Origin of the sequence: Bradyrhizobium sp. Tv2a-2 (assembly GCF_000472425.1) — a bacterium.
Lineage (GTDB): Bacteria > Pseudomonadota > Alphaproteobacteria > Rhizobiales > Xanthobacteraceae > Bradyrhizobium.
Map to the genome: position 1 here is coordinate 1 of NZ_AXAI01000027.1, position 57,671 is coordinate 57,671.

Below are 57,671 nucleotides of genomic sequence, written 5' to 3' on the forward strand. Positions count from 1 at the left end.
CGATCCGCTTGAAGCGGTAGGCGGGATTCCCCAGAACCTTCAAAAGTGCTTGAGGCTCGCTCGCCACCTTCACTTCCTTCACGATCTTGCCCGCGTCATCCAAAATGCAGACACTCGTCTCCTTGACCGATACGTCCATTCCGGCAAAATGGTCCATGCTGCGCTTCTCCTTCTGATGCTTGAGGCCGTCACCACGGACCTCGTTTCACCATCAGCCTGAAGCGCAGCACCTAAAATCTTCAGCTATCCACAAGCTGGATCGGCCGATTACCCCATCTTATGCCCAGAAGCGACCTACTTATTGCGCGGCGACGAAATGTCGCGAAGGGCCCATGTGTGGACGGCTCCTGGTTTAGAGAATCTTCACTTTGCCCGCTGAATCTGAGTGGCAATGAGGGCGTCATCGTAGCGAGGCAGGTTCAGGCGCTGTGACGTGGCCGTTTCATCGTTTGGTGGTCGGTATCGCTTCGCTTCAGTAGATAATCGAGCCCACCGACGCGATACCAGCGATAACCATAAGGCTCAATGACGAGCTTGTGCCGGCCGCGCCCATCCGCGTGGCTGTGATCGTCCGCAAGCAGATTGATGAGCTGCTTCCCGGCTTCGCCAGGAAGTCCGGTCCCAAACGAGATTTCGCGCGGCCGTTGTTCCAGATTATGTACGAACAGCACCGAATTGTTTCGCCAGTCATAGCGGATGACGAGGATGGATGGGTCGCGGGTCGTGATGATTTTGAAGTCGCCCCAGCCGACTTCGGGCACCTCTTTCCGCATGCGGATGATGCGTTCGGTCCAGTTCAGCATTGAGTTCGCGTCGCGGCGCTGTTTGGCCGCATTGACGTGCTCATAGCCGTAGGGGCCCTTATCCATAACGGGCAAGCATGGTTTATCACCCTTGGTGAAGCCGCCATGCGGTTCGCTCGACCACTGCATAGGCGTGCGCGCGCAATTGCGCTCGGGCAGGCTCAGATCGTCGCCCATCCCGAGTTCGTCGCCGTAGCGGACCACTGGAGTGCCCGGGAGGGTGAACATCAGGCTGTAGGCGAGTTCGAGGCGACGGCGGTCGCCACCGAGCATGGGCGCGAGACGCCTTCGGATGCCGCGATCGTATAACTGCATGTCTTTGTGGGGCCCGAATGCCTCGAATACCGCGTTTCGTTGCGGCTTGGTCAACCGACCGAGATCGAGCTCGTCATGATTGCGCAAGAATAGGCCCCACTGCGCAGTTGCGGGCCGCGGCTTGGTTACCGAGAGCGCAGCCGCAAGCGGCCGGACGTCGCCCGATGCCAAGGCATAGAACAGATGCTGGTTGACGTGGAAGTTGAACATCATCTGCATGCGGTCGCCATCCCGACCGAAATATTCCATATCGGTCTCGGGCAGCACGTTGGCTTCCGCGAGAATAATGGCATCGCCCTCCCGCCATTGCAGGAACTCGCGGAAGGCACGCAGCATGTCGTATTGCTCGATTGGCTTCTTAACCTTCGCACCCTTGGTCGCGATTACGAAAGGTACAGCGTCCATGCGGAAGCCGGACACTCCTAGCTGGATCCAGAAACCCATGATCTTAAGGATTTCCGCCTGTACCAGCGGACTTGACGTGTTGAGGTCGGGCTGAAAATCGTAGAAGCGGTGAAAATACCAGGCGCCGGCCTCCTTGTCGTGCGTCCAAGTCGATTTCTGCACCCCCGGGAAGACCATGCCCTTATCAGCGTTGGCAGGCTTTTTATCAGCCCACACATACCAGTCGCGATGGGGCGAGTCCTTTGCGCTTCGTGCGGACTTGAACCAGGCATGTTCGTTCGAAGTGTGATTAACGACGAGATCTATGATCACGCGAATGCCGCGCTGCTTGCAGCCATGGGTGAATTCAACGAAGTCGCCAAGCGTCCCGTAGCGGGGATCAACACCATAGTAGTCCGAGATGTCATAGCCGTCGTCCTTGCCGGGCGACGGTTGAAACGGCATTAGCCAGATCGCACTGATGCCAAGCCCGTGCAGATAATCGAGCCGACGCAATAGCCCCTTGAAGTCTCCGATTCCGTCGCCATTCGCATCCATAAAGGTGCTGACGGAAAGACAATAAATAACACTATTCTTGTACCAGAGATCGTCGATCATCGAGGGCTACCGGTGGTTCGCGTCCAGCGATAAGCGACAGAGAGTGCTCGCGGTTCCCTTGCGCGCTACGCTCAGCGATACTCCGTTGCGCGATTACTTCCTTCGGAAGAGCGACTAAGAAAACAAAGGGTGGCGTCCGGCATTTTTCGGACGTATGTCACCGACCGGGCCGAGTTCAGGAACCTTGCTGGTCCCACGGTTCGCAGGCAGGGCGATTCGCTGGTCAACGCACCAGCGTTTCGACATCAATCTTATCGGTTGCCGCGGGTGATCTATCGTGGATCGCACAATATGCGGGATCGCGCTGGAATATTCGATCTCGGCCGGCCGCCAAGCCATTGCAGCGCGGGCTTCCGTAGTGCATCGCCCAACAGCGGATCGATCACCCTATCGGCCCACTGACTGTATTGCTCGGTTCCTGCTGTTAGTTCTTGTACGCGCAGCATACTGGTCAACGTGAGCCGCCATCAGGTGTTCTTTCTGAAATCTCGCGACCGGAGTTCAAGGTAACGGTTGCGGAGCAGCATTCCTCTTTCGAGAAAGCCCATTGGCGTGGGCCATCCAACCCGATAGCGGCGCTCCATCCCTGTGTCGTCCACCGGCCGCGGCTCCAGCCCAAGCTGCTATCGCTCCGAAGAGCAGGGCTGCGGCGGCAGAAAAGGCAACGATTATGCTTGCGGCCCTCGCTCGCGAAATGGCGCTTTTTGAATTGGCGATAGCTGCGTCCACTCGCCGCTCCGCGTCGGGACCAGAGAGACCGGTGAAAGTTGTTACCTGTTGGATCAGATAGGTCCTGTCGTCTGCCGTAACGTCGTTATGGCTCGAGGATGTCATAAGGATGCGGGCGGCTTCGGCCCGTTCGACAGAAAGATCCACGTTTGGCGGCCTGCGCGCTGCGCGGAAAAGATGGTCAAGCTCATAGCTCAACACGGATGGCTCCGAAGCTGCTGGCGGCTGCGCAGTAATCGAAGGTCGGCTCGCCGCGAATCCAATCAGCACCGTTAGAACGGCACCAATGAGCACGGCTAGCGCCCATGAAGCCACGCCGTGAAAACCGTCCCGGGCTTCCATATCGTCTGCCGTGCCCGACAAATACGGCATTCGAACCCTGCCGGTAAAGTAGCCCCCGCAACCAAAGCTGATCAGTGATTGGAATATCAAGAAAATGCCGGAAAGTAACCAAAGTGCAAATGACGCGTCTCTCCACGTCGGGGCCGTCGACGCTACACCGAGTCCTAGCGCGGTCGCGAAAGAAATGAGTATGAGTGACAGCGCCGACGCCGCCAAAGCACCGGCGAAGATAGGAGTCCACTGAAGACTCCATTTCGCTGAGCGCTCGGATTGGATAACGGCTCTTTCTTCATCTGCGAGGGGGGATTCTATCGTCATGGTCACCGTTACCGCAAACCGAACAGCGACAAGATGGCCATGATAATCACGATCAAGCCAACGAGGTAGATGATGCCATCCATAATGCGTTTCCTCCAGCAACCTTCCTAACAATTCGGGAGATCTGGCGTAGGTTCCAGGAGTGCGATGCGCAAAATGCGCTTTATGTAGCGGGCGTTGAGCGTTGGTGGCGGCTAGCCCGGTGACGAGCAACTGCCGGTGTTGATAGCCGTGGAATGCGAAGCAAGTCGCCTTAGGGCGAGGGCGGTTGCCGTCAGGATGGATTTCGCTGTGGGATCCGCAAGTGCGCCGTCAGCAGCGCGGGGGCGACCCTGCAATGGTTTCGTCCCGGACGACCGATTTGGTCACCTCGCATATTTGCGTCTCTGGCTCAACGCGGCCGGAACCGATCTAACCTGGCCTGCATTGGTCGTCGACGCAAAGATCGGAGTTCGATGATGAAATGGATCCTCACAGCAATCTGTGTTGCCGCTCTTTCGCTGGCTTCGGTCGGAAGCGCCGACGCTAAGGGCTGCATCAAGGGCGCAATCGTGGGCGGCGTTGCCGGTCACATAGCGGGTCACGGCAAGGCCGGAGCCGCCGCGGGCTGTGTGATTGGCCATCATGAGGCCAACAAACCCGACACGAACAACTCAAGCGCCCAGGCACCGGATAAGAAGTGATCGAGCGGGCCGGTTCTCGCGGGCCACGTCGTCGAACTCGAGGCCTCTCCCGCCGGCAAATCTTGTCGGGAGTTGCCGATGTTACGCTCGGTTGGTGTCCGGAGACGGACCTCACACTTGTGTGGCGCGGCTCGGCTCTCCCGAGGCGAAGCCGCGTCTTTTCCCTGATCTGTGCTGCCAAGCGCTGACATCCCAGTTGGACCTCAAATATCAGGCGGCCCATTGCTGATCGTTGTCCATTGGTATCTCATCGGCGGTCGCTATGTGCAGATGCAGCGGCGATGTCATACTGGAAATCGAAGTTTGGAACAAAATTCATGAAGTACATGATCGAATACAAGGTCCGCCACGGGCAACATTACGAACAGAATTTCGGAGCAGCGGAGGCCCTTCTCACAGCCTTCGGGAAATGGCAACCAGAGGACGGACTGACAATCCAGGCGTTCGTGTCTAACCTTATGGGTGATGGCGGATACGTGCTGGTTGAGGCAAACGATCCAAAAGTCATCGTCTCTTTTGTTTCTAAGTTCTCCTACTGGAACGACGCCGAGGTGTCCCGGTCATTGATGTGAGGGAAGCCGCAGCTACGGGTGCAGGTTCTCTAGAGTGGGCGCGAAACGCGTTGAAAAGCTGAGGCACACTCAACATGCCGGGAGGAACGTCCAACATTACCTCCCGGCAGACTTCCGTTGCGGGTCAAAATGCGACACATCCGCCGTGCGCAGCGAACGTCTGAATTGACCTCATAAGCGGACATCCGCCCCAAGGCCATCACCGATCTTCATCCGGACGAACCTAAACACGGCGTGACCTCGCAGCATTGGGCGATGGTCGGGGAGGGCTGTGCAGGCCCGTCATAGCCTTCCATGCGAACGGCATGAGCCAGAGAGGCGTCGTGCCCTTGCCTCGACTAGGGCGCGCACTCACAAGTATCGCCAGCATGTTTCAGTGGATCGTTGGGCTATCGTAGTAAGAGGCCGCAACGCTCCGCAATGCGAAATGGCAGCCCGTTCTTCACAACGACTGCTGGGGGGCACTCTTGTTCGTTGGAGTTAGTTCTTCCGTAACGACCGACAGCGACACTAAGCCTTTCATTGAAAGGTTTGTCATGGTCGTAGAGGAGAAGGTTAAGATCAGGTGCCCGGCGTGCACGCGAGTATTCCGGGAGAAGACCAACCGAGTCCGGGATGGTCTTCAGATCAACTGCCATAACTGCAATAAGCTCATAACACTATCCAAGGAGACCGAAGACCCTTTCCTTCGGCGAGCGTTGAGAACTGCGCGGGAAATTCGAGCCGCAGAGCAGGACCGGCTAGCCGCTCAAGTCTACAAAGGCATGGCTTCCGCACCGTCGCGCGAAACGCCTTAACGGTCGCGTAGGCCGACCCCCTTGCGCCTTCGCGGCGACGCGCTCCCGTTCCCAGGGACTAAACCCAGGCGCGGCTCGAATGAGGTGGCGACGTCGCTTGTTGGCCCATCCCGTTGATCAGCGGATGTCCGCTTTAACGCCGCTTTCGGGTGTTTAAGCGGACGGACAGCGCAGCCGCGACGAGGCCCCATCGCTATCTAAGCGAGACCGGCGCGCAGCTCACCGGCTGGTGGGCGATGAAAGCGTCGAGATCGTTCGCGGCCGATCAGGTCGGCGACTAAGGCTGCGCCAGTTAGCGCCAGAGAGAACAGTGTGTCAGTGAGGACACCTACTGCTCGGTTACCGATTGGCATCGCGGATATCGCGCCTGTAATTATGGCTATTGATGGGCTGTCAAGGCATATACACGGTGTACTTCAAATAACATGTGGATAATGTCCGTCGTCTGGGGGTCTTTCCACCTGCAAGAGGATCGACCGATGGGCAGCATTGAGCAAATTCGAAAGAGTGCAGATGTCAGTTTGGCTAAACTTGAAGCAGATATGACCGAGGTTCGTTCTGGAGGCTCATCAGCTTCAATCGCGTTCCCGGATCACGAGGAACACCTTCAGAGTGTCACGCGTGCTGGCGGACTCAGCGCTGAGGCCGTCGTGCGCGATTATGAGATTGCCGCTAGAGAGGTCGAGTCGATGGGCGCAGAGCTAATCGAGGCCGCAAAAAAATGCGAGGCGATGACCGCGGAAGTCCACAACGCAATCGCCGATATGCGCGACACGGCGGCTGCGTATCGTGAGGAAGGCAAAAAAGTCTTCAAACGCATCCAAGCTTCTGCGCTGTTCTCCCAAGACGTCCGCAAGTCCTGCGAAGAGGTCAAACGCAGGATGGTGGAAGCACACGACAGCAACTGAGCATCCCAAGCCTCGCAGCTTTCTACTTGAGATTCTTCAGGCGTTCATGAAAGCCGCGGAGGCGGTTTGGCATTTCTGGCGGCCTCCGCCGTCGAAGTTCGATGGTCTGATTGGAAGTTGACTGACACTTTATGACTTACGACCTTGCAAGGGTTCCTTCACCTTAGTCTGGCGATACACCTGAATTGGCTATAGCCGGGAATCTCTTGCGCGTTGAAATGTCACCGCCGCTGCTGTGAACCAAACGGAGATGTCCGATGGGTGTGGCAGGCACTCGTGTCGCGCATATGAAGAGAACTCTCCGCGTCCGGGCAGTCGTTGTCGGCGTGCTGGAAGAGTTGCCGTTTATCTGCCCGGTGGTGGTCGCAATCGGCTCGCTGATTATGATCGGGATCACGCTCTGCAAGGATTGGCCGCAGTGAACGCGGCCCATGAGTTTTCAGTCGGGAGGAACGTCCGCGATACGGGATTTCGCTCTCGTGCATAACGCTGGACGATCGTATAATCGCAAGTTCGTCCGCAACACCGCGCGACTATTGGTAGGCCGAGAGCTTGCCGTGCGATCGGAGCAGCGACCGAGGTCACGCCGAAGTTCGTGTCGCCCTCCGACCCAGCGGCGCGCTGGACGGGAGCGCACGGCGGCCAAACCTTCTTCGCTTACTCGACGAATTACCTAGTCGACGTCGAGAACGCGATTATCGTCGATGTCGAGGCAACCACGGCAATCCGGCAGGCGGAGGTGTTGGCCGCCAAGTGCATGATTGAGCGATCGCTCGAACGGTTCGATCTCTATCCGAGCCGGCTCCTCGGCGACAGCGGCTATGGTTCGGCGGAGATGCATGGCTGGTTGGTCTACGAGCACGGGATAGAGCCGCACGTTACAGTGTTCGACAAGTCGGCCCGCACAGACGGGACCTTCTCGCGCCAGGACTTCATCTATGATCGTGCAGGTGATGTCTACCGCTGTCCCGGCGGCAAGATCCTTACCACGACCGGAGCGCTTTTGAACGACGGTGCGACCCTGCTGCACGTCGCCAGCAAGCGCGATTGCGATCGGTGCGCATTGAAATCTCGGTGCTGCCCCAAGCAGGCTTCACGGAAGGTGCCACGCTCGATCTACGAGGGCGCGCGTGACATGGCGCGGCAGATCGCAAGGTCGTGGGAGGGCAGCACTTCGCGTCGGCTCCGCAAAAAGATCGAGATGCTGTTCGCACACCTCAAGCGCATTCTCAAACTCGACCGTTTGCGCTTGCGGGGTCCAAACGGCGCCCGTGACGAGTTCACCCTCGCAGCTACCGCTCAGAACCTTCGCAAGATGGCCAAGCTGGTCCCGATGCAATCCCTCAAACCCGCATGACGGCCGGCACGGCCGTTTGGCCGCATCGTCGCTGGAGCCAATACATCGGGATTACTGGCGCCTTTTTCAGCAAAATCGTCCATAACCGGACATGCTCCGCGCAGCTTCCGGTTTGTGATACGATGCGGCAGCTTGCCGGCAATCTGCGCGAAGGCGCGATCCGGAACACGCACGATCCATTGCCGCGAGGGAGCTTGTGCATGTCAGCAGAAACCCCGAACGTACGGCAGGTGCAAGGGTACTGCAGTCTGTGCATCGCACGCTGCGGTACCGTCGCCACGGTGACGGATGGCAGATTTACGCGTCTGGACCCCGATCCGACGCATCCTACCGGCGCGGCAATTTGTGCCAAGGGCCGGGCGGCTCCCGAACTGGTCTATCACAAGGACAGGCTGAAGCGACCGCTGCGTCGAACCCGGCCGAAAGCCGACGCCGATCCGGGATGGGAGGAAATATCGTGGGATGCGGCGCTCGATCAGATCGCCGCCGCCATGCGGCGCATCGCCGAGCAGCACGGACCTGAAGCGGTAGCGTTCAGTCAATCATCGCCGTCGACGACCGCCATTGCGGATTCCGCGCCTTTCATCAACAGGCTGATGAATGCATTCGGCACGCCGAACCATGTGTCGGCGCTCGAGCTGTGCGGCTGGGGACGCGGCTTTGCGACGCGCTACGTCTTCGGCGTCGGTAGCGTTGCGACCGGGAGTGCCGGCGGAGCGATGGCCGACATTGCCGAAACCGGTTGCCTTATCCTGTGGGGCTACAATCCATCGTTTACGCGCATTACGCATGCGACTGCGACGGTCGCGGGCCTGAAACGCGGAATGAAGTTGATCGTGATCGATCCGCGTCACGCCGGGCTTGCCAACAAGGCCGACGTCTGGCTGCGCCTCCGCCCCGGAACCGACGGCGCGCTCGCGCTGGGTCTCGCCAACATCATGATCGAGCGCGGATGGTACGACGAGGCGTTCGTCCGCACGTGGAGCAACGGCCCCCTTCTCGTGCGCTCCAATGCCGGCCGCTTGCTCAGGACCGAAGATCTCCTTTCCGACAGCGGCTCCGGACAATTCGTTGCCTGGGATTCGCGGTCAGATCGCGCAGTCAGCTATGATCCCTCGGCTGGCCGCTACGAGACACAAGCTGAGCATCTTGCCTTGCGAGGCGAGTTCACCGTCGCAACGAAAGACGGCCCGATCTCCTGCCGGCCTGTCTTCGACCACTACGCAGCGCTCTGCAGCAAATATTCGCCCGCGATGATTGAAGCGACATGCTGGATTCCTCCCGGTGAATTGGAGGAAGCTGCCCGCACGATGTGGCACGCCCGTCCCGTCTCGTACTATGCCTGGAGCGGGCACGAGCATCATGCCAACAGCACGGACACGGCGCGGGCGATGGCCATGCTTTATGCGCTGACCGGCAGTTTCGATGCGGTCGGAGGCAATGTGCTGCTCCCTGCGGTGCCGGCCACCTCGATCAATGGAGAGAACCTGCCTGCGGCAAAGCGGCTCGCTCCCGCTATCGGGGTTGCCGAGCGTCCGCTCGGGCCAGCGCGCTGGAACCACGTCTCCCCTCGTGACTTCTATCGGGCTGTTCTGGAAAGCAAGCCCTATCAAGTCCGCGGCCTGATTGGGTTCGGGTCAAACCTGCTGCTCGCTCACGGCGATCCCCTTCGCGGACGCGCTGCGCTGGCTGCGCTCGATTTCTACGCCCATGCCGACATGTTCATGACGCCCACTGCAGCGCTGGCGGATATCGTGTTGCCTGTGGCGTCCTGCTTCGAGCGCGAAGCTCTCAAGATCGGTTTCGAAATCAGCGCAGAGGCGCAATCGCACGTTCAGCTTCGGCAGGCCGTCGTCCCCCCGCCCGGCGAGGCGCGGTCCGATACTGATATCGTCCTTGGCCTTGCCGCGCGTCTCGGCCTCGGCGAGCATTTCTGGAACGGCGATGTCGATGCCGCTTACCGGCAGCAGCTTGCTCCGAGCGGCATCACCCTGGAGCAGCTTCGAGCGCAACCTGCCGGATTAAGGAAACCGCTGACGACGCAGCACACCAAGCACGCCGCGCACGATGACAAGGGAAATCCGCGCGGATTCCCAACGCCGTCGCGGAAGGTCGAGTTCTGGTCGGAAAACTTCCTTGATCACGGCTATTCGGCCATGCCGGATTTTGTCGAACCATCCATGGGCCCGGTCGCCCGCCCGGACCTGGCTGCGTCCTTCCCTTTGATCCTGACGTGCGCGAAGCCAAGTCTTTTTTGTCAGACCCAGCATCGCGCGCTGCCGGGCCTGCGCAAGCACGCATTGGACCCGGAGATCGAGCTAAATCCGGCAACGGCCTCCGCGCGCGGCATCAGAAATGGAGATTGGGTCGATGTGCGCACTCCAGCCGGCGGCATGCGGGCGCGGGCGCGCTTCAGTGACGAGATCGATCCGCGCGTTGTCGTGGGCGAGCATGGCTGGTGGCAAGGTTGCGATGAACTGGGCGTTGGTGATTGCGATCCGTTCGGTCCGAACGGCACGAACTTCAACCTGACGGTCGACGCCAGCGTCCGTGATCCCGTCAGCGGCACGCCATCCCATCGATCCAACCTTTGCGAAGTTCGGCCAGTGCCCGAAGCTCGCCGAAAGGAACCTCCAGAAAGCGCAATTCAACTGTCCGCTAAAAGCTAAGCCACCGGCAGCCAAGTCCGCTTCGGGACTTGGTCGTGTAAAAACAGCCCTCAAACGGGCGTCGCCGCTGGAGCCAGATCTGGGTGTGCTTCAGGCCGCGATCGCAGCGATCAGTGGTTTGATCCCGACGATGTTCATCACCCGTGTCAGATTGTAGGCCAGGACCGAGAGCGCCATTTCAGCGGCTACTTTTGGAAGTGTTTTGGTGAGGAAGTGTGTCGCTCCCATGCGCGCCTTCATCGTGCCGAACGGATGCTCGACTGTTTCGCGACGCTGGCGCATGGCTCTCGCCGCACTGGCGCGGCTGGCTGAAGCCAGAGAAACCGCTGCCGACGCGATCGAGCGCGACATCGGCCTCGAGGCCCATGTGCAGCGAGAGAGGCCGCTTTTCCTACGTTGCGCGACATGGAGGGCAATGCACTGGCTACAGCGATGCTGCCACCGGGTGGCAAGGATCGCGGCGGGTTCCGGATCATCATCGTTGCCGCATCCAATGCCGATCCTTATCCTCAGCACGACGCGGCCATCGCTGTAGAGATTGCGCATGGCTGAAGGCCGAGCGGTAGTTCGTCTGGCCGTGGTCCACGCTTCCCAGCACAGCTAAGTTTACGCAGGTAATAGCCTTGCCTCTGAACTGCGGACCTAATCTCGTCGCTCACCTTGACGGCGCCCTTTTTCTTCCGCCATTTCCCTGACGCGCCAATTAGAGCTAGTGGCGTTCCTTTTTCCAGTACGAGCAGATCACGCCTCTCGTTTAAGTAAACCTCGAACATGTGCCCCCCGAACAAAGGTAATGTTTGGAGCAGAAGGCGTTACCAGGTTACTAAACTGTGCTCTCGCCCGGTAACTGCTGGTTCCAAAAAAACAAACGTAGCGGGAGATTTATGCCATGCCTCAGTCTGTGGATAGTGGGGAATAGTGTGCGCATTAACGAGCGTTAACTAGCTTGTCCACGGTTTTTGCTTGGATGTTGCGTGCATGTCACGCGAAGATACAAATCGATTTATCGACGAATACGAGCAGGACGTGGACGAGATCATCGCCGCCTGTCGTGGTGATCTGCGCGGCGCGGTCAGGGCTCTAATGTTAATCAACGAACAGTTAGAGCACGCACTTCGACAGCTAAGCGCCGTATTGATCGAAAAGGCGGGGGAGGATCAGCCCCCGTCTCCACACCTGCTGCATTGACCACCTTGAAGCTCCGCAATTCAAAGCGAGCTTCGAGGTTCTCGTCTCATCGTTCCACCGGCCACCAATACGATGGCGGCTCACTCGCTGAAATCTTGGTGCGCCGAAGCGCGACCAGATGGCTACGCTTATACGAATAGCCGCGCACCTCCGAGCAGTCCTTGCAGCGCATGTAGCGCTCCAGCTCGTGGATCGGCGTCGTCTTCGGCCGCCGCGCGATGTCGAGCGCAACGGTCTGGTGGGTGTCGCATCCTAGGCAGCGGACCTCAAGATAGTTGCAGCCGGCGTTGAGCGCGTCGGCGAGGGCTGCGCGGGCCCTTTGAAGGCGAGCATGCGCTTGGTCCAGGCTTCGCATGCCAACTTATCGGCTTCGCGGAGCGCCTCAGCCGCGCGCATGGCCGCAATGCGGACCGAGGTGCCGAAAAGTCTGTCTCGCGACCTGGTGCCCATGCTTGGCAGAATGCGCCGGGCGAGGCGGGGTTCACAAGCCGCTAGACCTTGCGGTTTCGAACAGACACCGGCCCCAAGAACCGACGGCTCCCTGAGCTGCCGATCTTACCGATGACGTGTCGTTTCGATAGGCGGAGCCGGACCCGCATTAATGTTATCCACTGGCTACCCGCGCTCCACTAGTTCAACGGGACAAAGGCCAAGCTCGATAGCCCTTCGGATTGAAAACCAATCGACCGGAAGCCCGATGAGGAACGAACAGGCTGACCGCCGTGTCCTTTTCGATCTGCAATAGCGCCCCCTGGGGATGAGCATCGACGGGCAGGGGATTTAGGCGGCAAAGGTTATAGGTCAACGACCACGACGCGCTTGGCCTTCACTGTGCGGCGGCGCTCCGAAGCTGAGGTCGGAGCAGCCTGCGCTTAGGTGGTCATTCGCGCCGAACGGGCCGCCAATGCTCCGGGGTCTATCCACCAATGGTGATGATGCCGCCTACCATGGTGGTCGCCGCGGTCGATGTATCTGTCGCCGATCGGAACGCCGTTGTGAAACCCGCCGCTGCCTTGGCCACCGATCGGAATGCCGTTCTGGAAGCCACCGCCGCCTTGGAAGCGACCACGGTCGTCATGCAAGTTACCGCGGTCGCCATGCAAGCTGCGGTGGCCGCGATAGAAGCCACCGCGGCCGCCGTAGAAACCACCGCGGCCGCCTTAAAAGCCGCCGCCTCCATGAAAGCCGCCGCCACCGCCTCCGCCTCTGGCACGAAGAAGAACGGATTGGGATGACCGGGGAGGTGAGCGCGAGAAAAGCCCAATTGATCAGGACTTCTTGCGATGAGGACAAACAGGGAAGGATGGAGAGTACCTCACTCCAAATCCGGGGGTCGTAGGTTCGAGCCCTACCACTCCTGCTAGCTAAATCAATGACTTAGGAGTCCGTGACTGACGACCGGATCGAGGCGCCGGTGATCGTCAAGGACGGGATCACTCAGGCCTGAATGCAGGGCGCGGGACCAAAGCCGGCCTCCCCAATAGAGAGCCCGCCGGCGGTGATTTGGGGGTGACGACACCGGCGGGCCAGTTGAGGTCGAAGCATCACGGAGGTCGAATTCCGTGATGCGCCATTTGGTGCCCGACTTCGTTAAAGTCCCGTTACCGCCTCAGCCGTCTGGCGGCCGCTGTGTCACGGGAGCAACTCCGGGAAGGTTCCGCTCTGCCGAACCGCGAATTTGACTCCACACCGCCTGGAGTGTGCGTCACGCTCAAGCGCGGTCTGTGGATGGCCGCTTGCGGTTGCGAGGCCCGGTCTCCTAGGCACACCGGGCCTCGTTCTCTGGTCACCGCCTCAGCCTGCGAGCCCCTGAGCGATTGGCATGGCCATTGCTCGAATTCGGTTACTGGGAATTTCAGTGCCCCAGAGTGAAACAGTGGCCGCCGGGACAGGACATTTCGAGCCCGGCGGCGTATTTTTTCGGGAATGAGACATCCGCTCGATTTCACCTTGGTGGCAGCCACGCTCTGGTTGTTGGCGTCGATGATACTCGACGCACTGACGCCCCAATGGCTTACGGTCTATATGATCGGTGCTGCGCTCGCTCCAGCTGTGCTGATAGGTATCATATTGCACTATCGAAATTGGCGCAGACGGCGGGCGCGATCGCGCAACAGAGACGATAGGGCAACGTCCTTTGCAGCAGAGAAACGCCGCCTCAACGGCTGAGCGCCGTGCCGGCGCTTCAGGTTCGTTGCTCCAGCAGCCGGTCGACTGTCGCCTCAATGATCTTCTGGCGATGAGGTCATAGCTGCGGAACAGGAAGGTGTGCATCTTCGGGACCGCCGTGATCGCCCTTCGTCTAGGACACTCGCGATCGCAGACTAACACAGTAAATTTTCAGAAGTTTTCGGGCAGCTTCCCAGCGTGAAAAACCCAACCATCGAAGGATTCGATATGTTGCCGGCATCTTGGGCCTCTCAGAATGGATGTCTGAGACAAATACCTGGCTCGCAGTGAGACCAATCGGAGCACAGACGAGCACGTCTACGCAGTCACCAACCAAGCCATCAGCCCCGCAAAGATAAGTATTCCGATAGCGGCCGAGATCATGAAAGAGCGCTCAACCCAATTCATTGAGACCTCCACCGCAACAACCAGTGTCAAACCACTGGATCTGCAGGATCCTCTCTAAAATTTGCGAAACTGTGGTGCGAAGAACTTTCGACGTGGTTCTTTTGGTCTATGTCCATCGATATAGAGAGACAGGGAGTTTGCACGAAGCACCGAGAGCGCGCGGGATGAAATGCCGGGCAGTATGCTTCGCTGGTATAGTCGCAATATAGCGCCGGTTATGGCGGCACGAGCACAGTGGACCTAATAGCCGTCGATCCAGAGAGGCCGCCGTTGGGCTTAGCTAAATAGGGCGCGACATAAGGTTGCGTCGAGCGAAGTGGCTGCTCTGCCGAATGGCCAGAGCTCCGACCCCGGCGAACCCGATAGCGTTATGCCCAGGTAAAGGCTCGGGAAGATCCAGCTTTGCGTCCTTGTCGGGTGCCGTCGCTACTTGAACGCCACGACACAAAGGTGAGATTGGGCAAACGCGAGATTACCGAGCGAACCAGTGGCTGGCCTGGTCGGCATCATATAAACCTTCGTCGATTTCCGCGCGATCTCGCCGAAGTTGTCGAGCAGGGAATACGGATACCACCATCCATCTTCTTTCGAATATCCTTTCTTGTTAAAGCCCTGCTTGATGTAGGTGAAGCCACTGAGCAGTCCGCACATCTTTAGCCCCATGCGGATACGCTGCATCATCGACCCGCCGAAGGCGTAGTTATTGTGGTCGCTGATCAGGATGCCTTTGCGGGAAACGCGAAACATCTCAGAGATCACCCGAGAGGGGTCGTCAACGTGATGCATGATGCCGGTGGCGATGGCGACATCAATGCTGGAGTCGGCGTGCGGAAGATGTTCTCCGGTGCCTTGTTCAACGGATACGTGCGGAAGATGACGCCGCGCCTCTGTGATCATTCCGGCAGATGGCTCGATTCCATGCAACTCGGTTGTGGAACTTTGTCGCGATATCCAGCGCAGCGCACGCCCAGTCCCGCATCCGACGTCTAAAACGGACTGGACTTCACCGAGCAAGGGCCACCCCAGCTCAAGGGCTCGAGTGTGCTCTAGGTCGATGCCGTGGAGCGCATCGTACGAGGCGGCGGTTGAGTCATAATAATCGACTGCGGTCATGAACGCCCCTTAGGTCGCCGTCCTTGCGGGCGACGATTTAACATTCCAGATAAAACAAGATAAATTCCGATCGGGATTAAAAACGTGGCAAGGATTTTTTCCATCTCGCTACACTACCCCACGCAGCCCTCGCCCCAGGGGGCTAGCAGGCCGATAAGCATGCCGGTGCAAAGCATAGTCATATGAAATCAGGTCACCCGTTCCCGGGGTCCAAATCCAAAATTCGGTCGCCGTTCTTGCGCGGCCAAGCATCTACCGTAATCCAAAGCAGCAGGGCAACAACGAGGGTTCCGATTATAACGGCCGCTGTTTCTAGAACCATGTTTGTCCTTTAATGATCCGAAAACGGCCGGAGACTACCGCACCGCGCTTTTCTTCGGTCCAGCTATGGGATTTAGCGCCCTTCGGCGGCCGTCGCGTACCTTATCAACTGAATCTAAGCCAAGCTTCTTTAAGTGCGCAATTTCATGCCAGAAAAATATGCGAGTCTGCCCAGGAAATTCGGGCACGAGTTAAGCAATTCGCATTTGCCAAGCCTCACCTCGCCGTACGTCGTCCCCACGCTCGCGCGGTCTTTCTGTATGGCTGCCGCGTGTCAAATCTAGGCGGTTCGCGAGACGGCGATCCCAAGAATTAACAGTGCAATGATGCTGTTTACGATGAACGTTCCGGACGGCTGCCAACAGTCGATGCAGCTGGTGACGATTTCCATCATGATCAAACTGCGAGGTCAAACTGGTTGCGACGGCGATACATCATGACCCGATACCGATTCAGTTGGCCCTAAACCTGAATTGAAGTCATTCGAAAAAATGACGCCCGCGTTGGCCCGACCAAGAGAACGGGCAATGAAAAACCCGTGAGACGCAAAGGGAATTTAAACCTTATTGCCGCCCCGGTCAAATTTAATTTTGATTTAAATCCTCAAGATCCTGGCGCTTTGTCAATCGCCTCGCTTGCGGAATCTTTGAGGGGCAAGCAGCATTAACCCGAATGGGCTAAGCTTCTTTTCCGCAGCCGCTCCCCGGGGCCGTCAAGCGACGTCCTTGATCAGCTCGAACACCTCCGTCGCGTCGGACAACCACAGCTTCTTCGCGCGCGTGCGCTGGTAATTTTGCAGGATTTGAAGCTGACGGCCGGCGATCTGGTCTTTCTTGTTGGCGTCCAGTTCAGCGTAGAAGGCTCGCATGTCATCGACGAAACGGCGCGCGGCCGCGGGCGACGCGACGGAGCCCCAGTGAAAATCAGCATGCCGCCTTCAGTTGTTCGGTTCCGACGGGCCAGTTTCAGGGGTGAGGCCTGTGAGCATCCGATCTACGTGCTTCATTGTTTTCCGGCGGAAAGCCTCGAGGTCCAGAGCGGAAGGGGTAGCGGAAATGCCGGCGCCTAGGACGGCAGTCTGACATGCTGCTGAAATTCCGTCGATCCATGCTTGACCGCTTCCGAGTCCCAGCATCTCGTGCTGGGCGGCCGTCGAGGCGACAAGTGCCCTAAGCAGTACGGTAACCGCTGCGTATTCGGTCAGATCAATAGTGATGACTGGATCCTCTTGGCTCATGAGCATACCCCCAGGGGAAATTAGCCAGAAGCCGGACCAGCATTCCGCAACCGGGGTGCGAGCGCAAGCGGGGGACCGGGCGGCCGCAGGCTTGGCGGGCGGAGCGAAGGGCTACTTAGACGCGAGCGACTATTCCCATTTGGGAACTATTCCGGGCCGGCGAAGGATCTTATGTGGGTGTCGCGAGAGGTAGTCGTTCGTTCTGCGCAAAATTCTTTTAGGGAGTTCATTTCGGTGCGAGATGAGAGGCGGCGGCATATTTTAGTGGAACTTGAGCAGCAGATGGCAGAGCTTATAACTCTGCGCCGAGCCCTGTGCGTGCAAAAGGCGATGCACAGCCGTCCGATGGGGGCTAGGCGGCCCGCGGGTCGCACACTGATGCGCGATCTCGCGCGGCAGGCTCGTCGAGGTCGATTCTGCCGCCCGCTGTCTGACTTCCCCGAGCCAGAATAACGCTCCCCGGTGCTCGACCCACGCTTGGGGAGCCATCCGGCCATTGGCTATCCCAGCGCAGCCGCGGCGCGAGGGCAACTACTTATCCCAGGTGACGACCTCGATCGATCGCGGTCTTGATCGTTGCCTTGAGGGACGGATCCCGCAAAAGCTCTTCGGCTGCATTGAATTTGGAGTCGAGTTGCCACTGTCCGTGCTTGAAAGTTGTGGATGATCAGGGCGCGTCGCGCGAGAAGAAGTGCGAGCACTATAAATCCGGTCGGGCTGTTAGTGACGCGGAACGACGCTGGGACGGGAAGGGACCGGAGCAACCGGTGGCGATCGTCCGGCGCATCGCGCGATCACTCGTTAGTGTCCGGTTGGCCATCTCCATAGGGTCTGGTCAATGACCCTTTGGGCCTCGGCTACGGCCGCGAATTGAGTTTCCGCCTCACCCGATAACCAGACTCCATTTACAGTCGCGTACCATCGCCAGAGGTTGCGTCTGAGCACCTGCACAACGGTAAACTCGACGCCTCGATACTCCATCGCGACGACCTACAAACTGTAGCGGATTGCGCTGCTGAGCGCGCGCTGCTCACCATAACACATGGCAAGCACGAAGTCCCGCCAAGTGATTTGCCGCCAAGATCAACGCCGAGCATGCCCGCCTAGCGCGCTACGGAGGCCGTCCGTGAGGCCGATCGCGCTGAAGCCCGTGGCGTGGCCATTGCGGATGGAGAGCTACGGTGGTCCCGCGTGGCGATATAGGTTCAGCGCGCGCGCGATGATTTAAAAACGTCATCCCACTTTACACCAAGCAGGGGCGCAATCAGAGCAAGAAATATCGCCCATGCTATCACTATGATAGGCAGTGCGATTGGGACAAGCTTGAGCAGGATCAACATCACTGTGCTCCGTAGGTGAACGGAACCAGACTGGCGAACAGAGCCAACAACGGAATGACAAGCGCCGGTATCCAAAAATTGAGGCTCATTGGTGCTGAACCGGAAGTATGAACCATCCAAGCGCAACCCGAGCGAGTGTGCAAGAGAAATGCACTGCAACAAGCGGCGGATCGCCGGTCGCGCCGCCTCCTATTTTTCGTTTCGCTAGCCGTTACCGACCCGGTCTATTGGTGGAAGCCGAGGCCTTCTAGGAACGAGGGCGGTTGCGTACTTTGCGCAGGTTGTTCCTGCGCGCGCGCATCCTGTATGGGCGTCGGGGCCAGCCCCTGTGCATTTTGCTCCCGTTGGACGACCCTGGCTCGGGGCTTCGGAACGTCCCGGATCTCTGCCCGGGCATTTTGTGCGGACTTGGCCTTCGGGTGCTTTGGCATGGGCTGCGCGGGCGCTGGGGCATTTTCCGCGACCGGCGCTGGCGCGTCTTGCACGGGCTGTACGGGCTCAACCTCTGCCCGTGCATCTTCCTTGGCTGACCAGGCCTGGAATTGCCTGAACAGGACTTCGCTCCGCGGCTCACTATTTTCCGCCTGGGTCTGATTGGCGGGTTCAGCGGCGGAAATTGCGCCGTGATCGGGCGCGCTCCTTGCTATCGACAGGGAACCCTGAGCGTCACGGGTCAATCGAATTTTTGAAGTCGATTGATCGGTACTAGGCCAACGGGCAGAAAAGTCGGTTCGTGAAGCCGTGATGTCTGCAAAGACCTTCACGGGATTTCCCCACGACAGCGCAATCGCAATACCGACCAGTGTCACCGTCATAACCAAAATACCCGCATTGAGCAGCAACAACGAGCCCCGCTGCTCATCTTCCTCAGCATGACCAGAGAGAAAGAGAGGCAAGGGATATTCTGGAGCGAAACTGTCTTCCGTCGGCACTGGTGACGACTCCTCTTTTTGACCCTTTCAGCCAATAGCCTGTTATCGAGGTCCAAAAGCGGAGGAATCTTGATTTCACTTGGGCCGGGGATCAAGCGCTCGACAGATCCCGGCCGGGAGAGCCGAGGAGCCTGCTGACAAGGGCGGAAGTCTACTCGTGATCTCCTTTCGCGGCAGGCGAGAGTCCTTTCGGAGTCTGGAAGATGGGATCAACAAAAAGTTGAACTTGTTAGCCCGCCAGCCGCGCCGGTTGCCGTCGCTAGGTCACGGCTGTCGCAAACCTTCGCATTGCGGATGCCTTCGACTGCGTAGATTAACCCTAACGGTGGGGAGTCTTTGCAATCTTCTTAAGGATTCGTTAACGGTCTCCTTCAAGCAAGAACTCTTTGGGGGCTGCATGGAAGGCAGCGCCGGGGCGGCACTGATGATGAACCACGAAGTCGTCGCTGATAACGTCCGCCGCTACCGCGCCATAGCGTCGCTGTGCCGCCAGGCGGCGGCATTTCGGCCCGCGCAGAAGTTGTCATTGCTGGAGCAGGCCAACGATTGGGAATTCCGAGCGATCTGTGAACTGGAGGCTTACCTCGAGCTCGCCGACGTCGCTTGAAGGAAACTCCGGCCTCGTTGAGCTCGCAATTTCTCTCAGCCCTGACGACGTAGGGAGATTTCAAGAGATCTGCGCGCTACCGTACTTTTCGCGAGCGCGAGACGTTCATGACAGCAGTATTCACGGCGCCTGAAGCATAAGCGACGGCGCCGATAGCACAGAAGGTGTAACGGGCAGCGGCCGGCGACACGTGGCCGCCGTCCGAGGCAGCAATAAAACATTAACACTTGTGACCGATAGCCGACGCTGTGACCACCCAAGCGACGGCTTTTTGCCGCCGGCTTGCCGTCAGATCGGCTGAAGAATCACGTCTGTTTCGATCGTTCGTTTATTTGAGGAGATTTTGCAGTGGCTATGGGAACGGTGAAGTGGTTCAACTTGACGAAAGGCTACGGCTTCATCCAGCCAGACGCAGGCGGGCCGGATGTGTTTGTCCATATCTCGGCTGTCGAGAAGGCTGGATATACCGGTCTCGCTGAGGGCGCCAAGATCAGTTACGAACTGGTACCAGGACGCTCCGGGAAGGTCTCGGCGGAAAAACTGCGCATAGGCTAATGGTCTCGCTCCATGACCGTTCAAAGTATCGCGTTTAAGGCCGACGCAATTCGCTGTGTCCGCTGCGACCGGCAGGCTGAGCTGATGTTCAACATCACAAGTCCGAAGGACAGTCGAACGCTTCGCATCTTTCGCTGCGAATGCGGGAAACTGACTTCGGCTGAGGTGCGCTGCCGATAGCGGAATGAGAGGTCAGGACGCGAGGCCCCGGTCTCGCGTCTAAGAAATGACCGCAGCAGCCGAATGACGCGACGGTCCGGGTTAGGAAAGCCGCGTTTGAATGATATCGCCTCGATGCGCGGCCCGAGAACGAAAACAGGATGGGGTCGTGACCTGACCGGGTGGTGACCCCCGGGAGGTCGGAGGTTCGAGCCCTGCCACTCCTGCCAGCCAAATCAACGACTTGGCGTCTTTTCTGAGCGGGCTTGGATAATCTGGGTCAACTGGACCCGATTCGAGCCGATCGAAACGTCAGCGCTACGCCGACTTTCGCTCAAAGAGTGATCAAAGCGAGCGTCGCTCAATTCGCAGTGTCCACCACCGCGTGGGTCGCACCTGATTTGTCACGCCGATTCGCGAATTGCAGCGCGCTCATCTGGCGCTTGAAAGAGTTTCACTTCCGCCTCTGCGCGAAGCTGTGCACCGTAGGCGTCATTGCAGTTCACTGATTGCAGTCCGCGCGACTGCAACAGCAGGGGGTGTCGGACACAAGCGACGTTCGACACCAGCAGAACCCGGCAACGACGACTCTCCTTCAAAAGATTCAGCCAGGGACACAGCTATGTCAGACTTCACGCCTCCTTTAACGCATGCCACCGGCACGCCTGTGGTGGACAACACCAACATCCAGACCGCTGGTCCGCGCGGGCCGGCGCTGCTGCAGGACATCTGGCTGATCGAGAAATTGGCGCATTTCGATCGCGAGGTGATTCCGGAGCGCCGCATGCATGCGAAGGGATGGGGCGCGCACGGTACGTTTACCGTGACGCACGACGTCACCCGCTACACCAAGGCCAAGATCTTCTCCGAAATCGGCAAGAAAACCCCGATGTTCGCCCGCTTCTCGACCGTGGCAGGCGAACGTGGAGCAGCCGATGCCGAGCGGGACATCCGCGGCTTCGCGCTGAAATTTTATACCGAGGAGGGGAACTGGGACATCGTCGGCAACAACACACCGGTGTTCTTCTTCCGCGATCCGCTTCGCTTCTCGGATCTGAACCACGCCATCAAGCGCGATCCGCGCACGGGCTTGCGTTCGGCGGACAACAATTGGGACTTCTGGTCACTGCTGCCGGAGGCGCTGCACCAGGTCACGATCGTGATGTCGGATCGCGGCATCCCCAGGAGCTTCCGGCATATGCACGGCTTCGGAAGCCACACCTTCTCGATGATCAATGCCAGGAATGAGCGGGTCTGGGTGAAGTTCCACTTCCGGACGCAGCAAGGCATCAAGAATCTCACCGACGAGGAGGCGGCGGCCATCGTCGCTCAGGACCGCGAGAGCAATGGCAGGGACCTGCTCGAAAGCATCGAGCGCGGCGACTTTCCGCGCTGGACGCTTCTCATCCAGGTGATGACCGACGCGCAGGCGAAGGCGTTCCGTTTCAATCCGTTCGATCTGACGAAGGTCTGGCCAAAGGCCGATTTTCCCCTGATCGAGGTCGGCGTCATGGAACTCAACCGCTATCCCGATAACTACTTCGCCGAGGTCGAACAGGCTGCATTCTCTCCGGCGAATATCGTTCCCGGCATCGGCTTCTCGCCGGACAAGATGCTGCAAGGACGGCTGTTCTCGTATGGCGATACGCAGCGTTACCGGCTCGGCGTCAACTTCAACCACATCCCCGTGAATGCGCCGAAATGCCCGTTCCACAGCTATCACCGTGACGGGCAGATGCGCACCGACGGCAATCTCGGGGCCACCCCGATGTACTGGCCCAATAGCAAGGGCGTATGGACTGATCGCAACGAAGGCCTGATCGAGCCGGCGCTGCCGATTGAGGGCGACGCCACCTATTGGGACCATCGGGTCGACGACGACCATTATGAACAGCCGGGCAATTTGTTTCGGAAGATGAGTCCGGCGCAGCGGAAACTTCTCTTCGAAAACACCGCCCGCGCGATGAGCGACGCCCGGGCAGAGGTGAAGCAACGTCATATCGCCAACTGTGCGAAGGCCGATCCGGCCTACGGAGCGGGGGTCGCGAAGGCGCTGGCGATCGCCCTCGATCGCGCGGCGGAATGAACGGTTCGGACGCGAAGCACCCGACATACCCATTTGCGGAGTCACAGATGATGAAAATCGACGGAATCGTCATTCCCGACAGCAAACTCTGTCGGGAGATCACCGAACTCGTGCGGGATACGGAGCCGGACCTGCTCTTCAACCATTCGAGCCGGGTCTACTATTTCGCCGCATTGACCGGCCTTCGCCGTGGCCTCAACTTCGATCGTGAGCTGCTTTACGCCGGTGCGATGTTTCACGACATGGGCCTCACCCCCAGGCACAGCAGCCCGCACGAGCGATTCGAGGTCGATGGCGCCAACGCCGCCCGCGATTTTCTCGAGACCCGCGGCATCAACACGGTTGATATCGATCTTGTCTGGACCGCGATTGCCCTGCACACCACACCGGGTATCCCGGTCCACATGCATCCGGTCATCGCGCTTATTACAGCCGGGGTTGAAATGGACGTGCTGGGAATCGCCTACGAAAAGTTCCCTGATGCGCAGCGCGAGGCTGTCGTTGCGGCCTATCCGCGTTCGCCGCGGTTCAAGGAGGACATTATCCAGAGCTTCTACGACGGCATCAAAAAGAAGCCGCAAACGACTTTCGGCAACGTCAAGGCCGATGTGATCGCCGACAAGGAGCCGCACTTTCACCGCGGCAATTTCTGCGAGGTGATCCGTGCGTCGCGCTGGAAGGGTTGAGCGCGAGGCGTCGGACCGTTGGCGCGTGCCTCGGGCCGCTGGCTACTGATCCAGATTGGGATGCTTGCCCGGCTTGCGGCCGCCCGGATTGGGATTTCCGCAGGTGTCGAACTGGTCATTCGGGTTGAAGATCGTGATGCGCAGACCCCGCAGATCGGCCTAGGCCGGCGGCGCTGGTCGGGGTCTCCTCTCCTAGAGGTCGCCGTTGGCGTCGAGCCGGAAAACCCGCGTTCGATCCCCCGTGACGCCGGTCACGCCAAGGAGTAAGCCATTGATCCCAAGGCGGTCCGCAGCCGCCGGGGGTGGGCGGGCGAAGGGCTGCCGGCTCAAGCGCGGCTTGACCTTTCGCCCCTCCCGCAGTACATACCGCGCAACCCGCAGCCGGCCCGTTTAGAGACGGATTTCCGGCGCGGCCCTTGAAATCCCCGAACAATCGAGCCCGCATGCCGGCTCATCCTTCCAAGTGCGAGGGTTGGGCGGCGAAAGGCTGTTCGGTTTCCTTGAAACTCTTATAAATACGTCTGGCGTATCAACGATGGCTTTCAGCCCGTTCAAATTCCTGCAGGAAGTGCGCTCGGAGACCGCCAAGGTCACCTGGCCGACTCGTCGCGAGACCACCATCACCACCATCATGGTGTTCGTGATGGTCGCAGCAGCCTCGATTTTCTTTTTCGCCGCGGATCAGATTATCCGCCTTCTCGTCACCTTCGTGCTGGGCATCCACTGATGGCAACCGCAGCAGTCCAAGCTTCCGACAAGCGCTGGTATATCGTCCACGCCTATTCGAACTTCGAGAAGAAGGTCGCCGAGTCCATCCGCGAGCAGGCCAAGCAGCGTGGGCTCGAGGAGCTATTTGAGCAGGTCCTGGTTCCGACCGAGAAGGTCACCGAGGTCCGCCGCGGCCGCAAGATCGACGCCGAGCGCAAGTTCTTCCCAGGCTATGTGCTGGTGAAGATGAGGCTCACCGACGAGGCGTTCCATCTCATCAAGAACACCCCGAAGGTCACCGGCTTCCTCGGCGCGGAAAACAAGCCGATGCCGATCTCGGAAGCCGAGGCGATGCGCATCCTGCATCAGGTGCAGGAGGGCGTGGAGCGGCCGAAGGCCTCGGTCTCGTTCGAGATCGGCGAGAATGTGCGCGTGGCCGATGGCCCGTTCGCCTCATTCTCGGGCGTGGTCGAGGAAATCGACGAGGCGCGTTCGCGCGTGAAGGTCGCGGTGTCGATCTTCGGCCGCGCAACGCCGGTCGAACTGGAATTCGGTCAGGTCGAGAAGGTCTGACCGCAATCACGCGAGGCACGCTTCGCGTGGAAGAGGACGTGGGAGGAGAGGACGGTGAGCCAGCCGCTTCCGATCCGCACCACGAACCTGAAACCGCAGGCCGCAAAGCCTGCCAAACAGGAGAAGTAAATGGCAAAGAAAGTGACCGGATACCTGAAATTGCAGGTGCCGGCCGGGGCGGCGAACCCGTCGCCCCCGATCGGCCCCGCGCTTGGTCAGCGCGGTCTGAACATCATGGAGTTCTGCAAGGCGTTCAACGCCCAGACCCAGAAGGAAGAGAAGAACACCCCGATTCCCGTGATCATCACGATCTACGCGGATCGCTCCTTCACCTTCGAAATGAAGACGCCGCCGATGTCCTACTTCCTGAAGCAGGCGGCCAAGATCCAGTCCGGCTCCAAGGCGCCGGGCCGCGACAAGGCCGGCAAGGTGACCAAAGCGCAGGTGCGCGAGATCGCCGAGAAGAAGATGAAGGACTTGAATTGCGACACCATCGAATCGGCCATGAAGATGGTCGAGGGCTCCGCCCGTTCGATGGGTCTGGAAGTTGCGGGGTAAGCGGCGATGTCAGTCGGAAAGCGTTTGAATAAGGCCCGCGAGGGCGTTGATCGCGAGAAGCTTTATGCGTTGCCTGAGGCCATCAAGATGGTCAGGGAGCGTGCAAAGGCGAAGTTCGATGAGACCATCGAGATCTCGATGAATCTCGGCGTCGATCCCCGTCACGCCGACCAGATGGTCCGTGGCGTCGTCAACCTGCCGAACGGCACCGGCCGCACGGTGCGCGTCGGCGTGTTCGCGCGCGGCGCCAAGGCAGACGAAGCCAAGGCCGCGGGCGCCGATGTCGTTGGTGCCGAGGACCTCGTGGAAAAGGTCCAGGCCGGCAATATCGACTTCGACCGCTGCATCGCCACCCCCGACATGATGCCGCTGGTCGGCCGTCTCGGTAAGGTGCTCGGTCCGCGCGGCATGATGCCGAACCCGAAGGTAGGCACCGTGACCATGGACGTCACCAGCGCCGTGAAGGGTGCCAAGGGCGGCTCGGTCGAGTTCCGGGTCGAGAAGGCCGGCATCGTGCAGGCCGGCATCGGCAAGGCCTCGTTCTCCGAGGACAAGCTGGTCGAGAACGTGCGTGCGCTTGCGGATGCCGTTGCCAAGGCCAAGCCTGCCGGCGCCAAGGGCACCTACATCCAGCGCGTCGCGGTGTCCTCGACCCAGGGAGTGGGCGTCAAGGTCGATACGAGCACGCTGCTCGCTTAAGGCCTGGATAGAGAAATGATCAAGGGGCGGGATTGGGCAGCCAATTCCGCCCCTTTCATTATGTGGCGGACGGAAGACAACAGAAATGCTCGACAAGGTCCTGGTCTATTCGCGCTTTCCCAAATCGCTGATGCGGCGCATCGGCGAACGCTTCGAATTGCTCGATGCCGGAGGCAAGCCGCCGCATGAGGTATTTCCTGCGCAAGAACTCGCCGGCCTGCGCGCAATGATCACCGCCGGCTCTACGCCGCTGGGCGGGGAGATGATGGACCGGATGCCGAAACTCGGCGCGATCGTTTGCTATGGCACGGGCTATGACGGCATCGATCTGAAGGCGGCCGCCCAGCGCGGCATTGCGGTCGGGCACAGCCCGGGAGCGAATGCCTCTTCGGTCGCCGACATCGCGCTCACCTTGATGCTGGGAGCGGTGCGACGGCTCGTCGTCGCCGACGGCTATGTCCGCAGTGGCGATTGGGCGGCGGCAAAACCATCGCCGATGATGCGCCCGCAGCAAGGCATGCGCGGGCGGAAAGTAGGCCTCTACGGCATGGGCGCGATTGGCCGCAAGATAGCGGACCGTGCCGCCGCGTTCGAGGCAGAGGTCGGCTATTTCAGCCGCAGCCAACACGACGTGCCGCACCGCTATTTTCCTTCGCTCGAAGAACTCGCCGAATGGTGCAGCGTGCTGCTGGTTGCGGTGCGCGCCGGGCCCGAGACGAACCACGTCGTGAACGCCGATATTCTCAAGCGGCTCGGCGCGGACGGTTATGTCGTCAACATCGCGCGTGGCTCGGTGATCGACGAGGCGGCGTTGGTGGCGGCGCTCAAGGATGGCACGATCGCCGGTGCCGGTCTCGACGTCTATGCGAGGGAGCCCAATCCGCCGGGTGAACTGACTGCACTTCCCAATGTCGTGCTGACGCCACATATCGGCGGCCACACGCTTGAGTCGCATCAGGCCATGCAGGACTGCGTGATGGCGAATCTGGCCGCGTATTTCACGGGGAGGCCGCTGCCCTATGTGGTAGAGGGCGCCGGCTAGCGCCCCAACCGGCCGATTTCGGCGGTAAAATGGCAGGATCAAACTGGTGTGAATTTTGCTCTTGGCAAGCCGTATCAGACGGGCTAAAGAGCACGTTCTGGACGTGCTGGCCTCCGCTGGCAGGTCCGTGCTCGCATTCCGAATAGACGACGAATAGGAGATCATTCCTTTCAGCATATCCTTGCGGATTGCCCGAAAGGAAGGGAACCGCTTCGTCCCTTTTGTCAGGCGTGCGGGCAAGGGGTCGTCCGGCTTGCCGGATCGATCCCGATCCTGTCCGAGACTGCAGGCGCCCGCGGGGAAATTTCTAATTTCTCCAACGGCTTAATCGCATGGCCTGCATAGACGGGTGAAGACCGGATCTGGCCTGGACGCCGCGCGCTCTGCACGTGGCCAAAGGCGATTTGGTTCGAACCTCGACACCCCGTGGAAGCCGAGAAGGCTTTATCGGGAGGGCAGGCTTTACGATCGTCGTCTTGCCCGGGTCGCCGGGGCCTCTCAAAGCCCTGGAAGCGGAATTTGGGCGGGACGATGGGTGCAACCCGGCGGCCCCGCTTATGATGCGAAGGCCGCCAACCGGAGAGAGCTTGCTGTGGAACGAGCGGCAAAAAAAGAGGCGGTCGAACAGCTCAACGGGGTCTTCAAGGCCACGAGCGTCGCGATCGTTGCTCATTATTCCGGCCTCACCGTGGCCCAGATGCAGAAGCTGCGCATGCAGATGAAGCAGGCTGGCGCGTCGGTGAAGGTCTCGAAGAACCGTCTCGCCAAAATTGCTCTTGAAGGCACGGACGTCGCTGCCATCGGTTCCTTGTTGAAGGGGCCGACCGTGATCGCAACTTCGAATGATCCGGTCGCGGCGCCGAAGGTTGCTATCGAGTTCGCCAAGACGAACGAGCAGTTCGTCATTCTGGGCGGCTCGATGGGCAAAACCGTCCTGAATGTCGACGGCGTGAAGGCGCTTGCCTCGCTGCCGTCGCTCGACGAACTGCGCGGCAAGCTTGTCGGCCTCATCGTGGCGCCGGCGACCAAGCTCGCTCAGCTCTCCAACGCGCCCGCAGCCAAGCTCGCGCGCGTCATTCAGGCTCATGCCTCAAAGGGCGAAGCGGCCTGACGCCCTTCGCAAATCTCAAACCCTGGTTCGAACCAAATCGCTTAAGGAAACTGAACAATGGCTGACTTGCAGAAAATCGTGGACGACCTCTCGAGCCTTACCGTGCTCGAGGCGGCTGAGCTCGCAAAGCTCCTGGAAGAGAAGTGGGGCGTCTCGGCTGCTGCCGCGGTTGCGGTTGCCGGCCCGGCTGGCGCGGGCGGCGGTGCTGCGGCTCCTGCTGAAGAGAAGACCGAGTTCACCGTCGTGCTGGCGGCCGCCGGCGACAAGAAGATCGAGGTCATCAAGGAAGTCCGCGCCATCACCGGCCTGGGCCTGAAGGAAGCCAAGGACCTCGTCGAGGGTGCGCCGAAGCCTGTGAAGGAAGGCGTGAACAAGGAAGAGGCCGACAAGATCAAGGCCCAGCTCGAGAAGGCTGGCGCGAAGGTCGAGCTCAAGTAATCACTTGGGCGCAATCCCCGGGCGAGCGGAGCTCGTCCCGGGGATCCGGCTCCCCGAAGATCGTCGATGGCCGGTCAAGCCCGGCTGCGACGGAGTGGGGAGGGTGGCGTCCGGGCCGCAAGTTGAGGCTCGGGAGCGGAATTGGGCGATGCCCCGGCCGCAAGCCGGGGAACCGCTGCAAGAGGCGTGCAATGGGGCAGCCCGGATGTGCGTCAAACACGAAAAAGTGTGGGGATACGCGGGCTTGCCCCTCGAATCTCCACGATTGTCATCCCATATGGGACGGCAGCACGAAAGCACGGTCTTGGGTGGCAGCGGCGGCGTTTCCCCCTTTGAGCCGTTGGGAGATAGGCTATTTCGGGCTTTTGCAGTCCGTAAAGAAAGTGGTTTTGACGGGCGGGTGCGTACTTGCGCCCCGCACGTCGTTTTGCGTTTTGCAGGTCTGAAGAACAGATTCAGGACTAAATCGTTCCTGAAGCCGGGCTTCTCTCCTTCGAAATGATCGACATTCAACCCGGGGCGCGGTGGCGATCGCTCTCTGGAAGGCTCGCCCCCTTGAAGGGCGACGAAATGAGAGGCCCCGATGGCGCAGCAGACATTCACCGGTCGCAAACGCGTTCGCAAGTTTTTTGGACACATCAAGGAAGTCGCCGAGATGCCGAACCTCATCGAGGTTCAGAAGGCGTCCTACGACCAGTTCCTGATGGTGCAGGAGCCCCAGGGCGGGCGCCCGGACGAGGGCTTGCAGGCGGTGTTCCGCTCCGTGTTTCCGATCTCGGATTTCTCCGGCACCTCGATGCTGGAATTTGTTCGCTATGAGTTCGAGCCGCCGAAATATGACGTCGACGAGTGCCGCCAGCGCGGCATGACGTTCGCTGCGCCCCTCAAGGTGACGCTGCGCCTGATCGTGTTCGATATCGACGAGGAGACCGGCGCCAAGTCGGTCAAGGACATCAAGGAGCAGGATGTCTACATGGGCGATATCCCGCTCATGACCATGAACGGCACCTTCATCGTCAACGGCACCGAGCGCGTCATCGTTTCCCAGATGCACCGTTCGCCCGGCGTGTTCTTCGACCATGACAAGGGCAAGACCCATTCCTCGGGCAAGCTCCTGTTCGCCGCGCGCGTCATTCCCTATCGCGGGTCCTGGCTCGACATCGAGTTCGACGCCAAGGACATCGTCTATGCGCGTATCGATCGCCGCCGCAAGATTCCGGTGACCTCGCTGATGTTCGCGCTGGGTCTCGACGGCGAGCAGATCCTGTCGACCTTCTACAAGAAGATCCTCTACAAGCGCACCAAGGAAGGCTGGCGCGTTCCGTTCGACGCCAACCGTTTCCGTGGCTACTCGACGGTCAACGACCTGATCGACGCCGACACCGGCAAGGTCGTGCTCGAGGCCGGCAAGAAGCTCACCGTGCGCGCCGCCCGCCAGCTCCAGGAGAAGGGGCTGAAGGCGCTGCGGATGTCGGATGAGGAACTCGTCGGCAACTACCTCGCCGAGGACCTCGTCAACCCGAAGACCGGTGAGATCTATGCCGAAGCCGGCGAAGAGATCACCGAGAAGCTTTTGAAGGTGCTCAACGAGCAGGGCTACAAGGAGCTGCCGCTGCTCGACATCGACCATGTCAATGTCGGCCCCTACATCCGCAACACGCTGCACGCCGACAAGAACATGACGCGTGAGGACGCGCTGTTCGACATCTACCGCGTGATGCGTCCGGGCGAGCCGCCGACGCTGGACTCGGCGCAGGCCATGTTCCAGTCGCTGTTCTTCGACGCCGAGCGCTACGACCTCTCCGCGGTCGGCCGCGTCAAGATGAACATGCGCCTCGATCTCGATGCGCCCGACACCCAGCGCACGCTGCGCAAGGAAGACATCCTCTCGGTCATCAAGACCCTGGTCGACCTGCGCGACGGCAAGGGCGAGATCGACGATATCGACCATCTCGGCAACCGTCGCGTCCGCTCGGTCGGCGAGCTCATGGAGAACCAGTACCGCATCGGCCTGCTGCGCATGGAGCGCGCGATCAAGGAGCGCATGTCGAGCGTCGACATCGACACCGTGATGCCGCAGGACCTGATCAACGCCAAGCCCGCAGCGGCCGCGGTGCGCGAGTTCTTCGGCTCCTCGCAGCTGTCGCAGTTCATGGACCAGACCAATCCGCTCTCGGAGATCACCCACAAGCGCCGCCTGTCGGCGCTCGGACCGGGTGGTCTGACGCGCGAGCGCGCCGGCTTCGAGGTGCGCGACGTGCACCCGACGCATTACGGCCGCATCTGCCCGATCGAGACGCCGGAAGGTCCGAACATCGGCCTGATCAACTCGCTCGCCACGTTTGCGCGCGTGAACAAGTACGGCTTCGTCGAGACGCCGTACCGCAAGGTCAAGGACGGCCGCGTCACCGACGAGGTGGTGTACCTGTCGGCGATGGAGGAGGGCCGCTACACGGTCGCGCAGGCCAACGTGCCGCTCGATCCGAAGGGCCGCTTCACCGATGACCTCGTGGTGTGCCGTCACGCCGGCGAAGTGCTGCCGGTGACGCCTGACAAGGTCGACTACATGGACGTCTCGCCGAAGCAGCTGGTTTCGGTGGCCGCGGCGCTGATCCCGTTCCTCGAGAACGACGACGCCAACCGCGCGCTGATGGGCTCGAACATGCAGCGCCAGGCGGTGCCGCTGGTTCGCGCCGAGGCGCCGTTCGTCGGCACCGGCATGGAGGGCGTGGTCGCCCGCGACTCAGGCGCTGCGATCGCCGCCCGCCGCTCCGGCGTGATCGACCAGATCGACGCCACCCGCGTCGTCATCCGTGCGACGGAAGATCTCGATCCGACCAAGTCGGGCGTCGATATCTACCGTCTGATGAAATACCAGCGCTCCAACCAGTCGACCTGCATCAACCAGCGTCCGCTGGTGAAGGTCGGCGACATCGTCAAGAAGGGCGACATCATCGCCGACGGTCCCTCGACCGATCTCGGTGAGCTCGCGCTCGGCCGCAACGTGCTGGTCGCCTTCATGCCGTGGAACGGCTACAACTTCGAAGACTCGATCCTGCTCTCCGAGCGGATCGTGAAGGACGACGTCTTCACCTCGATCCATATCGAGGAGTTCGAGGTGATGGCCCGCGACACCAAGCTCGGACCGGAGGAAATCACCCGCGACATTCCGAACGTCTCGGAAGAAGCGCTGAAGAATCTGGACGAGGCCGGCATCGTCTATATCGGCGCGGAAGTGCGCGCCGGCGACATCCTGGTCGGCAAGATCACGCCGAAGGGCGAGAGCCCGATGACGCCGGAAGAGAAGCTGCTCCGCGCCATCTTCGGCGAGAAGGCCTCGGACGTGCGCGACACCTCGCTGCGGGTGCCCCCGGGCGTGCAAGGCACAATCGTAGAGGTGCGCGTGTTCAACCGCCACGGCGTCGACAAGGACGAGCGTGCGCTGGCGATCGAGCGGGAGGAGATCGAGCGTCTCGCCAAGGACCGCGACGACGAGCAGGCGATCCTCGACCGCAACGTCTACAACCGTCTCGCGGAGCTGCTCGAGGGACGGCAGGGCATCGCCGGCCCCAAGGGCTTCAAGAAGGACACCAAGATCACCCGCGCGGTGCTCGAGGAGTATCCGAAGTCGCAGTGGTGGCTGTTCGCCTCGCCCAACGACAAGCTGATGGCCGAGATCGAGGCCATGCGGAAGCAGTACGATGAGTCGAAGAAGGGGCTCGAGCAGCGCTTCCTCGACAAGGTCGAGAAGCTGCAGCGCGGCGACGAGCTGCCGCCCGGCGTGATGAAGATGGTCAAGGTCTTCGTCGCGGTGAAGCGCAAGATCCAGCCCGGCGACAAGATGGCCGGCCGCCACGGCAACAAGGGCGTGGTGTCCAAGATCGTGCCGATCGAGGACATGCCGTTCCTCGAGGACGGCACGCATGCGGACATCGTGCTCAACCCGCTCGGTGTGCCCTCGCGCATGAACGTCGGCCAGATTCTCGAGACCCATCTCGGCTGGGCCTGCGCCGGGCTTGGACGGCGCATCGCGCAGACCGTCGATGCCTATCTCTCGAAGCAGGACATCAAGCCGCTGAAGGAGACCTTGAAGCGGATCTATGGCGAGGACGAGACGATCAAGACGCTCAATGACAACGAGCTGATCGAGCTTGGCCGCAACCTCAGTCACGGCGTGCCGATCGCAACGCCGGTGTTCGACGGCGCCAAGGAGACCGATATCGAGGAGATGCTGAAGCTTGCCGGCATGGACGCCTCGGGACAATCGACCGTCTATGACGGCCGCACCGGGGATCCGTTCGATCGCAAGGTGACCGTGGGCTACATCTACATGCTCAAGCTGCACCACCTTGTCGACGACAAGATCCATGCGCGTTCGATCGGTCCGTACTCGCTCGTCACCCAGCAGCCGTTGGGCGGCAAGGCGCAGTTCGGCGGCCAGCGCTTCGGCGAAATGGAAGTGTGGGCGCTGGAGGCCTATGGCGCGGCCTACACGTTGCAGGAGATGCTGACGGTGAAGTCGGACGACGTCGCCGGCCGTACCAAGGTGTACGAGGCGATCGTGCGCGGCGACGACACGTTCGAGGCCGGTATTCCGGAATCCTTCAACGTGCTGGTCAAGGAAATGCGCTCGCTTGGCCTCAACGTCGACCTCCACAACTCGAAGGTCGGCCAGGCCCCGACGTCCGAGGCGGCCGAGTAACCCCGATCATCATGCCCGGCGTGCCGCGCCGGGCATCGGTGTCCTGTCCGCCCGATGGCGGGCAGGGTACCAAGAGTTTGAGAGATTTTCGATTTTCCTGCCGGCTTTGGCCCGGCACGCGAGGAGAAGACGATGAACCAAGAGATTATGAATCTCTTCAACCCGACGACTCCGGCTCAGGTCTTCGACCAGATCCGGATCTCGATCGCGTCCCCCGAGAAAATTCTGTCCTGGTCCTACGGCGAGATCAAAAAGCCGGAGACCATCAACTACCGCACCTTCAAGCCAGAGCGTGACGGCCTGTTCTGCGCCCGCATCTTCGGGCCGATCAAGGACTATGAGTGCTTGTGCGGCAAGTACAAGCGGATGAAGTACAAGGGCATCATCTGTGAAAAGTGCTCGGTCGAGGTGACCCTTTCGCGCGTCCGGCGCGAGCGCATGGGCCACATCGAACTCGCAGCCCCCGTCGCCCACATCTGGTTCCTGAAGTCGCTGCCCTCCCGCATCGGCCTTCTGCTCGACATGACGCTGAAGGATCTCGAGCGGATTCTCTACTTCGAATATTACGTCGTGCTTGAGCCGGGTCTGACCTCGCTCAAGGACCGTCAGCTGCTGTCGGAAGACGAGTATCTGAAGGCGCAGGACGAATTCGGCCAGGATTCGTTCACCGCCATGATCGGCGCGGAAGCGATCCGCGAGATGCTGAAGGCGCTCGAGCTCGAGAAGCTCGAGGTGACCTTGCGCGCCGAGATGGCGGAGACCGACTCCGACATCAAGCACAAGAAGCTCGCCAAGCGTCTGAAGATCGTCGAGGCGTTCCGCCACTCCGGCAACAAGCCGGAATGGATGATCCTGACCGTCGTGCCGGTGATTCCGCCGGACCTGCGTCCGCTGGTGCCGCTGGATGGCGGCCGCTTCGCGACGTCCGATCTCAACGACCTCTACCGCCGCGTCATCAACCGCAACAACCGCTTGAAGCGGCTGATGGAGCTGCGCGCTCCCGACATCATCATCCGCAACGAAAAGCGCATGCTGCAGGAGGCCGTCGACGCGTTGTTCGACAACGGCCGCCGCGGCCGCGTCATCACCGGCGCCAACAAGCGTCCGCTGAAGTCGCTGGCCGACATGCTCAAGGGCAAGCAGGGCCGCTTCCGGCAGAACCTGCTCGGCAAGCGCGTCGACTATTCCGGCCGTTCGGTTATCGTGGTCGGTCCGGAGCTGCGCCTGCATCAGTGCGGCCTGCCGAAGAAGATGGCGCTCGAGCTGTTCAAGCCGTTCATCTATTCGCGGCTTGACGCCAAGGGCCTGTCCACCACCGTGAAGCAGGCCAAGAAGCTGGTCGAGAAGGAGCGGCCCGAGGTCTGGGACATCCTGGACGAGGTGATCCGCGAGCATCCGGTGCTGCTCAACCGCGCGCCGACCTTGCACCGCCTCGGCATCCAGGCCTTCGAGCCCGTGCTGATCGAGGGCAAGGCGATCCAGCTGCATCCGCTGGTCTGCGCCGCCTTTAACGCCGACTTCGACGGCGACCAGATGGCCGTGCACGTTCCGCTGTCGCTGGAAGCGCAGCTGGAAGCGCGCGTCCTGATGATGTCGACCAACAACATCCTGCATCCGGCGAACGGCCAGCCGATCATCGTGCCGTCGCAGGACATCGTGCTTGGCCTCTATTATCTCTCGATCATGCGCGAAGGCCTGCCCGGCGAAGGCAAGACCTTCGGCAACATGTCCGATCTCGAGCACGCGCTGCATGCCAAGGTCATCCACCTCCACACCAAGATCAAGTACCGGTGGGAGGGCATCGACGACACCGGCAAGGTGTCGCGCCGCTGGATCGAAACCACGCCCGGCCGCGTGATGCTCGGCAATGTGCTGCCGAAGCACCAGAAGGTCGCCTACGAGATCATCAACAAGCTGATGACCAAGCGCGAAATCTCCGGCGTGATCGACCAGGTCTACCGCCACTGCGGCCAGAAGGAGACGGTGATCTTCTGCGACCGGATTATGGCGCTCGGCTTCTACAATGCGTTCAAGGCCGGCATCTCGTTCGGCAAGGACGACATGGTGGTGCCGCACGGCAAGTGGAAGATCGTGGACCAGACCCGTACGCTGGCGAAGGATTTCGAGCAGCAGTACAATGACGGCCTGATCACCCATGGCGAGAAGTACAACAAGGTCGTCGACGCCTGGTCGAAGGCGACCGAGGAAATCGCCAAGGAGATGATGAAGGAGATTTCCGCGACCAAGAAGACCCCGAAGGGTGCGGACGCCGACATCAACTCGATCTACATGATGGCGCATTCCGGTGCGCGCGGTTCGCCGGCGCAGATGCGTCAGCTCGCCGGCATGCGCGGCCTGATGGCCAAGCCCTCGGGCGAGATCATCGAGACGCCGATCATCTCGAACTTCAAGGAAGGCCTCTCGGTGCTCGAGTACTTCAACTCGACCCACGGCGCCCGCAAGGGCCTCGCGGACACAGCGTTGAAGACCGCGAACTCCGGCTATCTGACCCGCCGCCTGGTCGACGTGGCGCAGGACTGCATCATCACGGCCGATGACTGCGGCACCTCCCTCGGCATCAAGATGCGCGCCATCATCGATGCCGGCACGGTCGTGGCTTCGCTCGGCTCCCGCATTCTCGGCCGCGTCGCGGGCGAGGATCTGCGCGATCCCGCGTCCAACAAGGTGGTCGTCAAGCGCGGCACCTTGATGGAAGAGAGCCATGTGGATGCCATCCAGCAGGCCGGTATCCAGGAGGTGAAGATCCGTTCGGCGCTGACCTGCGAGCTCGTCAACGGCATCTGCGCCAAGTGCTACGGCCGCGATCTCGCCCGCGGCACGCCGGTCAACCACGGCGAAGCGGTCGGCGTCATCGCGGCGCAGTCGATCGGCGAGCCGGGCACCCAGCTCACCATGCGTACCTTCCACATCGGCGGTGCGGCGCAGATCAACGAGCAGTCCTTCGTGGAGTCGAACTTCGAAGGCAAGGTCGTCATCAAGAACAAGGCCATCGCCCGCAACAGCGAAGGCCATCTGATCGCGATGGTGCGCAACATGGTGGTGGCGATCGTCGATGCCGATGGCACCGAGCGGGCGACCCACCGCATCCAGTATGGCTCACGCATGCATGTCGACGAAGGTGACATGGTCAAGCGTGGTCAGCGTATCGCGGAGTGGGACCCCTATACCCGGCCGGTGCTGTCCGAGGCCGAGGGCACGATCGGGTTCGAGGACCTGGTCGAAGGCCAGTCGATCTCGGAAACGCTCGACGAGTCCACCGGTATCGCCAAGCGCGTCGTCATCGACTGGCGCACCACGCGTGGTGGCGCTGACCTGCGGCCTGCGATCGTGGTCAAGGGCAAGGACGGCAAGGTCGCGAAGCTCGCGCGTGGCGGCGACGCCCGCTACATGCTGGCGGTCGACGCCATCCTGTCGGTCGACGTCGGCGCCAAGGTGATGCCGGGCGACATCCTGGCGCGTATCTCGACCGAGAGCGCCAAGACGCGTGACATCACCGGCGGTCTGCCACGGGTGGCGGAACTGTTCGAGGCCCGCAAGCCGAAGGATGCGGCGATCATCGCCGAGATCGCTGGCACCATCCGCTTCGGCCGCGACTACAAGAACAAGCGCCGCATCTCGATCGAGCCGCTCGACAAGACCGAGGAGCCGCGTGAGTACCTGATCCCGAAGGGCAAGCACATCCACCTGCAGGACGGCGACGTCGTCGAAAAGGGCGACTTCATCGTCGAAGGCAATCCGGCACCGCACGACATCCTGGCGATCAAGGGCATCGAGGAGCTCGCTGCCTACCTGGTCAACGAAATCCAGGAAGTCTACCGGCTGCAGGGCGTGCTCATCAACGACAAGCACATCGAGGTGATTGTCCGTCAGATGCTGCAGAAGGTGGAGGTCTCCGACCAGGGCGATACCGACATGATCGCGGGCGAACAGGTCGACAAGATCGAGTTCGACGCGCTCAACGTCAAGGCAACGGACGAGGGCAAGAAGCCCGCGACGGGGACGCCGGTTCTGCTCGGTATCACCAAGGCGAGCCTGCAGACCCGCTCCTTCTTCTCGGCGGCATCGTTCCAGGAGACCACCCGCGTGCTCACCGAAGCCGCCGTCAACGGCAAGGTGGATCCGCTGGAAGGCCTCAAGGAGAACGTCATTGTCGGCCGGCTGATCCCGGCGGGCACCGGCGCCTCGATGGCCCGGATCCGCGAAGTCGCGCTGAAGCGCGACAAGCTGATCCTGGACGAGCGCGAGAAGCAGTCGGCGATCGTGCCGACCGCCCCGGAGACCGAGCCGTTGGCGCTGCCGCCGGCGGAGTGAGCCGGATCTGGCCGTCGCTAAGTCATCACACGAATCGAAAGGCCGGCGTCATGCCGGCCTTTTTCATTATTGCGTAGGCGGCATCGCTTCTTACGCGACACCGCAAATTGCGCCCAGTCGATCCAGTGGAGCACGAAGGCGACGGGAGGCGCGAGAAACACGCCGCAACGATTCTGCTAGTGCGGCTGCCCGCGGCGCCCGTCGCTTCCATCACGCACAGCGCGTGCGAGATCACCAATTCGTGTGTGATGCGTGAAGATAACCGCAGGCGCCCAAATTACCGAGGTTTTCGTTACCTCGCCTGCAAGCCGCCGATTTTGCTGCTGCAAGATTGCCCTTGACCCTAACATTCCTGAACTATACCATAATCTTTACAGTGTAAAGATTTGTGTCGGCATGTTTCGCAAAACGGCAACAAGGGTCTTGTAAAGCGAGGCCCGCAAGCTGGGCCGATCCGGATCGGATGGTGTCGGCGACCTGGGGAGCGCGCTCGCGCGAGATTGATTTGCGCACAAACGGATCGCCTGACAGCGTCATGGGCGGCGGATGCGTTCACGTTGGGCGGGGCGCCCTCGACGGTGTGACGTGTCAGACTTCGGTCATATCCTGCACAGCTTCCCTCAGCCCATTGGACTCAGCCCATTTGGAAATGACGGGGCGCCATGCGTCGGCGGCGTGGTGCTTCGGCTTTCCCAACCCGCAACGATTGATTAAGTCATCTAATGGAATGAAGCTTTGAATATTCACCGCATGAGATTTGAAGCCAGCCCTTCGGGTCAGGCCTGCTGGCCAGACAGGGAAGACCTGTCGGTCGAATTCGTGCGGCTGCTTGCGTCGGCCCAGGAGGGAGGGGCTGCGGTTGCCGAATGTCTGATGGTGGCGAGCCGCATCGACTTCGATGACGACGATTCCTGGTATCTCGAATGGAAGCGGATCGCCGACACCAATGCCGGACGCGGAGACGCGGCGCTACGTGACGGCAATCTCAGCACCGCGCGCAGCAATTGGCTTCGCGCCATCGGCTATTATCAGGCTGCGGCTTTCCAGCTTGAGGCCGCCGACAGCAAGCGCCACGCGGTGATCGAAAGCATGCGCCGATGCGCAACGAGCTTTCTTCAGCATCGCGACCGGCCCGGTGAGGTGGTCTCGATTCCCTGGCTGAGCGATTACCCGCTAGAGGCCTATTTTCTGCCGCCCCGTGGCACGGCCGGCCGTGCGCCGGCGGTGATCTGCATCGGTGAGCCGGGACAGAGGAAGGAAGAATTTCTACACAAGATGGCGCGGCATGCCGACGAGCGCGGCATGGCGCTGCTGGCGATCGACCTCTTCGGTGCGGGGGCGGGGGATGCCTTTGAAGACATCGTCGGCCGCCGCGACCTCGAAACCGCGATCAGTCATGTCATGGATTATCTCGTGGAGCGCCACGATGTCGACGAACGCCGGGTTGCGATTCTTGGCGATGGCGGAAGTTCGTCCTTCGTCGCGCGGGGCATCGCCTTCGACGATCGCTTCGCCGCTGCGGTGTGCGACGGCGGCATCTGGGATCTACAGGAGCGCGCCTTCCTGCACGACCGAGTTGGGCATTTCAATGCCTCGCTGAGTACGGCGTCTCGCAACATCCGTTGCCCGGTCTTGATTCCCGCTGGCGAACGCGGCTGGCTCAAGCCTGAACGTGCGCGCCAGCTCTATGAAGTGCTGCGGACCGAACATAGCGATGTGACCTTGAAGATCTTCAAGGCCGACGAGACGGCCGCCATGCAGGGGCATGCTGACAACCCTACGCTGGCGAACGAGTACATTTTCGACTGGATCGCGGCGCATCTGCGCAACAGCCCGACCTGAAGCGCGTGAGATGCGGTTGAAGCGTAACCGGCCAGCGGCACCGTTTCAGATGTCCAGCGTCACCTTCATGCATGCCTTCTCGAGCCGGCTCTGCAGGCTGACGAGCTTGTTGGTGAACTCATCAAGTGCTCGGCCGTCAAATTCCGCGAAAATGAACTCATTCAGCGCTTCCTGCTGAGCGGACAGACTCGCCAGGTGCTTGTAGGTCTTGTCCGTCAGCGACATCTGCACGATTCGCGCGTCCTCGCTGGAGGGCTTGCGGCGCACAAAGCCCTTCTTCTCAAGCAGCTTCGATTGCGTCGTGACGAACGACGAATCGACATGCAGCTTCCTGGAGACGGCATTCACCGGCACGCCGTCGGCCTGATCCATGTCGGCAAGCGCCATCAGAATCATCCATTGCGGACCGCTGATGCCGAGCTTCTTGGCCCAGAAGTAGCGCAGTTCTTCGAGGTGCACGTTGATAGCCGCGATCGCCCAGGTGAAGCGCCTGACCGCGTCCTGATTCTTGCCGGCGCTGCTGTCCAAGCCTGCCCCCCCTTGCTGGACCGAGCTGGCCCAGGCTCGTCTTGTTGCTTGCTGCCATAACCTATCTTGAGCCAATTCTTTTGGAAAAAAAGCAAAAAAGATCAGTTGTGAAAGCGATATATCGGCGCCTGTTGCACTGCGATTTCGTCGCAAAGCGCCCGTTGCAAAAAGGATACAAGGAGATGTCAATCGTTTTACTGATCAAATAAACTGTTTTGATTATCAAATCTGCAAATGCATATTTGCCTGCGACGGCCTGGGGATCTGGATCGTCCCGTGAGGTGGTTCGCTCAAGTCCCGCGCATCAGGGCGGGGTGGCCCAAGGGTGCGAAACGACTGAGCGGTTATTCAAGGGGGCGAGGGGGCTGGTCGCTGTGGGGGGCTTACTCCGTCAGGTCTGCCCTTCTCCCAGAAAGAGCAACTTGGAGGGTTACAATGAAGATGATTAAGAGCCTCATCCTCGGCTCTGCGGCGGGCTTGCTCGCCGTGGGCGGGGCGCAGGCTGCTGATCTTCCCGTAAAGGCCAAAGCGGTCGAATACGTGAGGGTCTGCTCGCTGTACGGCGCGGGTTTCTGGTACATTCCCGGCACAGACACCTGCATCAAGATCGGTGGCTATCTGCGTGTCGATACCACCTTCAACGGCGGCATCTACAACCAGCCGGCCTGGAACGGCGGTCTCGGCACCGGTGATCGTTTCACCGATAGGATCAACAGCCGCTCCCGTATGGCGCTGACGGTTGATACCCGCACCGCCACCGAATATGGCGTCGTCCGCACCTTCGCCCAGGGCGACTTCCAGTTCAACAACTTCGGCACCTCCAACCCGACCGTCCTCGGTGCTGCTCCGACCGCCCTTGGTGGCTCGAACAGCTCTGAACTGAACGGCGTTGGCGGTGGCTATGTCGCGGTCGAATACGTCTTCATCCAGTTCGCCGGATTCACCTTCGGTAAGTCGTCCTCGGCCTATGCGACGCCCTGGAACGGCTATCCGGGCAACAACACGTCGTTCCTGATCGGCGGCGAGGACTCCGTCACCGGCGTGAACAACATCCAATACACCGCGCAGTTCGGCAACGGCGTGTCGGCCAGCGTCGGTCTCGACGATCCGACCGTGTTCAACCGCACTGGGCTGTGGAACCTCTCGGTGCCGCTCGGCACACCGCTGACGACCGGCTTTGCTGGCGCCAACGCCTATGGCGGCTTCGTCATGCCTGATGTGGTCGGTAACGTTCGCGTCGATCAGGCCTGGGGTCTGTTCCAGATCTCGGGCGCGCTGCATATGGTCAACGCATCTTATAACGCCCTTGGCGCGGGTGGCGCTCCAGTGGCGGGTACGACGGCTCTGACCGACTCGGTCCTGTCGGGTCATCCGGAGAGCAAGCTCGGTGGTTCGGTGATGGCTGCCTTGCAGATCAAGAACATCCCGACTGGTCCTGGCGACGACTTCAAGATCGACGCCACCTGGGCCAAGGGTGACACCAAGAACGTGATCTCGACGTCGGCAGCGTCGCCGAGCTTCCTGATGATCGGTGGCGTTCCCGGCCAGTTCGGCGGCAGCGGCACGATCGGCGTCGGTGCGACCACCGACGGTGTCTTCTTGCCGGCGGCTGCGGGTGGCGATGGCAATATCCATCTGACCACGGCCTACGGTGTCCGGGGCGCGTTCAACCACAACTGGGATCCGTACTGGTCAACCAGCTTGTACGGTGGCGCCGGTTGGGTGCGGTATGACGGCGCGGCTCGGACCGAGATGTGCGGAGCCTTCGGCGCCCTCGTTCCCGGTCTGGGCGTGACCTATAGTTGTAACCCGAACTACACTGCTGCGATGGCGGGTGTGGTTACCCGCTGGACCCCGGTCAAGAACTTCACGTTCTCGGCCGAACTGCAGTGGTTCGGCCTGCAGCAGAACTGGTCGGGTAGTGCGACGTTCACCCCCGGTGCGCCGCAACCGATCCAGAGTTGGAGCTTCGCCGACCAGAACACACTGTCGCTCAACGTGCGCGTTCAGCGCAACTTCTGATCCGATCGTTACGGACCGTCTGACAAGACCCCCGGCAGGCAACTGCCGGGGGTTTTCATGTGGGCGCGAGTCGGATTCGCGAGCGTCGTGTTGGCGCACTTGGGCAATGATGCGCAATCAGGAAGCCGAGCCCGCGGTGATGTTTTAACTGCGCTTGCCTGCGTGCAGTCGGTGATGCAGATGGGACACATGACGGGGCAAGAGTCTGTGGAACAAAAAATCTGATTTACTCAAGTAATTGGATAACGTATCTTTGCTTCAGTTGACCGGCCAAATCGTTGGACGGCAGCTTAGTCTCGGAGACGAGCCTACTTTTTGCTAAACCTCCAAAACCACCGGCGATGCCCCGCCGGTGGTTTTTCATTTTGGGCAGGCCGCGGCAGCAGCAAAAATCGGCCGTGAGCCGGTGCGCGGACGGACCGAAGCGCGCAGACCGGTTTGAAAAAGCAACATCCGCGCCCCGTATGATTACGGATTGCGCGGGATTGCTGGGCTTTTTGAGCATTTCCGTCCCTGCTGCAGTGCGGGAGCCTACTTTGTTCATCTTCCCTTCATGCTGAAAAGCGCTTTTGGTATTTCGACTTAGACCGGTGTTCCCGCGGCGGGGGCGTCGGAGCGCACGGACGAATCATGCTTGATCTTGCAATTGTTGGCGGCGGGCCGGGGGGCCTGATGAGCGCCTGGTACCTGAAGCGGAAGCTCGGGGAGCTTTGCCGCGTCACCATTTTCGAGTCGTCCGACCGGCTCGGCGGCAAGGTGCTGACGCGGAAATTCGATTCGGCGCCCGCAATGTATGAGGCGGGCGTCGCCGAGATTTATGACTACTCAATGACAGGCCCGGATCCGTTGCGTGAGCTGATCCAGCATTTCGGGCTGCAGACGATCCCGATGGATGCCGAGCAGGTCATGCTGGATGGCGAGCTGCTCAACGATGTGCGGGGCATGCGCCGCAAATACGGAGCGAAGACCGCGGAGGCGATCGAATCGTTCCGCAAGCGTTGCGGCGAGATGATTTCGCCGATCGAGTATTACGAAGGCGTCGGCGCGCATGACAACGATCATCCGTGGAGCCAGATCAACGCGGACGAACTGCTCGACAAGGAGGTCGACGACGAGACCGCCCGGCGCTTCTTCAGGGTGATGGCGCGCTCCGATATCGCCACCGAAGGCCACAACACCAACGCCCTCAATGCGCTGAAGAATTTCGTGATGGATATCGACGGCTATATCGGCCTGTACTCGATCCAGAACGGCAACGAGCAGCTGATCGAGTGCCTGCAGTCCGAGGTCGACGCGGATATCCAGCTCAATCACCGCGTTCTCAAGGTCGGCAAGACCGAGGCCGGCCGCTACCGCCTCAACATGATGAACGGCAAGGGCCCGGAGACGCGCGAATTCGATCTCGTGCTGGTATGCCTGCCGCACTCCTGGCTCGCAACGCTGGGCTGGGAAGGCGAGGCGCTGCGCAAGTCGATGGGCAAGCACGTCGCCTATTTCGATCGGCCGGCGCATTATCTGCGGGCCTCGCTCCTGTTCGATGAGCCGTTCTGGGGCGACAAGATCGCAGGCGCCTGGTTCATGTCGGAGGCCTTCGGCGGCTGCTGCGTCTACAATGAAGGCGCGCGGCACGATGTCGGCCGGCACGGCGTGCTCAATTTCCTGATTCCGGGCTCGGATGCGCTCGCCTTTGCCAATCTGAGCGATGCGGATCTGATCACGACCGCGCTGAAATCGCTGCCGGCCTCGCTCGGCGATGCGCGCGCACACTTCCTCGAAGGCAAGGTGCATCGCTGGCTGTCGTCGGTGAATGCCATCCCCGGCGGTCTTCCCGTGCGCGACGTCGTGACCAACCACCGGCCCGAGCCAAAGCAGCATCCGGGCATCGTCCTGGTCGGCGACTACCTGTTCGATTCGACGCTGAACGGGCTGCTCGACTCCTCTGACGCGGCGACCGACATCATCCTGACCGAGATGATGCGGCTGCGCCGCGCGCGCGCCCAGAACGGCGAGCCTTTGTCGGACAAGATCGACCGCGGCTATTTCGAGAACTATCGCGGTCTCGGTCCCTATCGCGAGGCCTGGCGGCACTTCACCGACCCCGACTATCTGCGCGAGATGATCCGCATCGTCTGGGGGCGGGAGCAGGGCTACAAGCTCCTCATCGCGGGCTCGGCCAGCGGCGAACTGGTCGGCGCGCTGCGCGAGCGCGGGATCGACGCCTGGGGCATCGAGAACAACCGCTACATCCACGGCAAGACGCCGAAGGAATTGAAGAAGTTCAACAAGCTCGGCTCGATCGTCGAGATCCCCTTCGCCGACAACGAGTTCGATTTCGTGTTCGAGACCAGCCTCTGCAACGTCGCCGGCAAGCAGGTCCCGCGCGCCATCCGCGAGTTCAATCGCGTGGTCGGCACCGGCGTGATCTTCGGATCGGTGACATCCGACATGGCGCCCACCCTGATCGACCGCTACGACCTGTTGCGCGGGGTGAAGAAGCTCGGCACCTGGTGGGAATGGTCGGAGCTGTTCTTCGGCAACGGTTTTGATCTGGCGATGCATCGCCACGACTGCACCGATGCGCTGTGGACGGCGACCCTTGCGGCGAACAAGGGGCCCGGCCGCTGGTATGCGGACTCCGACAGCCTGCGCTATTCGTTCTTCGATAAGGTCGGCGACGAAGAAGATTAACCTCGTCGTCGCATTGCCGTAGTAACTTTGCTGAACGGGCGCCGATCGCTAAAGGTAAAGCGGTGGCGCGCTTGCCCTCTATCAGCGGTCATGCCGGCCGTGCAGCATCGGTTGGTCGAATGGCGCCCAAGCCTTCATTGTCCAGTGACAACGTCCGCGGCTCGCCGGAGGTGGGCGAGGCGAATGCGCGACTGACCGGACAGATTCCCGCCGCGCGGGTCCGCGAGGACAAGCCGGCGCCGCCGGCCGCCGAGCCGGAGGACGAACAGGAGCTGGACGAGGACAACGAGGCGCTAGAGCTCGAGGACGACGAGGATGACGAGGACCTCGTCGTCTTTACCGCCAAGGAAGCTGCCGGCGCGCTCACCACCATCTACGGCTTCGTCAAGCCCTTCCTCGCCAACTACAAGAAGATCCTGGCATTCGTCAGCATCGGCGTGATGGTCGAGACGCTGTTCAATGTCATCATGCCGCTCAGCCTCAAATTCCTGATCGACGATGCGCTCGGCGAGGAGGACTTCCAGGCGCTCTACCGCATCCTCGGTGTGCTCGCGACCGCAGGCATCTGCACCTCGATCGTGGCGGTCTGGTACGAACGGTGGGACGCGCGGCTGACGGCGGGGCTGTTGTCGGACGTGCGCACGATGCTGTTCGAGCATGTCCAGAACCTGCCGGCCGCCTATTTCCAGCGCACCAGGCGCGGCGAGATCCTGTCGCGCTTCTCGGTCGACATGGCGGCGTTCGAAGGCTCGATCAAGGGTTTTTCCGCCGGCGCCGCACTGCCGTTCCTCGAATTGATCGCCGGCATCATCCTGATGCTGTTCCTGAACTGGCAGCTTGCCGTGGTGGCGCTGCTGGTGTTCCCGATCACGCTGATCGGCCCGCGTATCCTCACCCCGAAGGCGGTGCAGGCCAATTACGAGCAGAAGCAGAACGAGGCCGCGCTGCTCGGAATGGTGCAGGAGAGCATCGCCGCGCAAGCCGTGGTCAAGGCGTTCACCCTGCAGCGCAAGGTGTTCGGCTGGTTCTCCTTCCGCAACGACGCAGCGCGCCACAAGATCGCCTCCGCTGTCTTCCTGTCGACCATGGTCGAGCGCACCGTGACCATCGCCGTGCTCCTGCTGCACCTCGTGGTGCTCGGGCTCGGTGCGTATCTTGCGACCAAAGGCCAGATCACGATCGGCACCTTCGTCACCTTCGAGAGCGCGTTCTGGGAGGTGTCCTACAACATCGCCCATGTGATGCATTTCATCCCGCTGTCGATTTCTTCGGCCGCGGCCGTGCGCCACATCCAGGAGTTGCTCAACGAGCCGACCCGCGGCGCGGATCGCCCGGGCGCGCCTGATCTGCCCGACATCACCCACGACATCGCTTTCGAGCACGTTACCTTCCGGTATGAGGGCGCGCCCACGGCGGTATTGGATGATTTCTCGCTCAAGCTCGATGTCGGCAAGACGGTCGCGATCGTCGGCCCCAGCGGCTCGGGCAAGAGCACGTTGCTCAATCTGATCCTTCGCCTCTACGTGCCCGACGACGGTCGCGTCACCATCGACGGCGTCGACATCCGCAGGGTGACGCTGGAATCGCTGCGGCGCTGCATGGCAGTGGTGTTCCAGGAGAACATGCTGTTCAACATGTCGATCCGCGAGAACATCCGCCTCGGCAAGCCCGATGCCACCGATGCCGAGGTCGAGGCCGCCGCGCGCAAGGCCGAGATCCACCGCTACATCATGAGCCTGCCGCAGAAATACGACACCCCCGTCGGCGAGCGCGGCGACACGCTCTCCGGCGGCCAGCGCCAGCGCATCGCGATCGCGCGCGCCATCATCCGCGATCCCACCGTGCTGCTGTTGGACGAGGCGACCTCCGCGCTCGACCAGACCACGGAAGCCGCCATCAACCGCACACTGCTCAAGCTCGCCAAGGGCAGGACCATGATCTGGTCGACCCACAGGCTGACGTCCGTGGTCGAGATGGACGAGATCATCGTGATCTCCGGCGGCAAGGCCATCGAGCGCGGCTCGCATGCGCAACTGCTCGCCAGAGGCGGCGTTTACCGCAAGCTGTGGGACGACCAGAGCCGCGCGCCGAGTGGCCCGAAGGAGGTCGTCGAGGATGACGATGAGGAGGACGGCGACGCGGATTGAGCGGATCTGATCCCTCGTCGTCGCGGCCGGCTTTCCGGCGGAATCGGCTTGTCGGCCGAAGGAGTGCAATGACCGGCATCGCGCAACAGGTGGAGAGGGGCGGGAAGGGCTCCGCGCTTGAAGTGCTCGCGGTCTTTCTCAAGCTCGGCGTGAGTTGCTTCGGCGGGCCGATTGCCCATATCGGCTATTTTCGCGATGAGTTCGTCACCCGCCGCCGCTGGCTCGACGAGCAGGCTTATGCGGATCTGGTGGCGCTGTGCCAGTTCCTGCCCGGACCGGCGAGCAGCCAGGTCGGCTTCTCGATCGGCTTGATGCGCGCCGGTTATCTCGGTGGGCTTGCCGCCTGGACCGGCTTCACCCTGCCGTCCGCGATCCTGCTTGTGCTGTTCGCTTATGGCGCAACGTCGCTAAGCGGCCCGCTGGGCGGTGGATTGCTGCACGGGCTGAAGCTGGTAGCGGTGGCGATCGTGGCGCAGGCGGTGTTCGGCATGGCGCGCTCGCTGTGCCCGGATCGGGAGCGCGCATCGATATCGGTGATTGCCGCTGTCATCATTCTGTTCAGCACGGCTTCGCTCGCCCAGGTCGGCGCGATCGTGCTCGGCGGCGTCGCGGGTCTGTGGCTGTGCCGCGGCGCGCCGGCCGCCGAAGGTGGGCATGTCAGCATGCCGGTGTCACGCCGGGGCGGCCTCGCCGCGCTGGTCGCCTTTTTCGTGCTCCTGGTCGGCGTCCTCGCGGTGCAGGGGCGCGCGGGAGCAGGGGGGCTCGATCTGTTTGCCGCCTTCTACCGCTCGGGCGCGCTGGTGTTCGGCGGCGGTCATGTGGTGCTTCCGCTGCTGCGCGAAGCCTTCGTCGGGCCGGGCTGGCTGAGCGACGATGCCTTTCTAGCCGGTTATGGCGCGGCGCAGGCCGTGCCAGGGCCGCTCTTCACCTTTGCTGCCTATCTCGGGACCGTGGCGAAACCGGAGCCGCATGGCCTCGCTGGTGCTGCGATCGGTCTTTTCGGGATATTCCTGCCGGGGATCCTGATTCTCGTCGGAATGCTGCCGTTCTGGGATGCGCTCCGGAATCGGCCGAGCGCGCAGGCTGCGATGCGTGGAGTCAACGCGGCCGTAGTCGGCATTCTCGCGGCGGCTCTTTATAATCCGGTGTTCACGAGCGCGGTGAAGGCACCGCCCGATCTTGCTGTGGCGCTTGTCGGATTCGTCCTGCTGATCGCCTGGCGGGCACCGCCGCTCGTGGTGGTCATCGTTAGTGCCGTCGGCGGCATGGCGCTGTCCTTGGCGGGATACTGAGGGCGATTCGGCGCGGGTGCCGCCACAGGCGGTCGAATCGACTGGCTCCGATGAATATAACACCCGGATAAAAAGGCGAGATGAGCCGCCTCTTGAAGCTCGGCCGGGAGGGTGCTGTAGAGGGGCAGGACTCCATACGTTCCGCGGTTGCGCGTTCGCCGAACAGGCGCGTTTCACAGGCGCAAAAGGCGCGTCTTCTCTTGTGGTTTCGCCTTGACTTGCCTATTTCACGCCTATACAAGGCCCGCACTTAACGACAGGCGGTGAGCAACGCCAACGTCGGCACGGATCACCCATTTCGCCTTTCAGGCCGTTTTGGCCTTATTGGCGGCGGGCACCACCCTCGACGAATGCCGCTCAAACGCTGTCGATTATAGCTAGGCAATGCCAGGACGATTTTGGTTCTTGAGAGCACGTCCTCTTGAGCTTGAATTCGGATGCATGACCTCGGTGGCAGGCTGAACAGCGAAAGCTGTTAAGCCGATTTACCGCGGTCCTCTGTGGCGTCGAAGCGCTTTCCGCTCAGCGATGGGCGGCTGGCGCGATTTCGCTTTGCGCGAATAGTTTTCGCGACCAAGGCGGCCCGGCGGGGCGGTGACCCCGAGACTTAAGGATTTTGCGAAGCCGAGAAACGGTTTCGCGCGAACTGGAAGGTGAAGGCCAAGATGCCGACGATCAACCAACTGATCGCAAATCCGCGCGAAGTGCAGAAGTCGCGCAAGAAGGTGCCGGCGCTGCAGCAGTCGCCGCAGAAGCGGGGCGTGTGTACGCGCGTCTATACGACGACTCCGAAGAAGCCGAACTCGGCGCTTCGCAAGGTCGCCAAGGTGCGCCTGACCAACGGCTTCGAGGTAATCGGCTACATCCCGGGTGAGGGCCATAACCTGCAGGAGCACTCGGTGGTCATGATCCGCGGCGGCCGCGTCAAGGACTTGCCCGGCGTGCGCTACCACATTCTCCGCGGCGTCCTCGACACCCAGGGCGTCAAGAACCGCAAGCAGCGCCGTTCGAAGTACGGCGCGAAGCGTCCCAAGTAAGCCAAGCGGGACGAGGGAACAGATCAGATGTCGCGTCGCCATTCTGCCGAAAAGCGTGAAGTGCTTCCGGACCCGAAGTTCGGGAACATCATCATTACGAAGTTCATGAACTCGGTGATGTACGCCGGGAAGAAGTCGGTCGCCGAAGGTATCGTCTACGGCGCCCTCGGCATCATCGAGACCAAGACCAAGCAGAACCCGCTCCCTGTCTTCGAGCAGGCGCTGGAAAATGTCATGCCGACCATCGAGGTGCGTTCTCGCCGCGTCGGCGGTGCCACCTACCAGGTTCCGGTCGAGGTGCGCGCCGTGCGCCGCCAGGCCCTTGGCATCCGCTGGCTCATCTCGGCCGCTCGCGAGCGCAACGAGAAGACCATGACGGAGCGGCTCTCGGCGGAGCTGCTCGACGCGTCAAACAACAGGGGGAACGCCGTCAAGAAGCGTGAAGACGTGCACCGTATGGCGGAAGCCAACCGCGCCTTCTCGCACTATCGCTGGTGATCCGGCGAAACGAACGGAATTTGAAGGAATAACCCCATGCCCCGCCAACATGCCATCGAGGACTATCGTAACTTCGGTATCATGGCGCATATCGACGCCGGCAAGACCACGACCACCGAGCGCATCCTCTATTATACCGGTAAGAGCCACAAGATCGGCGAAGTGCACGAAGGTGCCGCGACGATGGACTGGATGGAGCAGGAGCAGGAGCGTGGCATCACGATCACTTCGGCTGCGACCACTGCGTTCTGGAACGGCAAGCGTCTGAACATCATCGACACGCCCGGCCACGTTGACTTCACCATCGAGGTCGAGCGTTCCTTGCGCGTGCTCGACGGCGCCGTGTGCGTGCTCGACTCCAACCAGGGCGTCGAGCCGCAGACCGAGACCGTCTGGCGCCAGGGCGACAAGTACAAGGTTCCGCGCATCGTCTTCGCCAACAAGATGGACAAGACCGGTGCCGACTTCTTCAAGTGCCTGGCCGACATCGTCGACCGCCTGGGCGCGAAGCCGATCGCGATCCAGCTGCCCATCGGCGCCGAGAACAACTTCAAGGGCGTCGTCGACCTCGTGAAGATGAAGGCCATCGTCTGGAACGACGAGTCGCTCGGCGCCAAGTTCGACTATGTCGACATCCCGGCCGACCTCGTAGACCAGGCCAAGGAATATCGTGAGAAGATGGTGGAGGCCGCCGTCGAACTCGACGACGATGCCATGGCCGCCTATCTCGACGGCACCGAGCCGGACGAGGCGACACTGAAGCGGCTGCTCCGCAAGGCGGTGCTGACGGGCGCGTTCTATCCGGTGCTGTGCGGCTCGGCCTTCAAGAACAAGGGCGTGCAGCCGCTGCTCGACGCCGTCGTCGACTATCTGCCGTCGCCGATCGACGTGCCCGCGATCAAGGGCACCGATGACAAGGGCAATGAAGTCATCCGCAGGGCCGACGACAAGGAGCCGCTCGCGCTGCTCGCGTTCAAGATCATGGACGACCCGTTTGTCGGCACCATCACCTTCTGCCGCATCTATTCGGGCGTGCTGACCTCCGGCACCGGTGTCATCAACTCGACCCGCGAGAAGAAAGAGCGGATCGGGCGTATGCTGCTGATGCACGCGAACAACCGCGAGGACATCAAGGAAGCCTATGCCGGTGACATCGTGGCGCTCGCGGGCCTCAAGGAAGCCCGCACCGGCGACACGCTGTGCGATCCCAACCACGAAGTGGTCCTGGAAAAGATGGAATTCCCGGATCCGGTGATCGAGATCGCGATCGAGCCGAAGTCGAAGGCGGACCAGGAAAAGCTGGGCATCGCACTTGCGAAGCTCGCGGCGGAAGATCCGTCGTTCCGGGTGTCGACCGATCACGAGTCCGGCCAGACCATCCTCAAGGGCATGGGCGAACTCCATCTCGACATCAAGGTCGACATCCTGAAGCGGACCTACAAGGTCGACGCCAATATCGGCGCGCCGCAGGTGGCGTTCCGTGAGCGCGTGACCAAGCGGGTCGAGCATTCCTACACCCACAAGAAGCAGACCGGCGGTACCGGTCAGTTCGCCGCGGTGACGATCATCGTCGAGCCCAACGAAGCCGGCAAAGGCTACGAGTTCGAATCGAAGATCGTCGGCGGCGCGGTGCCGAAGGAGTACATCCCGGGCGTCGAAAAGGGTGTCGAGAGCGTGCTCGGTTCGGGCGTGGTGGCGGGCTTCCCGGTGGTGGACGTCAAGGTCCAGCTCATTGACGGCAAGTACCACGACGTCGACTCGTCGGCGCTGGCCTTCGAAATCGCCACGCGCGCCTGCTTCCGCGAAGCGCTGCAGATGGGCAAGTCCGTTCTGCTCGAGCCGATCATGAAGGTCGAAGTGGTGACCCCGGAAGACTACACCGGTTCGGTCATCGGCGACCTCAACTCGCGGCGCGGCCAGATCCAGGGTCAAGACATGCGCGGCAACGCCAACGTCATCAATGCGATGGTGCCGCTCATGAACATGTTCGGTTACGTGAATAACCTGCGCTCGATGAGCCAGGGTCGCGCTACCTTCACGATGCAGTTCGACCATTACGCGGAAGCGCCGGCGAACGTGTCAGCAGAAGTCCAGAAGAAGTTTGCCTGATTGTCGCCAGCTGCAAGCTAGCGATTGAACGGAGAGTCAAATGGCCAAAGCAAAGTTTGAACGTAACAAGCCGCACTGCAATATCGGAACGATCGGTCACGTCGACCATGGCAAGACGTCGCTAACGGCGGCGATCACCAAGGTCCTGGCGGAAACCGGCGGTGCAACGTTCACGGCGTACGACCAGATCGACAAGGCGCCGGAAGAGAAGGCGCGTGGCATCACCATCTCGACCGCGCACGTCGAGTATGAGACCAAGAACCGCCACTATGCGCACGTCGACTGCCCCGGCCACGCCGACTACGTGAAGAACATGATCACCGGCGCCGCCCAGATGGACGGTGCGATCCTGGTCGTGTCCGCCGCCGACGGCCCGATGCCGCAGACCCGCGAGCACATCCTGCTCGCCCGCCAGGTCGGCGTGCCGGCGCTGGTCGTGTTCCTCAACAAGTGCGACATGGTCGACGATCCCGAGCTGCTCGAGCTCGTCGAGCTCGAGGTGCGCGAACTGCTGTCGAAGTACGAATTCCCCGGCGACAAGATCCCGATCATCAAGGGTTCGGCGCTTGCCGCTCTCGAAGATAGCGACAAGAAGCTCGGCCATGAGGCGATCCTCGAGCTGATGAAGAATGTCGACGAGTACATTCCGCAGCCCGAGCGTCCGATCGACCAGCCCTTCCTGATGCCGGTCGAAGACGTGTTCTCGATCTCCGGCCGCGGCACCGTGGTGACCGGCCGTGTCGAGCGCGGCATCATCAAGGTCGGCGAGGAAATCGAGATCGTGGGTCTGCGTGCGACCCAGAAGACCACGGTCACCGGCGTCGAAATGTTCCGCAAGCTGCTCGATCAGGGCCAGGCAGGCGACAACATCGGTGCGCTGCTCCGCGGTACCAAGCGCGAGGAAGTCGAGCGCGGCCAGGTGCTGTGCAAGCCGGGTTCGGTCAAGCCGCACACCAAGTTCAAGGCCGAGGCCTACATCCTCACCAAGGAAGAGGGCGGCCGTCACACCCCGTTCTTCACCAACTACCGTCCGCAGTTCTACTTCCGCACCACCGACGTGACTGGTGTGGTGCATCTGCCGGAAGGCACCGAGATGGTGATGCCGGGCGACAACATCGCGATGGAAGTGCACCTGATCGTGCCGATCGCGATGGAGGAGAAGCTGCGCTTCGCCATTCGTGAAGGCGGCCGCACCGTCGGCGCCGGCGTCGTTGCCGCGATCATCGAGTAAGGAAGCGAATAGGAATGGCGGATAGCGAACAGGTCAATCCATTCGCTATTCGCCCCCGCTACTCGCCAGACAAAAGAAAGCTACGGCAATGAACGGCCAGAATATTCGCATACGACTCAAGGCGTTCGACCATCGCATTCTCGATACGTCGACCCGTGAGATCGTGAACACGGCGAAACGGACCGGCGCGCAGGTTCGCGGACCCATTCCGCTGCCGACCCGCATCGAGAAGTTCACCGTCAACCGTTCGCCGCACGTCGACAAGAAGAGCCGCGAGCAATTCGAGATGCGCACCCACAAGCGCCTTCTCGATATTGTCGATCCGACCCCGCAGACCGTCGATGCTCTCATGAAGCTCGACCTGGCCGCCGGTGTCGACGTCGAGATTAAGCTCTAAGATTTCAATTCCGTCCGCCGCTTGAGAGAAGCGCGGACCAGAGAAGAACAGGAAGCACACCGATGCGCTCCGGAGTGATCGCACAGAAGGTCGGGATGACGCGGGTCTTCACAGAGACCGGCGAGCATATCCCCGTGACCGTGCTGAAGCTGGGCAATTGCCAGGTCCTTGGTCACCGCACCAAGGAGAAGAATGGCTATGTCGCGCTGCAGCTTGGTTCGGGCAGCCGCAAGACCGTCTATATGCCCAAGGCCGAACGTGGACAGTTCGCGGTCGCCAAGGTTGAGCCGAAGCGCGACGTCCAGGAATTCCGCGTCTCCGAGGATGCGCTGATCCCGGTCGGTGCGGAGATCCAGGCGGATCACTTCGTGGTCGGCCAGTTCGTCGACGTCACCGGCACCTCGATCGGTAAGGGTTTCGCGGGCGGCATGAAGCGCTGGAATTTCGGCGGTCTGCGCGCCACCCACGGTGTGTCGGTCTCGCACCGCTCGATCGGTTCGACCGGTGGCCGTCAGGACCCCGGCAAGACCTGGAAGAACAAGAAGATGCCCGGCCACATGGGTGTCGATCGCATTACCACGCTCAACCTGCGCGTGGTGCAGACCGACGTCGCGCGTGGCCTGATCCTGGTCGAGGGCGCCGTTCCCGGCTCCAAGGGCGGCTGGATCAGGGTGCGCGACGCCGTGAAGAAGCCGCTGCCGAAGGACGCGCCGAAGCCCGGCAAGTTCAAGGTCGTGGGTGATGCGGCTGCCGAAGCGCCGGCCGAGCAGGGAGCCTGACGATGGAACTGAAAGTCACGACCCTCGAAGGCAAGGACGCGGGCTCGGTCACGCTGTCGGATGCGATTTTCGGCCTCGAGCCGCGCGCCGACATCATCGCACGCTGCGTGCAGTGGCAGCTCAACAAGCGCCAGGCCGGCACCCACAAGGCCAAGGGCCGCGCCGAGATCTGGCGCACCGGCAAGAAAATGTACAAGCAGAAGGGCACCGGCGGCGCCCGTCACGGCTCGGCCCGCGTGCCGCAGTTCCGCGGCGGTGGCCGTGCCTTCGGCCCGGTGGTGCGTTCGCACGCCACCGACCTGCCGAAGAAGGTCCGCGCGCTGGCGCTCAAGCATGCGCTCTCGGCCAAGGCCAAGGACGGCGATCTCGTCGTGCTCGAGGCCGCCCAGCTCGAGGCCGCCAAGACCAAGGCGCTGCTCGGTCACTTCTCGGGGCTTGGTCTGACCAACGCGCTGATCATCGACGGCGCTGAGCTGCATAACGGCTTCGCCAATGCGGCCCGCAACATACCGAACATGGACGTGCTGCCGATCCAGGGCATCAACGTCTACGACATCCTGCGCCGTCAGAAGCTCGTGCTGACCAAGGCGGCAATCGATGCGCTGGAGGCGCGCTTCAAATGAAGAACATCGAGCCTCGCCACTACGACATCATCGTCGCACCCGTCGTGACCGAGAAGGCCACGATGGCTTCCGAGCACAACAAGGTTCTGTTCAAGGTCGCCGCCAAGGCGACCAAGCCGCAGATCAAGGAAGCCGTCGAGAAGCTGTTCGACGTCAAGGTCAAGAGCGTCAACACGCTGGTGCGCAAGGGCAAGAACAAGGTGTTCCGCGGCACTTATGGCTCGCAGTCGGACACCAAGCGCGCGATCGTGACCCTCGAAGAGGGCCACCGCATCGACGTGACCACCGGACTCTGAGGCAATACGGTCATGGCACTCAAGCAATTCAATCCGACGACCCCGGGCCAGCGCCAGCTGGTCATGGTCGACCGCTCGGCTCTCTACAAGGGCAAGCCGGTCAAGACCCTGACCGAAGGCAAGCAGTCGACAGGCGGGCGCAACAACAACGGGCGCATCACCGTGCGCTTCCGCGGCGGTGGCCACAAGCAGGCCTATCGCCTGGTCGACTTCAAGCGCAACAAGGTCGACGTCCCCGCGACCGTCGAGCGGCTGGAATATGATCCGAACCGCACCGGCTTCATCGCGCTGATCAAGTACCAGGACGGCGAGCAGGCCTACATCCTGGCGCCGCAGCGCATGGCCGTGGGCGACACCATCATCGCCGGCAACTATGTCGACGTGAAGCCGGGCAACGTCATGCCGCTCGGCAACATGCCGGTCGGCACCATCATCCACAACATCGAGACCAAGATCGGCAAGGGCGGTCAGCTCGCGCGTTCGGCCGGCACCTACGCTCAGATCGTCGGCCGCGACCAGGACTACGTCATCCTGCGCCTGAACTCGGGCGAGCAGCGCTTGGTGCACGGCCGCTGCCGCGGCACCATCGGTGCTGTGTCGAACCCCGATCATATGAACATCTCGATCGGCAAGGCGGGCCGCAAGCGCTGGCTCGGCCGCCGTCCGCATAACCGCGGTGTTTCCATGAACCCGATCGACCACCCGCACGGCGGCGGCGAAGGCCGCACCTCGGGCGGCCGTCATCCGGTCACTCCATGGGGCAAGCCCACCAAGGGCAAGAAGACCCGCTCCAACAAGTCGACCGACAAATTCATTCTCCTAAGCCGCCACAAGCGGAAGAAATAAGGAACGCCGGACATGGTTCGTTCAGTCTGGAAAGGCCCGTTCGTCGAGGCGTCGCTGCTGAAGAAGGCGGATGCGGCGCGCGCTTCCGGCCGTCATGACGTGATCAAGATCTGGAGCCGCCGCTCGACCATCCTGCCGCAGTTCGTCGGCCTGGTGTTCGGCGTTTACAACGGCCAGAAGCACGTCCCGGTCTCGGTCAACGAGGAAATGGTCGGTCACAAGTTCGGCGAGTTCTCGCCGACCCGGACCTTCCATGGCCATTCGGGCGACAAGAAAGCCAAGAGGGCTTGAGGATAAAGCGATGAGCAAACCAAAGCGCCAACGCGCCCTCGCGGACAATGAGGCCAAGGCGGTCGCCCGGATGCTGCGGGTGAGCCCGCAGAAGCTCAATCTGGTCGCGCAGATGATCCGCGGCCGGAAGGCGTCCGCCGCGCTCGCCGATCTGCAGTTCTCGCGCAAGCGGATCGCGGTCGACGTCAAAAAGTGCCTGGAATCGGCAATCGCCAATGCCGAGAACAACCACGATCTCGAAGTCGACGATCTCGTGGTCACGGAGGCGCATGTCGGCAACGGCATCGTGATGAAGCGTTTCGCTCCGCGCGGCCGTGGCCGTTCGGGCCGTGTTTTCAAACCGTTTTCGCAGCTGACGATCGTCGTTCGTCAGGTCGAGGCGAGCGCTTAGTTAGGGGCGCGGGAGAATAAGATGGGTCAAAAGATCAATCCGATCGGCTTGCGTCTCGGCATCAACCGGACCTGGGATTCGCGCTGGTTCGCCGGCAAGAGCGAGTACGGCAAGCTCTTGCACGAGGACGTCAAGATCCGCGAGATCCTGCACAAGGAGCTCAAGCAGGCAGCTGTCGCGCGCATCGTGATCGAGCGTCCGCACAAGAAGTGCCGCGTCACCATTCACTCGGCCCGTCCGGGCGTGGTGATCGGCAAGAAGGGCGCCGACATCGACAAGCTGCGCAAGAAGGTCGCCGACATCACCTCGTCCGACGTCGTGATCAACATTGTCGAGATCAGGAAGCCCGAACTCGACGCGACGCTGGTTGCCGAATCGATCGCGCAGCAGCTCGAGCGCCGCGTCGCGTTCCGACGCGCCATGAAGCGCGCCGTTCAGTCGGCGATGCGTCTCGGCGCCGAGGGCATCCGTATCAACTGCTCGGGTCGCCTGGGCGGCGCGGAAATCGCGCGCATGGAGTGGTACCGCGAGGGCCGCGTGCCCCTGCACACGCTGCGTGCCGATATCGACTACGGCGTTGCCACCGCATTCACCACCTTCGGCACCTGCGGCGTGAAGGTCTGGATCTTCAAGGGCGAGATCCTCGAGCACGATCCGATGGCGCAGGACAAGCGGATGGCCGAGGGCGAGGGCTCATCGCGGCCGCGCCGCGACGCCGCTTGAGGCATTTTGAGAGTTTGAGGGCTTAAAGCCATGATGCAACCAAAGAAAACGAAGTTCCGGAAGGCGCATAAGGGCCGCATCCACGGCGTCGCGTCTTCGGGCGCGACGTTGTCCTTCGGCCAGTTTGGCCTGAAGGCGATGGAGCCGGAACGCGTCACCGCGCGCCAGATCGAAGCCGCGCGCCGTGCGCTCACCCGTCACATGAAGCGCGCCGGCCGCGTCTGGATCCGCGTGTTCCCCGATGTGCCGGTGTCGAAGAAGCCCGCTGAAGTCCGCATGGGCTCGGGCAAGGGCTCGCCAGAATTGTGGGTGGTGCGGGTGAAGCCCGGCCGTGTGCTGTTCGAGATCGACGGCGTTCCCAACCAGACCGCGCGCGAGGCTTTGGGCCTGGCGGCAGCCAAGCTGCCGATCAAGACCCGCTTCGTCGAGCGCATTGCGGAGTAATGCCGATGGCCGAGATGAAAGTTGAAGA

The 57,671-nt window shown here is 61.3% G+C and carries 47 protein-coding genes and 3 pseudogenes (1 of these 50 running past the window's edge); 40 read left to right on the forward strand and 10 right to left on the reverse strand.

What is annotated here, in order from left to right:
* The 3 genes and pseudogenes from A3AI_RS49575 to A3AI_RS49580 form a co-directional block, all read right to left on the reverse strand.
* Positions 1-157: pseudogene (locus tag A3AI_RS49575) on the reverse strand (IS110 family RNA-guided transposase); the annotation flags it as partial.
* A 262-nt stretch (positions 158-419) separates the two neighbouring features.
* Positions 420-2,120, reverse strand: coding sequence for an alpha-amylase family protein (locus A3AI_RS0135220; protein WP_024520043.1), 1,701 nt, complete (start codon positions 2,118-2,120; stop codon positions 420-422).
* 501 nt (positions 2,121-2,621) lie between these two features.
* Positions 2,622-3,509, reverse strand: a complete 888-nt coding sequence (locus tag A3AI_RS49580; RefSeq protein ID WP_024520044.1) for a hypothetical protein — start codon at positions 3,507-3,509, stop codon at positions 2,622-2,624.
* A 458-nt stretch (positions 3,510-3,967) separates the two neighbouring features.
* Between A3AI_RS49580 and A3AI_RS0135230 the strand changes: the two genes are divergently transcribed.
* The 6 genes and pseudogenes from A3AI_RS0135230 (at position 3,968) to A3AI_RS0135265 (ending at position 10,495) form a co-directional block, all read left to right on the forward strand.
* On the forward strand, positions 3,968-4,192 hold the full coding sequence (locus A3AI_RS0135230) for a hypothetical protein (RefSeq protein WP_198030312.1): 225 nt from the start codon (positions 3,968-3,970) through the stop codon (positions 4,190-4,192).
* Positions 4,193-4,509: 317 nt separating this feature from the next.
* Positions 4,510-4,764 carry a DUF3303 domain-containing protein gene (locus A3AI_RS0135235; RefSeq protein WP_036050793.1) on the forward strand — a complete coding sequence of 85 codons (255 nt, stop codon included), beginning with the start codon at positions 4,510-4,512 and terminating at the stop codon, positions 4,762-4,764.
* A gap of 1,276 nt (positions 4,765-6,040) precedes the next feature.
* Complete coding sequence (locus tag A3AI_RS0135250) at positions 6,041-6,469, forward strand: hypothetical protein (RefSeq protein WP_024520048.1); 429 nt, start codon at positions 6,041-6,043, stop codon at positions 6,467-6,469.
* A 257-nt stretch (positions 6,470-6,726) separates the two neighbouring features.
* Positions 6,727-6,891 (forward strand): hypothetical protein, encoded by a 165-nt coding sequence (locus tag A3AI_RS49005; RefSeq protein WP_198030310.1) that lies wholly within the window; start codon positions 6,727-6,729, stop codon positions 6,889-6,891.
* 137 nt (positions 6,892-7,028) lie between these two features.
* Positions 7,029-7,826: pseudogene (locus tag A3AI_RS0135260) on the forward strand (transposase); the annotation flags it as partial.
* Between the two features lie 200 nt (positions 7,827-8,026).
* Positions 8,027-10,495 (forward strand): molybdopterin-containing oxidoreductase family protein, encoded by a 2,469-nt coding sequence (locus A3AI_RS0135265; RefSeq protein WP_024520050.1) that lies wholly within the window; start codon positions 8,027-8,029, stop codon positions 10,493-10,495.
* A 90-nt stretch (positions 10,496-10,585) separates the two neighbouring features.
* Here the strand turns inward: A3AI_RS0135265 and A3AI_RS50140 are convergent, their stop codons facing one another.
* Positions 10,586-11,041, reverse strand: coding sequence for a transposase (locus tag A3AI_RS50140; protein ID WP_349509713.1), 456 nt, complete (start codon positions 11,039-11,041; stop codon positions 10,586-10,588).
* 432 nt (positions 11,042-11,473) lie between these two features.
* Here A3AI_RS50140 and A3AI_RS0135280 point away from each other — a divergent pair, with 432 nt between their 5' ends.
* Positions 11,474-11,683, forward strand: a complete 210-nt coding sequence (locus A3AI_RS0135280; RefSeq protein WP_024520052.1) for a hypothetical protein — start codon at positions 11,474-11,476, stop codon at positions 11,681-11,683.
* 46 nt (positions 11,684-11,729) lie between these two features.
* Here the strand turns inward: A3AI_RS0135280 and A3AI_RS44110 are convergent.
* Positions 11,730-12,133 (reverse strand): annotated as a pseudogene (locus A3AI_RS44110) (hypothetical protein).
* A 476-nt stretch (positions 12,134-12,609) separates the two neighbouring features.
* On the opposite strand from A3AI_RS44110, the gene A3AI_RS0135290 reads away from it, so the two are divergent.
* Positions 12,610-12,918 (forward strand): hypothetical protein, encoded by a 309-nt coding sequence (locus tag A3AI_RS0135290; protein WP_024520053.1) that lies wholly within the window; start codon positions 12,610-12,612, stop codon positions 12,916-12,918.
* A gap of 1,768 nt (positions 12,919-14,686) precedes the next feature.
* Here A3AI_RS0135290 and A3AI_RS0135305 read toward each other — a convergent pair.
* From A3AI_RS0135305 to A3AI_RS0135330, 3 genes are all read right to left on the reverse strand, one after another.
* Positions 14,687-15,373 (reverse strand): class I SAM-dependent methyltransferase, encoded by a 687-nt coding sequence (locus A3AI_RS0135305; protein WP_024520055.1) that lies wholly within the window; start codon positions 15,371-15,373, stop codon positions 14,687-14,689.
* A 1,033-nt stretch (positions 15,374-16,406) separates the two neighbouring features.
* On the reverse strand, positions 16,407-16,562 hold the full coding sequence (locus A3AI_RS48310; protein ID WP_156928091.1) for a hypothetical protein: 156 nt from the start codon (positions 16,560-16,562) through the stop codon (positions 16,407-16,409).
* Positions 16,563-18,495: 1,933 nt separating this feature from the next.
* Positions 18,496-19,203 carry a hypothetical protein gene (locus A3AI_RS0135330; RefSeq protein WP_024520057.1) on the reverse strand — a complete coding sequence of 236 codons (708 nt, stop codon included), beginning with the start codon at positions 19,201-19,203 and terminating at the stop codon, positions 18,496-18,498.
* 427 nt (positions 19,204-19,630) lie between these two features.
* Here A3AI_RS0135330 and A3AI_RS0135335 point away from each other — a divergent pair, with 427 nt between their 5' ends.
* The 14 genes from A3AI_RS0135335 (at position 19,631) to A3AI_RS0135405 (ending at position 39,301) form a co-directional block, all read left to right on the forward strand.
* Entirely contained in the window at positions 19,631-19,810 is a 180-nt protein-coding gene (locus A3AI_RS0135335; RefSeq protein ID WP_024520058.1) for a hypothetical protein, read from the forward strand.
* Positions 19,811-20,158: 348 nt separating this feature from the next.
* Positions 20,159-20,365 (forward strand): cold-shock protein, encoded by a 207-nt coding sequence (locus tag A3AI_RS0135340; protein WP_024520059.1) that lies wholly within the window; start codon positions 20,159-20,161, stop codon positions 20,363-20,365.
* A gap of 781 nt (positions 20,366-21,146) precedes the next feature.
* Positions 21,147-22,610, forward strand: a complete 1,464-nt coding sequence (locus A3AI_RS0135345) for a catalase (RefSeq protein ID WP_024520060.1) — start codon at positions 21,147-21,149, stop codon at positions 22,608-22,610.
* A 47-nt stretch (positions 22,611-22,657) separates the two neighbouring features.
* Positions 22,658-23,296 carry an HD domain-containing protein gene (locus A3AI_RS0135350; protein WP_024520061.1) on the forward strand — a complete coding sequence of 213 codons (639 nt, stop codon included), beginning with the start codon at positions 22,658-22,660 and terminating at the stop codon, positions 23,294-23,296.
* Between the two features lie 535 nt (positions 23,297-23,831).
* Positions 23,832-24,023: a preprotein translocase subunit SecE gene (gene secE, locus A3AI_RS0135360; protein WP_024520063.1), complete on the forward strand. Its 192-nt coding sequence runs from the start codon at positions 23,832-23,834 to the stop codon at positions 24,021-24,023.
* On the forward strand, positions 24,023-24,577 hold the full coding sequence (gene nusG / locus A3AI_RS0135365) for a transcription termination/antitermination protein NusG (RefSeq protein ID WP_024520064.1): 555 nt from the start codon (positions 24,023-24,025) through the stop codon (positions 24,575-24,577). The genes secE and nusG overlap by 1 nt, the downstream gene beginning before the upstream one ends.
* A gap of 129 nt (positions 24,578-24,706) precedes the next feature.
* The gene (rplK, locus tag A3AI_RS0135370) at positions 24,707-25,135 is read left to right on the forward strand and encodes a 50S ribosomal protein L11 (RefSeq protein ID WP_011088164.1); all 429 of its coding nucleotides are present in this window, start codon (positions 24,707-24,709) and stop codon (positions 25,133-25,135) included.
* Between the two features lie 6 nt (positions 25,136-25,141).
* Positions 25,142-25,834 carry a 50S ribosomal protein L1 gene (gene rplA, locus A3AI_RS0135375; RefSeq protein WP_024520065.1) on the forward strand — a complete coding sequence of 231 codons (693 nt, stop codon included), beginning with the start codon at positions 25,142-25,144 and terminating at the stop codon, positions 25,832-25,834.
* A gap of 85 nt (positions 25,835-25,919) precedes the next feature.
* The gene (locus tag A3AI_RS0135380; RefSeq protein ID WP_024520066.1) at positions 25,920-26,876 is read left to right on the forward strand and encodes a 2-hydroxyacid dehydrogenase; all 957 of its coding nucleotides are present in this window, start codon (positions 25,920-25,922) and stop codon (positions 26,874-26,876) included.
* A gap of 592 nt (positions 26,877-27,468) precedes the next feature.
* Positions 27,469-27,987, forward strand: a complete 519-nt coding sequence (gene rplJ / locus A3AI_RS0135385; RefSeq protein ID WP_024520067.1) for a 50S ribosomal protein L10 — start codon at positions 27,469-27,471, stop codon at positions 27,985-27,987.
* A gap of 57 nt (positions 27,988-28,044) precedes the next feature.
* Positions 28,045-28,425, forward strand: coding sequence for a 50S ribosomal protein L7/L12 (rplL, locus tag A3AI_RS0135390; protein ID WP_024520068.1), 381 nt, complete (start codon positions 28,045-28,047; stop codon positions 28,423-28,425).
* Between the two features lie 583 nt (positions 28,426-29,008).
* Positions 29,009-33,127, forward strand: a complete 4,119-nt coding sequence (rpoB, locus tag A3AI_RS0135395; RefSeq protein WP_024520069.1) for a DNA-directed RNA polymerase subunit beta — start codon at positions 29,009-29,011, stop codon at positions 33,125-33,127.
* 132 nt (positions 33,128-33,259) lie between these two features.
* Positions 33,260-37,459 carry a DNA-directed RNA polymerase subunit beta' gene (gene rpoC, locus A3AI_RS0135400; RefSeq protein ID WP_024520070.1) on the forward strand — a complete coding sequence of 1,400 codons (4,200 nt, stop codon included), beginning with the start codon at positions 33,260-33,262 and terminating at the stop codon, positions 37,457-37,459.
* A 750-nt stretch (positions 37,460-38,209) separates the two neighbouring features.
* Positions 38,210-39,301: an alpha/beta hydrolase family protein gene (locus tag A3AI_RS0135405; RefSeq protein ID WP_024520071.1), complete on the forward strand. Its 1,092-nt coding sequence runs from the start codon at positions 38,210-38,212 to the stop codon at positions 39,299-39,301.
* 45 nt (positions 39,302-39,346) lie between these two features.
* On the opposite strand, the gene A3AI_RS0135410 is transcribed toward A3AI_RS0135405, so the two are convergent.
* Complete coding sequence (locus A3AI_RS0135410) at positions 39,347-39,829, reverse strand: MarR family winged helix-turn-helix transcriptional regulator (protein WP_024520072.1); 483 nt, start codon at positions 39,827-39,829, stop codon at positions 39,347-39,349.
* 435 nt (positions 39,830-40,264) lie between these two features.
* Between A3AI_RS0135410 and A3AI_RS0135415 the strand changes: the two genes are divergently transcribed.
* Entirely contained in the window at positions 40,265-41,851 is a 1,587-nt protein-coding gene (locus tag A3AI_RS0135415) for a porin (RefSeq protein ID WP_024520073.1), read from the forward strand.
* A gap of 226 nt (positions 41,852-42,077) precedes the next feature.
* Here A3AI_RS0135415 and A3AI_RS48315 read toward each other — a convergent pair whose 3' ends face one another.
* On the reverse strand, positions 42,078-42,395 hold the full coding sequence (locus tag A3AI_RS48315) for a hypothetical protein (protein ID WP_156928092.1): 318 nt from the start codon (positions 42,393-42,395) through the stop codon (positions 42,078-42,080).
* Between the two features lie 86 nt (positions 42,396-42,481).
* On the opposite strand from A3AI_RS48315, the gene A3AI_RS0135420 reads away from it, so the two are divergent.
* The 17 genes from A3AI_RS0135420 to rpmC all read left to right on the forward strand — a co-directional run.
* Positions 42,482-44,539, forward strand: a complete 2,058-nt coding sequence (locus A3AI_RS0135420) for an FAD-dependent oxidoreductase (RefSeq protein ID WP_024520074.1) — start codon at positions 42,482-42,484, stop codon at positions 44,537-44,539.
* Between the two features lie 119 nt (positions 44,540-44,658).
* Positions 44,659-46,686: an ABC transporter ATP-binding protein gene (locus tag A3AI_RS0135425; RefSeq protein ID WP_024520075.1), complete on the forward strand. Its 2,028-nt coding sequence runs from the start codon at positions 44,659-44,661 to the stop codon at positions 46,684-46,686.
* 68 nt (positions 46,687-46,754) lie between these two features.
* Complete coding sequence (gene chrA / locus A3AI_RS0135430) at positions 46,755-47,978, forward strand: chromate efflux transporter (RefSeq protein ID WP_024520076.1); 1,224 nt, start codon at positions 46,755-46,757, stop codon at positions 47,976-47,978.
* 665 nt (positions 47,979-48,643) lie between these two features.
* Positions 48,644-49,015: a 30S ribosomal protein S12 gene (gene rpsL, locus A3AI_RS0135435; protein ID WP_006611834.1), complete on the forward strand. Its 372-nt coding sequence runs from the start codon at positions 48,644-48,646 to the stop codon at positions 49,013-49,015.
* A 27-nt stretch (positions 49,016-49,042) separates the two neighbouring features.
* Positions 49,043-49,513, forward strand: a complete 471-nt coding sequence (gene rpsG, locus A3AI_RS0135440) for a 30S ribosomal protein S7 (RefSeq protein WP_024520077.1) — start codon at positions 49,043-49,045, stop codon at positions 49,511-49,513.
* Positions 49,514-49,549: 36 nt separating this feature from the next.
* Positions 49,550-51,622 carry an elongation factor G gene (fusA, locus tag A3AI_RS0135445; protein WP_024520078.1) on the forward strand — a complete coding sequence of 691 codons (2,073 nt, stop codon included), beginning with the start codon at positions 49,550-49,552 and terminating at the stop codon, positions 51,620-51,622.
* Positions 51,623-51,662: 40 nt separating this feature from the next.
* Complete coding sequence (tuf, locus tag A3AI_RS0135450; RefSeq protein WP_024520079.1) at positions 51,663-52,853, forward strand: elongation factor Tu; 1,191 nt, start codon at positions 51,663-51,665, stop codon at positions 52,851-52,853.
* A gap of 88 nt (positions 52,854-52,941) precedes the next feature.
* Positions 52,942-53,250: a 30S ribosomal protein S10 gene (gene rpsJ, locus A3AI_RS0135455; RefSeq protein WP_002712302.1), complete on the forward strand. Its 309-nt coding sequence runs from the start codon at positions 52,942-52,944 to the stop codon at positions 53,248-53,250.
* Positions 53,251-53,312: 62 nt separating this feature from the next.
* Positions 53,313-54,029 carry a 50S ribosomal protein L3 gene (rplC, locus tag A3AI_RS0135460; protein ID WP_024520080.1) on the forward strand — a complete coding sequence of 239 codons (717 nt, stop codon included), beginning with the start codon at positions 53,313-53,315 and terminating at the stop codon, positions 54,027-54,029.
* Positions 54,030-54,031: 2 nt separating this feature from the next.
* Positions 54,032-54,652 carry a 50S ribosomal protein L4 gene (gene rplD / locus A3AI_RS0135465; protein ID WP_024520081.1) on the forward strand — a complete coding sequence of 207 codons (621 nt, stop codon included), beginning with the start codon at positions 54,032-54,034 and terminating at the stop codon, positions 54,650-54,652.
* On the forward strand, positions 54,649-54,948 hold the full coding sequence (locus A3AI_RS0135470) for a 50S ribosomal protein L23 (protein ID WP_024520082.1): 300 nt from the start codon (positions 54,649-54,651) through the stop codon (positions 54,946-54,948). The genes rplD and A3AI_RS0135470 overlap by 4 nt, the downstream gene beginning before the upstream one ends.
* Before the next feature lie 12 nt (positions 54,949-54,960).
* On the forward strand, positions 54,961-55,794 hold the full coding sequence (gene rplB, locus A3AI_RS0135475) for a 50S ribosomal protein L2 (protein WP_024520083.1): 834 nt from the start codon (positions 54,961-54,963) through the stop codon (positions 55,792-55,794).
* A gap of 12 nt (positions 55,795-55,806) precedes the next feature.
* Complete coding sequence (rpsS, locus tag A3AI_RS0135480; RefSeq protein WP_024520084.1) at positions 55,807-56,085, forward strand: 30S ribosomal protein S19; 279 nt, start codon at positions 55,807-55,809, stop codon at positions 56,083-56,085.
* A gap of 10 nt (positions 56,086-56,095) precedes the next feature.
* The gene (rplV, locus tag A3AI_RS0135485; RefSeq protein ID WP_024520085.1) at positions 56,096-56,476 is read left to right on the forward strand and encodes a 50S ribosomal protein L22; all 381 of its coding nucleotides are present in this window, start codon (positions 56,096-56,098) and stop codon (positions 56,474-56,476) included.
* A 21-nt stretch (positions 56,477-56,497) separates the two neighbouring features.
* The gene (rpsC, locus tag A3AI_RS0135490) at positions 56,498-57,199 is read left to right on the forward strand and encodes a 30S ribosomal protein S3 (protein ID WP_024520086.1); all 702 of its coding nucleotides are present in this window, start codon (positions 56,498-56,500) and stop codon (positions 57,197-57,199) included.
* Between the two features lie 30 nt (positions 57,200-57,229).
* Entirely contained in the window at positions 57,230-57,643 is a 414-nt protein-coding gene (gene rplP / locus A3AI_RS0135495) for a 50S ribosomal protein L16 (RefSeq protein ID WP_024520087.1), read from the forward strand.
* A 5-nt stretch (positions 57,644-57,648) separates the two neighbouring features.
* Positions 57,649-57,671: the 5' portion of a 50S ribosomal protein L29 gene (gene rpmC, locus A3AI_RS0135500; RefSeq protein ID WP_024520088.1), read on the forward strand. 184 nt of this gene lie beyond the right edge of the window; only the first 23 of its 207 coding nucleotides appear in the window; the start codon lies at positions 57,649-57,651; the stop codon falls past the right edge of the window.

Excerpts from the sequence above, each read along its gene's own strand:
- A3AI_RS0135405 (WP_024520071.1), top strand. The coding sequence starts at position 38,210 with ATGAGATTTGAAGCCAGCCCTTCGGGTCAGGCCTGCTGGCCAGACAGG.
- rplA (WP_024520065.1), top strand. The coding sequence starts at position 25,142 with ATGTCAGTCGGAAAGCGTTTGAATAAGGCCCGCGAGGGCGTTGATCGC.
- rpsJ (WP_002712302.1), top strand. The coding sequence starts at position 52,942 with ATGAACGGCCAGAATATTCGCATACGACTCAAGGCGTTCGACCATCGC.
- rpoC (WP_024520070.1), top strand. The coding sequence starts at position 33,260 with ATGAACCAAGAGATTATGAATCTCTTCAACCCGACGACTCCGGCTCAG.
- A3AI_RS48310 (WP_156928091.1), bottom strand. The coding sequence starts at position 16,562 with ATGCGAGCCTTCTACGCTGAACTGGACGCCAACAAGAAAGACCAGATC.
- A3AI_RS0135415 (WP_024520073.1), top strand. The coding sequence starts at position 40,265 with ATGAAGATGATTAAGAGCCTCATCCTCGGCTCTGCGGCGGGCTTGCTC.
- rplC (WP_024520080.1), top strand. The coding sequence starts at position 53,313 with ATGCGCTCCGGAGTGATCGCACAGAAGGTCGGGATGACGCGGGTCTTC.
- A3AI_RS0135250 (WP_024520048.1), top strand. The coding sequence starts at position 6,041 with ATGGGCAGCATTGAGCAAATTCGAAAGAGTGCAGATGTCAGTTTGGCT.
- A3AI_RS0135420 (WP_024520074.1), top strand. The coding sequence starts at position 42,482 with ATGCTTGATCTTGCAATTGTTGGCGGCGGGCCGGGGGGCCTGATGAGC.
- rplK (WP_011088164.1), top strand. The coding sequence starts at position 24,707 with ATGGCAAAGAAAGTGACCGGATACCTGAAATTGCAGGTGCCGGCCGGG.
- A3AI_RS0135470 (WP_024520082.1), top strand. The coding sequence starts at position 54,649 with ATGAAGAACATCGAGCCTCGCCACTACGACATCATCGTCGCACCCGTC.
- chrA (WP_024520076.1), top strand. The coding sequence starts at position 46,755 with ATGACCGGCATCGCGCAACAGGTGGAGAGGGGCGGGAAGGGCTCCGCG.
- A3AI_RS49005 (WP_198030310.1), top strand. The coding sequence starts at position 6,727 with ATGGGTGTGGCAGGCACTCGTGTCGCGCATATGAAGAGAACTCTCCGC.
- rplD (WP_024520081.1), top strand. The coding sequence starts at position 54,032 with ATGGAACTGAAAGTCACGACCCTCGAAGGCAAGGACGCGGGCTCGGTC.
- A3AI_RS0135220 (WP_024520043.1), bottom strand. The coding sequence starts at position 2,120 with ATGATCGACGATCTCTGGTACAAGAATAGTGTTATTTATTGTCTTTCC.
- A3AI_RS0135335 (WP_024520058.1), top strand. The coding sequence starts at position 19,631 with ATGAACCACGAAGTCGTCGCTGATAACGTCCGCCGCTACCGCGCCATA.
- A3AI_RS0135230 (WP_198030312.1), top strand. The coding sequence starts at position 3,968 with ATGAAATGGATCCTCACAGCAATCTGTGTTGCCGCTCTTTCGCTGGCT.
- nusG (WP_024520064.1), top strand. The coding sequence starts at position 24,023 with ATGGCAACCGCAGCAGTCCAAGCTTCCGACAAGCGCTGGTATATCGTC.
- rplB (WP_024520083.1), top strand. The coding sequence starts at position 54,961 with ATGGCACTCAAGCAATTCAATCCGACGACCCCGGGCCAGCGCCAGCTG.
- secE (WP_024520063.1), top strand. The coding sequence starts at position 23,832 with ATGGCTTTCAGCCCGTTCAAATTCCTGCAGGAAGTGCGCTCGGAGACC.
- A3AI_RS48315 (WP_156928092.1), bottom strand. The coding sequence starts at position 42,395 with ATGAACAAAGTAGGCTCCCGCACTGCAGCAGGGACGGAAATGCTCAAA.
- rpsC (WP_024520086.1), top strand. The coding sequence starts at position 56,498 with ATGGGTCAAAAGATCAATCCGATCGGCTTGCGTCTCGGCATCAACCGG.
- rpsG (WP_024520077.1), top strand. The coding sequence starts at position 49,043 with ATGTCGCGTCGCCATTCTGCCGAAAAGCGTGAAGTGCTTCCGGACCCG.
- rplL (WP_024520068.1), top strand. The coding sequence starts at position 28,045 with ATGGCTGACTTGCAGAAAATCGTGGACGACCTCTCGAGCCTTACCGTG.
- A3AI_RS0135345 (WP_024520060.1), top strand. The coding sequence starts at position 21,147 with ATGTCAGACTTCACGCCTCCTTTAACGCATGCCACCGGCACGCCTGTG.
- fusA (WP_024520078.1), top strand. The coding sequence starts at position 49,550 with ATGCCCCGCCAACATGCCATCGAGGACTATCGTAACTTCGGTATCATG.
- A3AI_RS49580 (WP_024520044.1), bottom strand. The coding sequence starts at position 3,509 with ATGACGATAGAATCCCCCCTCGCAGATGAAGAAAGAGCCGTTATCCAA.
- rplV (WP_024520085.1), top strand. The coding sequence starts at position 56,096 with ATGAGCAAACCAAAGCGCCAACGCGCCCTCGCGGACAATGAGGCCAAG.
- A3AI_RS0135350 (WP_024520061.1), top strand. The coding sequence starts at position 22,658 with ATGATGAAAATCGACGGAATCGTCATTCCCGACAGCAAACTCTGTCGG.
- tuf (WP_024520079.1), top strand. The coding sequence starts at position 51,663 with ATGGCCAAAGCAAAGTTTGAACGTAACAAGCCGCACTGCAATATCGGA.
- A3AI_RS50140 (WP_349509713.1), bottom strand. The coding sequence starts at position 11,041 with ATGCGCAATCTCTACAGCGATGGCCGCGTCGTGCTGAGGATAAGGATC.
- A3AI_RS0135305 (WP_024520055.1), bottom strand. The coding sequence starts at position 15,373 with ATGACCGCAGTCGATTATTATGACTCAACCGCCGCCTCGTACGATGCG.
- A3AI_RS0135380 (WP_024520066.1), top strand. The coding sequence starts at position 25,920 with ATGCTCGACAAGGTCCTGGTCTATTCGCGCTTTCCCAAATCGCTGATG.
- A3AI_RS0135265 (WP_024520050.1), top strand. The coding sequence starts at position 8,027 with ATGTCAGCAGAAACCCCGAACGTACGGCAGGTGCAAGGGTACTGCAGT.
- rpsS (WP_024520084.1), top strand. The coding sequence starts at position 55,807 with ATGGTTCGTTCAGTCTGGAAAGGCCCGTTCGTCGAGGCGTCGCTGCTG.
- A3AI_RS0135235 (WP_036050793.1), top strand. The coding sequence starts at position 4,510 with ATGAAGTACATGATCGAATACAAGGTCCGCCACGGGCAACATTACGAA.
- A3AI_RS0135280 (WP_024520052.1), top strand. The coding sequence starts at position 11,474 with ATGTCACGCGAAGATACAAATCGATTTATCGACGAATACGAGCAGGAC.
- A3AI_RS0135290 (WP_024520053.1), top strand. The coding sequence starts at position 12,610 with ATGGTGATGATGCCGCCTACCATGGTGGTCGCCGCGGTCGATGTATCT.
- rpoB (WP_024520069.1), top strand. The coding sequence starts at position 29,009 with ATGGCGCAGCAGACATTCACCGGTCGCAAACGCGTTCGCAAGTTTTTT.
- A3AI_RS0135425 (WP_024520075.1), top strand. The coding sequence starts at position 44,659 with ATGGCGCCCAAGCCTTCATTGTCCAGTGACAACGTCCGCGGCTCGCCG.
- rplP (WP_024520087.1), top strand. The coding sequence starts at position 57,230 with ATGATGCAACCAAAGAAAACGAAGTTCCGGAAGGCGCATAAGGGCCGC.
- rpsL (WP_006611834.1), top strand. The coding sequence starts at position 48,644 with ATGCCGACGATCAACCAACTGATCGCAAATCCGCGCGAAGTGCAGAAG.